Origin of the sequence: Cohnella cellulosilytica (assembly GCF_042431195.1) — a bacterium.
Lineage (GTDB): Bacteria > Bacillota > Bacilli > Paenibacillales > Paenibacillaceae > Cohnella > Cohnella cellulosilytica.
On record NZ_JBHMDN010000011.1, the window covers coordinates 1 to 57671 of the forward strand.

Here is a 57671-nt window from a genome sequence, read left to right on the forward strand (position 1 = left end):
AGGTGTTGAGGTGTTGAGGTGTTGAGGTGTTGAGGTGTTGAGGTGTTGAGGTGTTGAGGTGTTGAGGTGTTGAGGTGTTGAGGTGTTGAGGTGTTGAGGTGTTGGGAAGCAGCTTCAGCCTATGGCAGTAAGGAAAAAGCATTCCCGCAAGTTGCTTGCGGGAATGCTTCGCTCATAAGACGTTATTGACAAGTAATTATTGATAAGTCATGTAATCGCTCATCGGCTTCGAGGTCGGAACGACGTGGAAATACGTAATGCCCGGTACGAACGGCAGCTCTTGACCGTCCTTGACGAGCCGGATAACGTCGCCTTCCCGGCGCTCCCACTGGCAAGGAATTGCTTTGCCTTTCTGGAACAGGATCGCTTCTCCTCCCTTGTCCAGATCGACAATCAATCTCCCTACGTCGTCCTTGATATCGTGCTTGGCGGACAGAACGACCAGATTGCTCGCCGACAGCTGCTCGCCGTTGTTCAGGTCGGTATGGGGCTCGTCGTTGATCGAGCGATAATAGAGCTCCTTGGCGCTGTCGTAAGCATAGGAAACCTTATAGCTGGCCAGCAAAAATTTGATGTCGACGTTCGTCGCGTCGGACGCCCCGACCAGCGCCGGAGGATTGTCGTTAAACGTCAGCAGGGGCACGTTCGCCGTGTTCGAGTATTTCCGCTTCTCCGCTCCCTCTCGCAGCTTTTCCAGCGTTGTATAGACGTTGTGGGGGGCTTTGCGCGTCTTCTCCCGATAGAAGTAGGCGCCCGCGTTCGTGATCTCGTCCAGATCCTCTTTCTTCTGCTTTTGCAGAATCGCGAAGCCGTCGTTGCTCGCCCCCGCATGCACGAGCACGCCGTTGTAAAATTCGCCGACTTGAATATAATAGGGGCGGATGCTGCGGACCGGTCCGATCGGTTCGGCAAACTCCTTGCTCTGGAACACGGCGACGAAGCGCGTAATGCCTCCTTCGGCAAGCAGCTCCCATACGATATCCGCCTGGGTCATGCCCGATTGGGGTCTGGCCGGCGCAAGGTTGTTGATCATGACCGAGAAAGGCCGGTTCGTCACTTCCTGCTCCGCCGGCAATCCCGTCAAGGGCGCCAGGAAAGCCGCGACAGGCGGCGACGGGGACTCGCTCGGAGATTCGGAAGCGCTTGCGGTCGGAAGCGCGGTCTCCGTCGGCGGCGCTTGCGTCTCCTTCGACCCGCCGCAGGCGGTCAACCCTACGATCGCGGCTGCCATCGTCAGCTGCATCGCGATTCGCATTCGTTGCGTCATGCTCATTCTCCCTTTCGCATGTATGTACTCTACCATTAAACCATATCGAGCACATGGGGAAAAAGGGTAAAATTACTTTTATTGCGTCCGATTCGGTCGATCCGTGCGGAGGAACCTGTCGCTGCTCCTCTTCGCGCTATTTTCTCGTTTACGAGCCTGACGCAAGGTTCGCTCCCGCAAATCTATGGAATTCAAGCCTCGTCCCACAGTCTGCGAACATTGTCCAAGCCGATGGCGGTTCCTTCCCGGCTTTCCTCCATGCCTTCGAATTCCAAAGTCAGATAGCCGTCGTAGCCGGAACGTTTGATCATTTTGAGCAGGCTCCTTACCGGCAGGTCTCCCTGGCCGAATATCGCGCCTCTCAGGAAGTTGCCGTTCGCGGTGCGGAACCACTTCCCCTCTCCGGGATTCTGGTCGGCCAACCGATAGTAGAAGTCCTTCACGTGCACGATCGAGGCCAGGGGCAAATTTTGGGCGACGCCGATCAGGGCCGGCTCGTCGACGCACAGGAAGTTGCCTATGTCCAGCACCGTCCGGAAATTCTGGCGGCTCACCCCGGCTACGACCCGCTGAACGCGGTCGCTGTGCTGCACGCCCCAGCCGTGGTTTTCGATATTCGTTGCGATGCCGCGCTCGGCGGCGTAGTCGGCGACGAGTCGGCAGCCCTCGACGATTCGCGGCAGATTCTTCTCGAAGCGCGAGATGTCGGCTTCCGCCTGAGGGATCGTGAACGGCACGACGTCGTGCCGCATGGAGCGGATTCCCATCGTATGCAGCAGGTCCACATGGCTCTTCAAGCGCTCCACTTCGGCCAAGAAGTCTTCGTCCGATTCGTGCGCGAAGCTGGCCGGCAGCGCGTAGTTGGACAGCTCGAGACCCAACTGCATCGCTTTGAGGCGAACCCGCTCCGCCAGTTCTCCGTCGTCGATCAGCGAATAACCGTAAGGCACAAGCTCCACATGCTCGCAGCGCTGCTCCTTGGCCCATTCCAGAACGTCGAGAACGGTCATCTCCCCGCCGCGCAGCTTGTCGACCAGACAATACGTGCTTATTCCGAGTTTCATCCTCTCTCCAAGTCCCCTTTCCTTTTTCCGCCGACGATTCAGCCTTTGACCGCCCCGCCGACCAGTCCTTTAATAATAAACCTTTGCACGAACATATACAGCAAAGTAATCGGCATGGCGACCAGCGCCGATGCGGCGAACAGCTGCGGCCAGTTGGCGGAATACTGCGTTTTGAAGAACATGAGCCCGATCGGCAGCGTCCGGCTGTTCGGAGACGACAGGTACACGAGCGGACCGAAAAAATCGTTCCACGAATTGATCGCGATCACGATAATGCAAGTCGAAGTTACCGGCAGCGTCAGCGGAACGACAACCTGCCAGAAGATCCGTATCGGCGAGCAGCCGTCGATCGTCGCCGCCTCCTCGATCTCCAGCGGAACGGTTTTGAAAAACTGGAAGTACAGGAAAATCGGCAGCGCCATCCCCCCGGCCACTTGAACGATCGAGAGGCCCAGGTGCGTGTTGAGCAGTGACAGTTCCCGCAGCAGCAGGAAGGACTGGATCGTTCCGGCGAAGCCGGGCAGAATCATGCCAAGAAGGAAATAGGAGAAAAACCAGTCGGCCCTCCAGGCCCTTCCGTGCCGCAGCGCGTACCCGGCCAGAATGGCGCACACCAGCGTCACCGACAAGGAAACGGCCAGCACGGTTACGCTGTTCGTGAAATAGAGGACGAGACGTCCGACCTCGATCGCCTGCGGATAGTTGCTCCAGTGATACGTTTCCGGCAAAGCCAGCGGATTCAGCGTTCCCGACGAACTTTGCAGCGATACCGTCGCCAGCACGAACAACGGAACGAGAATGACGGCCAGGCAGACCGCGACGATCCCGTAAGAAGAGATTTTGGCCGCTCTCATTGCTTGACCTCCCATCTGCCCAGCGCCCGGATGATCGTGACCGTCACCAGCATGATGAGAACGGACAGCAGAATGGCCATCGCCGTTCCGTAGCCCGGCTGCGACGTCTTGAACGCGAATTGATAGATCAGCGTCCCGAACACCTGCGTCGAATTGGCCGGTCCACCCTGCGTCATGACCCAGATATGCTCGAACTGCTTCATGTTCCCGATGACCGACAGAACCGTATTGACCGTGATGGCCGGCACGAGCAGCGGCAGCGTGATCCGGAAAAACTTCTGCCGGGCGTTGGCCCCGTCGATACTGGCCGATTCATAAATGTCGGATGAAATTCCCTGCAGTCCGGCCATGTAGATCATCATCGAGTAACCGGTGTACTGCCAGATAATGACGAACGAGATGGCGTAGATTGCCGTATCCGTGCGGCCCAGCCAGTCGATGCCCGCCAGCGTGTCCAAGCCGAGCGCCTCGAAGAATTTGGGCAGGAAGCCGACGAACGGCGAGTACATATAGCTCCAGATATAGCCGATGACAACCGTATTCAGAATGGCCGGGTAAAAAATGACCGCGCGCATCCAGACGACGCCCCGCAGCTTCTGGTCGAGCAGGACGGCCAGGAAGATGGAGATCGCGTGCTGGACGGCGATAACGACGACGGATAGAATCAACATGTTCCGCAGCGCGGTGGCGAACAGCGGATCGGAGAAGACGTTCCTGAAGTTGTCCAGGCCGATCCAGTTCGCGCTGAAGGAAACGCCCTTCCAGTCGGTGAAGCCGTAATAAAGCCCGCTGACGATCGGCCCCGCGTAGAACAGCGAATACAGCAACAGCGCGGGAGCCAGGAACAGAAGAAAGGTTTTCAGATTCAGTATTCTCATAAGGTCCCTCCCGTGTATGGCGAAGCAGGCCGCGAAGAAGCAAAGACCCGGGCTTCTTTCCCCGGGTCGGAGCTGTCCATTCGCGCCTTGCGCGGCGGATTACTTGTAGTCCTTCTCCTGCGCCTTCTGCATCTCTTCCATCAGCTTCGCCAAATCCGGCTTCTGCTTGAGCAGAATCTGCTGCAGCATCGGGAAATACGCCGGCTCCATCGAAGGCGTCAAGCTCGGGAAGATCGTCGAAATATTCGACTCGATGCTCTTCGTCAGCTCTTCCGCGATCGGATGATAGGTCGGGGAGGTGCCTCCGACGACGGTGACCGCCGATTTCGTGTCCTCGGACCACAGCTTGGCCGTCTCCGGTTGAGCGATGAAGTCCATGAACAGCTTTACTTCCTCAGGATGCTTGCTCCAGGAGATGCCGGTGAAAATGTTGTCCGAGATCAGATTGACGACGAGCGGATCGCCGGCTTTGTTAAGCGGGATCGGGAACGCGCCCACCTCGAACTCCTTGAAGTCCGCGGGAAATTCGTCCAGCGCCCAGCTGCCCATCGGATACATCGCGGCCTTCCCTTCCTTGAACACCTGCACGACTTGAGCATTGCCCAGCCCGACCGAATTTTCGAGGAAATATCCCTTGTCCGCCAGCTCGCTCAGAGGGCCGAAGAAATCCGCGAATTCCGGATCGGTCCACTTCTTCTCCCCCGAGGCCAGCTTCTCGAACACGAGAGGGTCCTGGTGCTGATAAGCGCCGAATTGGCCGCTCGACATGAACTGGGTCGCCCAGGCGTCCTTGCCCCCCGTCACGAACGGCGCGAGCCCGCTGGCCTTGATTTTCTCGCTGACGTCCAGCAGCTCCTCCCAGGTCGTCGGAACGTTTAAGCCAAGGTTCTGGAAGATATCTCGGTTGTAAAAAACGACAACGGCGTAATAGTTGTACGGCACGCCGTAGGTTTTGCCGTCCACGGTGCCCAGTTGAACGGCGGACTCCAGATAATTGCCCTTCCAGGCTTCCCCGGACATGTCCATCAGCACGTTCTGGTCGACATACTCGCGCATCTGGTTCGGGAACATCCAGACGATGTCCATGTCGGCCTTGGAGACGATTCTCGTCCGGATGACCTCCCGGTACTGGTCGGCGATCTGGTCCGGCTCCACGGTAATGTACGGATATTGCTCCTCGAACTTCTCGAGCACCTTCTGGCTGAGCGGATTCCAACTGGAAATTTTCAAGGTAACCGGTTGTTTGTCCTCTCCCGAAGGGGCCGGCTTGGACTCGGACGCCGACGGACTCGCCCCGGAGCTTCCCGACGCGGGAGCGCCCGTATCCTTGTTGCCCCCGCACGCGGAGACGATAACCGAGACGGCCAATACGAGAAGCAGCAATGCGGAGAAGCGAGAATGCTTCATATCAAAACCTCCCTTTGATCTGTAAAACGCTTACAAGGTTCATTATAGAAGCGGTACGTCTCCCTCTCCATGAACGGTTTATGAGATATGGGCGCTTTGTTTTGCCCATTTTCGGGCTCGGTCATAAAAAAATGCACGATTTTTATGAAATCGTACATTTTATTGATCGTCGCTTCAGGAGCCGTTGCGGTATTCGATCGGCGATTGGCCGACAATTTCCTTGAACAGCCTGCTGAAATAATGCGAATGCGCGTAGCCGACCTTCTCCGCGACCTCGTAAATTCTCAGGTTCGTTAGACGCAGCAGCTCCTTGGCCCGCTCCATCTTTTTGCGAACGACGTAATCGCTGAAGTTGACCCCGGTTTCCTTGAGAAAAATCCGGCTCAGGTGGGCGGGACTGACATGGGCGAACTCGGCGCAGGAAGACAGGGATACGTCCTCGCAGAAATGCAGGTCGACGTAATCCATCGCCATGCGAACGGCCTGCCCCACATTCCCCTCGGCCTCCTCCAGTTCCCGCCGCAGCTCCCCGTACGCCGTCCTTAACCCGGGAACGTCGCTTGCAAGCGCGCCTCCGGAGAAAATCAGCGCAACGTTGAGCAGGTCGGCCAAATTTTTCTTCAGCTCCGCCAGGTATTCGCCCCAGGCCCGTTCTCCGCCGCGCGCCTGCGCCGGCGCCAGCCACAGCAGCTCGTCCCGCTCGCCGGCCGCGACCGCGCCTCCCCAATCGTGGGACACGTATTTCTCGATGAAGTACCGGGCGGCCGCGAAGCGCGAGCCGCCCTTCTCCGGCTCCTCTTCCCTGCCTCCCGTCGCCGGACGAATGCCGACCAACCGAACGCCGTCCGCCAACGGGAGCAGACCGTAAACGTCATACTGCCTCGCCAGCCGTTCCCCTTCGTCCGTTCCCGAGAGCAAAACTTTCAGAAACTCGTCTCTCTCCTTCTCCGTCGTTCCGGCCGGCGCCGAGGAAGGTCCGTACGTCCGTTCCAGATTGTCCAGCACCTTCTTCAGCATGTCGACGATCTCTTCCTTCGCCATCGTGGGCTTGTGCAAATAATCCGTCACGCCGAGCCGCAGCGCCTCCTGCACGTAAGGGAAATCGTCGTAGCTGCTGATCACGATGACCTGAATCCCGCCGCCGCGCGCTTTGATTTTCTTCGTTAGCTGAATTCCGTCCATCACCGGCATGCGAATGTCGGTCATGACGATGTGAATGTCCTCTTCCTCGATGATTTTCCAGGCTTCCTCGCCGTTGGACGCTTCCGCCTTCCAGACGACGCCGTAGCTCTCCCAATCGACCAGGTAACGCAATCCGATCCGGACGATCGACTCGTCCTCAACGACCAGCATGTTCCACATCGCCATTCTCCCCCCTCGGTTGGTACGGGAGAAGCAGAATTGCCTTCGTCCCCATACCGGGCGCGCTGTCGATCGTCAGACCGTAGGCCGCCCCGTATCTGAGCCTGATGCGTTCCCGGACGTTCCGGACCCCGATGCTTGTTTCCCCGTCCGCGGCCGGATCGTTCAATTCCTTAAGCTTGGCGGCGTCGATGCCTTGACCGTCGTCGGCAACGACGATGCGCAGCATGCGCCCCTCCTCCGCGACCTCCGCCGACACCTCAATGCGGAGCTGCCGCTCCATGCCGCTCGGCCCGTGGAAAATCGCGTTTTCCAGCAGCGGCTGCAGCAGCATGACCGGCACTTGGGCCCTCAGCGCGGCTTCGGACACATTCCATCGAACGACGAACCGGTTCGTGTAGCGAAGCTCCATCAGCAGCGTATATTCCTTGAGCAGGCCCAGCTCGTCCCCCAGGCTGACGAGGTCCTTGACCATCTTCATGTTGGAGTGCAGCAGCCTGCTGAGCGACTGCAGCAATCTGGCGATGTGATCGGACTGCTGAATGAGCGCCAGCATGCGAATCGAATTGATCGTATTGTACAGAAAATGAGGGTTGATGCGGGCGCGAAGCGCGTACAGTTCCGCGTTCCGCTTCTGCTTCTCCGACTCCTCGATCGAATTGACCAGCTCGTCCAGATGCGTCACCATCCGGTTGTACCGGAATTGCAGCTGGCCGATCTCGTCCTTTCTCTCGTAGGGAAGGAGCAAGGTCGATTCGAAATTGCCCATTTCCACCTTGCTCATCGACCTCATCAGGCTGCGGATCGGCTTGGACAAGCCCTTGGCCAGAAGCCAGGACACGCCCGCCGCTCCGATAAAAATAAACAAAACGACAAGCAGCGTCCATTTTTTGATCGCCGCGCTTTCCTGAAGCAGCTCCTCCCGGTCGACCAGCAAATAAGTCGTCCAGCCGGTGTATTCGTTGAATTTCTCCACGCCGTTCCAGGAGCGGTGGTTGCCGCCCACCGTCGACTGCAGGCGGAAGGCGTTCGCGGATTCCGAGCCGCCCCCGTCTCCGCTCCGGGCGCTTGCGTACTTCGACACCCCTCCGCCTGCGTACTTCGATCCCTCTCCGCTCTCGGTGCCCTGCCGATTTTGCGAGTAGCGGGATTCCAGCAGCTTGTCCGTAATTTCCGGCTCCGAGGAGTAGACGTAACCGTCGGAAGCCGCCACGGTGACGTGAACGTTCTTGAAGCTGAGCGAACGGACCGTCTTCTGGATAAACGCCGGCTTGATGTCGACGGCCACGACGGCGGCGGGCTTGAAATCCCGGTCGATCAGCTGCCGCGCGATCGTGATCGTCTTGAACGCGGCTCCGTTGAATTGGGCCTCGTCGCGAAGGCCGGAGATGACCAGCCCGCCCTCCCTGTCGAGCGCTTGCCTGTACCACGTCTCTCCGAATGGCGTGTAATCCGGGTTGATGGATTTGTCCCCGCTCGTCCGATAACCGTAGATGCTGCCGTTCGTTCCGTAGAACAGCATGCCTTCGATCATCGAGTTTACGGAGGGATACGCGGTAATGAGCTGGATGAGCCGCTGTTGGTTGGTTAACTCCCGATAGCCCCACTGGTCTCTTGGCGAGAACGGCGAGGCGATGATCTCGAAGATTTCTTCCGTGGAATAGGGGAGCATGCTGTAGCGTTCGAAATCCTGGACCTGCTTCTCCAGCGTATTGTTGAACTGTCCGATAATGACCTGCAGATCCTCGTTGACCCTTTTTTCCAGAGAATCCGCCGACTGCCGATACGCAATCAGCCCCACGCTGGCCGTGGGGACGACGCATAGCATATAGATCGCGCATAAAAGCTTGGTCTGGAAGCTCAGACCGTTCCACCATCTCGGAAGCATCATTGTCCCTCTCCGTCCCGTTCGTCTCCTAACCCTAGTTTAGCGGTCTTGGGACGAATTCGACAGATAGGCGGCTAACTTTTTCGGGGATAAAATGAACTTGATCGTCCAGAAAAGACTTACAAAGCTCGCGTTGAGCCGGCAAAAGTTACCGTTTGGTTAACCAGAACGACCCGCCCTGGGAGGGCACGCCCTGCGGTCCTATCGCTCCAAGAACCGTCTGCGCGAGAACGGCCAACGTCGGATCCCGCGAGACGTAATGGCTCGGAAACGCCACCTCGTACGCGGGCTCCTCGGGCCGCTGCGCCAGGAGGCAGGCCGCCAGCATGTACTGCTCGTTGTAGAACCGGTACGCCCAAGACGCCGGATAGTCCTCCGGCAAGAAAATATCATGAAAATGAATGGATACGCCGGCCTTCAGGCGCGGCAAAACCTCCAGAAATACGATATTCGCATCCGAATTCTGAAACACGTAATGGCTGCTGTCCACGAACAGCACGTCCCCCGCCTCCAGCTCCTCGAACAACGACAAGTCGGTTTCCTCCAGCGGCTTGCGCACGACGCGGCTGCAGATCGCGTCGATCTCCTCGCGGGGGAACGGATCGATCGACACGATCTCCGTCGTCAGCCCGTGATCCGCGGCGGCGCGTTTGGCGAACATCGTGGAATTGCCGGAGCCGATCTCGTAGTAGCGGTTAGGGCGGCGCTCCGACACGAGGCCGTACAGCGCGAGCGCGTCCAGGCCGCTGAACCATTCGTTGTTCCAGGAGGGCTGCGTCGGATCGGTTTCGTCCCGATCGTAAGGAATAGCGGCCAGCTGAGCGGCATAACGCGCAAAAGCCCGCAATTCGGTCTCGTAACGCGACCGATTGCCGGCGATTATCGCATGGAGCGGACCGTGCGGCGGCTGCTCGCCGCCGAACCGGGGCTTTGGGGTTATCGGATAGTTGACGTAGATCGGATAGAGCGCGCTCATCCTATCGACTCCTCTCATCCTATAACCGTATTCTCTATAACCCGCTAATGTGTCCGCTCGCACCTGCTTTTACGCATGCTCGGATTTCTTCTTCAAGACGCTTCGGCGCCGTAACGGTCCGATACGTTAGATGCTCCAATGCTGCCAATCCTGCTGCCGCTTCTCGTGGCTGGCCAGCCAATCCAGCGTGGACTGGTACAGCTCGTTTTTATGCACGCCTTGGGAGTAGGTATGATCCGCCTGGAAAAGAATGTTTTTGTCGCAGCGGCCATCGCCCCGCAGCCAGAACGTCTTCTCCAGCAGGAAGCTATAGTCTGCCGGAATAACGTCATCCGATGTGCCGTGCGCGATAAAGACATCTCCGTGGAATTTCGACGCTTCCTGGAACGGCTGGTGCTGCTGAAGCGATTCGAAAAACTCGGGCTTCAGCTTGTAGCCGAGGTAATCCGTTTGCCCCTTCTTGACCGTATCGTCGTACGTTTCCCGTCCCACGATTTTCACGATGTCGTTAAACGGATAAGCGACCGGCGACCACAGCGCAAGCGACTTCACCCGGCGGTCCTTCGTGCCGGTCAGCAGGGCGACGGCTCCTCCCAGGCTGTGTCCCAGCAGCGTTACTCTGAGCGGGTCCACGCAGTCGAGGCTTAAGCCGTAATCCAGCACCGAGCGCGTCTGCGCGATCATCGAGTCGAGGCCGTGCTCGCCGTACACGCCTTCGCTTTCCCCGCAGCCGGCATAGTCGAAGCGAATGACGAGAAAACCTCGTTTGGCCAGCAGTCGGCCCGCCTGCAGGAACAGCCGATCCACCCCGATCCGGTTGCCGATGAAGCCGTGGCAGATGACGACGAGCGGCATCTTCTTCTCCGGGCAGGCTCCGTCCAGAACCGGGTAATGTATCGCAGCCGTCAAGGCGAGATTGTCGTGGTAGATCGTAATTGGCTTTTCCATGATCCAAACCCCATTCCCATATATTCCGATTAAAATAGTATGAATTAAAAATATCATCTCCCTCGCCTTCTGTCAACCCTAACTTAGCCTCATTCCTTCGGGTGTGTTTGATGTTATAATGGTTACAATTAGTTTTAAAAGGAGTTGTCGATCATGGCTATAAGTAAAGAACGCTTTAATAAATTACTTGAACGATTGTCCGATAAGGATCTTGAGTTGGTTTCGGAATTAATGGAACGTCTTTTGCAAGCTTCGCCTACGCAGAGAGTAATTCCGCTTGATGACGAACCCACTACTCAAGATGACGTAAATGCCATAAACGACGCACATGAAGCTTACTTAAAAAACGAACTCATCAATCTTAAGGATGTTGAGCATGAATTACGAAATTAAGTTCCATAAGGATGCCTACAAGTATCTTCAAAAGCAGGACCTCGTAACCCGCAATCGCATTCTGGACCATCTGAAAACGAACTCATCATAATCGTAATCAAGATAGGCTCACGAGGCGATGTATATTAGTCTGTAGGATGTCCCCCTCCCTCCACACGCCGAAAAAGAGCCAAGAAACCGCCCTGGCTCTTTCCGCATATCCCGCTAACGGTTTTTACTTCACATAGAATGTAGCGTCCGCCTGGTCGAGCGCCGTCGTAATCGACGAGATCTCCAACGCTCCGCTTCGATGTCTCAAGTAAGCTCCCGAAATGTTGTACGATTCGAACGAGGCCGCCCATCCGCTGCTGAATCCCGTGCGCAAGCGCCAGGTGGCGTCGTTCTTGTACAGCGCCGTGTTGGCGTACGGATCGAGCCATACTTGCCCGTCGCGATGACGCAAATAGTTGCCCGGATACGTCACTGACTCGATCGACACCGCCGACGGATCGGCCAGCCCCGGCACGAGCCGCCACTGCGACTCCGGCGCGTACTGGCCGCCGTCGATCTTGCCGCGCCCCGCGTCGACGCGAACGAAATTGCCGATATTGTAGCTCTGCAGCTGATTAACCGGCGTTTCGACGTCGATCCGCTGCAGCTTCCAATTCTGCGTGTCCAGCCCGTTCGCTGTCCATTGAATGACCTTCGTTCCGGCCGGAGCCCCTCCGCCCGCGTTGTCCAGCATCAGTCCGCTGTGCTCGTTCATGCTCGTATAATAGCCGTTGCCTTTATAAGCGAACTTCCAGCGCTGCGTATCCAGATAATTGTCTGTCCACAAAATGACCTTCGTCCCCGGAGCCGTCGCCCCGTTCGGATCGTCGAGCACAAGACCGGTATTCACGTTCATGACCCGGAAGAAGCCGTTGCTCCTGTAATCCGTCACCCACCATTGCGTGTTGAGCCCCAGATCGTTCCACTGGATCACCTCCGTGCCGGCCGGCGCGCCGCCTCCCGCATTGTCCAGCACCAGGCTATTGTTCTGGTTGATCAGCTTGTACGTGCCGCCCGATACGATGGAAGAGTCGCCGTTCATCTGCGCGACGTTCGCCCTGATCTCGTTGCGGCTGCCGACCTTGACCGTGTTGATCTCCAGCAGCAGCGAATGGTCGAGCGGCAGCAGCGTCCCGCTCCAGGCGGCGGGCGTATTCTGGTTGCTTCCCTTGACGGTCAGCGGCGCGTCGACCAGCGACCAGGTCGCGCCGTAATCGGCGCTGGTGAACATTTTATTGGCGGTCGGCACGACGTCGGTCATGCCGCGCACGTAGAACCTGCCGTTCGGGCTGCCGTCGTCCACGTACGCAATCTCCGGCGTCTGCGAAGCGCGGTAGATGCCCGTGCCGACGACAGTGCCGAGATCGGTCGGACTTCCCCAGTTGATCCCGTCTGTCGACGTCTTGAACCGGACAGCGAAGTTCGGGGCGGCCCCCAACATCTCGAAAAACATAAAGTACGTCCCATTCTTAGCCCTAACAACCCGAGGCATGCCCGGACGCCAATCCCAGTTCGTGGCGCTTCCGACGGTCAGGCTGTAGTTCCCCCAGGTCAGCCCGCCGTCGCTGGAAATCTCCTGCGCAAGCGCCTGATTGTAGCCCGGCTGTCTCTCGTCCGAGTAGTAGCAGATGAGCCGACCGTCGGAGGTGATCGCGAACTCCGGCTCCCAAGTGCGCTTCGTGCCCGCCGTTCCTCTCGGCGCCAGTTGGCCGTGAAGCTGCCACGTCGCTCCGTTGTCCGTGCTTCGCCAAATATGGATCGTATAAGCCGAGGTGTTGTCCCAATCCGTCGAAGCGAACAGCAGCGTACCCGCGGGGTAAGCCCCGACCTGCTGCGGCAGCACGTATAGCGTCGTCATCCCTTGCTGGTCCCGGTTCAGCCCGTAAGCGTTCGGATCGATCTGGCTGAGCAGCGACCACGTTCGGCCGTTGTCGGTGCTGCGATAAAACGGGAACGGCTGCATGCCGACCCAGCCTGTGTTACCGGGAAATCTTCTGGTGAACGTAGAGAGAATATCGCCGTTGCCCAGCTTGACTGCCCTCGCGTAATAAGGCTCGGTTTCGGTCGCGCTGCTGTATACGACCCATCCGGTCGAGGCCGCCTGCACGGACATGCCCGCAAACAGCGACGACGACAGCACCAGCGTTAAAACAACAAGCAGTACTCTTCGGAAACTTCTCATTTTCTCTTCCTCCTCGGCAGGATGAATGCGGGATTGCGAAGTTCCTTCCTTTTTAACGCCAATTCATATCCTCTCGCCCGCGGGAAGCGCGATGTCGTGCGAATCGCTCAGCGGCGCCCCGAAGTCCGGCGTACCGTCCGGTCTCCATCCGAACTTCTGCACCCGGGTGCTGCGAAGCCCCGTGTCGGCTCCCGGAGCGGGCAGCGCGTGATATACGATCCAATCCTCGGTTCCGTCGGGCGATAGGGTAAAGCTGTTATGTCCGGTAGCGTAAACGCCGTTTTCCGCACTCTTGCGAAACACCGGAACGGGAGACTTGGCCCACGAAGCGGCTTCCATCGGATCGGCATCCTCCTTCATCGTGAGCATGCCCAGGGAGTAATCCTCGGACCAGGTCGTGCTGGCCGAATAGACGAGAAATATAAAGCCGTTCCTGCGTAAAATAACAGGCCCCTCGTTGATCGCCATCCCGCCCTGTTTCTCCCATTCCAGCGTCGGAGCCGAGAGCAGCGCATGTCCCCCGGCAAGATCCAGCGTCCACGGATTCGCCATGCGGACGATGAAGATGGCCGAGCCGTAGTCGGGGTAATGTCCGTATCCGGCATACAGGAAGTACAAGCGTCCCCCCAGTTCCATGACCGTCCCGTCCAACCCGGGCAGAGGCGTCTCGAGCGTTCCTTTCCAGCTCCATTCCCCTTCTGTCGGGTCGGCGGCGCCATTTTCCAACACGCAGATTCTCCTGGACTCGTCCCCGCCTCCGTCGTTGGCCGTGTAGTAGATGTACCACCTGTCTTCCAGCCGGTGCAGCTCCGGGGCCCACAGGTTGTGGCTGTAAGGACCGTTCTCCTCGGGAATCCACACCTTCTTCTTAAGGCCGGCGGCGATCCCCGTCATCGAGGCGGATTTCGTAATTTCCAGACAGCCGAACTGCGTGGACATGAAGTAGTAATAGCCGTCGCTATGCTTGAGCAGCCAAGGGTCGGCCGCCTTCTCGACGATCGGATTGCGGAAGGTTGCGTTCATCGGTTCGTTCTCTCCTTTTTACCCCTTCATTCCGGTCAAGGTAATGCCCTCGACGAAGTATCTTTGCGCGAAAAAGAACAGCAGCAGCGACGGAATCAGCGCCAGCACGGAGCCGGCCATAATGTACGTCCATTGCGAAGTGTAGAAGCCCTGGAACGAAGCCAGCACGAGCTGCAGCGTGAACTTCTCGGGAGTGTTGATATAGATGAGCGGCCCGAGAAAATCGTTGTAGCCGGCCAGGAAGCCGAGCAGCCCTTGCGTGATGACGGCGGGTTTGGACAACGGCAGCATGATCCGGAGGAAAATATGGAGCGGATTCATCCCGTCCACCTTGGCCGCTTCCTCCAGCTCCTTCGGAATGGTCATGAAAAACTGCCTCAGCAGAAACACCGCCGCAGCCGCGCCGAACATTCCCGGCACCATCAGCGGCAGCCAGCTGTCGATCCAGCCGATGTGCTTGAACAAAATAAACGTCGGAATCATCGTGACGACGCCCGGAATCATCATCGTGGCCAGCAGCAGCGTGAACAGGACGTTTTTCGCCGGGAAATCCATCCTCGCGAATGCGTTGGCCGCCAGCGCGCTCGTAAACAAACCGACCAGGCAAGGCAGCGAGATGACCAGCAGCGTGTTCAGAAATCCTTTTAGAATATCGGCTTCCGTCAATACGAAAACGTAATTCTGCCATTCGAAGACCTCGGGTATCCACTTGGGAGGCATTTCGAACTCGCGTCCTTGCTCCTTCAGCGACGTCGACAGCATCCATAGGAAGGGAATGGCCATCACGAGTGATCCCGCCGTCAGGAACAAGTAAGCGAAGGCTTGGCGGACCTGCTCGCCCGCTCTCTTTCTCCTCTGCCTGGCGCTCCTTGCGATTGCGGCATTCGACATGCGCGTCCCCCCTTAATCGTAGTGCACCCAACGTCTGGACAACCAGAAATTCAGCAGCGTAATCGCCAGAATCAACAGACCGAGCGCCCAAGCCATAGCCGAAGCATAGCCCATGCTCATATAGCGGAACGCGTTCTGGAACAAATAGTAGACGATCGTCGTCGTCGAGTAATTCGGTCCGCCCTCCGTCATGATCTGGAAGCGCGGGAAGTCTTGCAGAGCCGTAATCGTCGAGGTAATCAAAATGTAGAGCGTCGTCGGCGAGATACACGGAATGGTAATCCGAACGAACCTCTGCCAACGGCTGGCCCCGTCGATCTCCGCCGCTTCGTGAAAACTTTTCGGAACGCCCTGCAGCGCGGCCAGGTACAGCACCATGTTGATGCCGAGTCCCGCCCATACGCCCTGAATGATCATCGCCGGCATCGCCCACGTCTCGCTGCTCAGCCACGCGGGGCCTTGAACGCCGATCAGCTCGAGCAAGTAGTTCAGCAGGCCGTAGCTGTCGTTGAAAATCCATTTCCACAGCAGCGTCAGCGCGATGACCGAGCTGATCGTCGGCAGGAAGAACATCGTGCGGAAAAAGCGGATGCCGCGCACCTTCTGATTAAGCGCCATCGCGATTCCGAGCGCCACGGCCATGCCGATCGGAATGCTCAACGCCGAATAGAACGTATTGAACAGGGTTTTCCAGAACAGCTCGTCGTCCATGGCGAGCTTGACGTAGTTCGCCGTTCCCGTAAAGACGGGCGCCTGATAGCCGCTATACTCCGTGAAGCTGACGTAGACGGAATAGCTCAGCGGGATGAACGCGAACAACAGAAAACCCAGAATCGGAGCGGAAATGAACAAGTAGGCCCATGCGTATTCCTTGCGCTTCATAATTCCCCTCCGTCGTTCGGGATCGGGCGGCGGAGCTCACTCGCGAAGCCCCTAAGCGTACAGGAGTCTCCCGATCAGTTCCCCCCCGCCCGTCATCCCCTTTACTTGAATACCGCCGGATTGCCTTCCTTGATCGCCGCGTCGATCTTCGGCTTCAGCTCGTTCAGGACGTCCGCGGCCGATTTTTTGCCGTCCCACATCGGGGCCAGCCCTTGGGACAGCATGTCGAACCATTTGGCGTTCGGCAGGTTTGTCCACGGGCCCGGCACTTGATTTTCCGCCGCTTTGATGAATACCTCCGCATGCTCGGGCTTCTGACCCGGCTGCAGGAAGACGTCCGTGGCAGCCATCGATTTGAAGCTCGGAATCGCGAAGCCCATCAAGGACTGCTCCTTCTGGCCTTCCGGTCCGCCCAAGTATTCCACCAGCTTGTAGGCGGCTTCGAGATGCTTCGTCTTGCCGTAGATGCCGATCCCGACCGACCCGCTCCAGCCCGCCCACTTGTTGACCGGCAGCGGCGCAACGTCCCAATCGAAGCCGAGCTTGCGGAACTCGGGCACCATCCAGCGACCGGTAATCATCATCGCCAGCCTGCCCGTCTGGAACATCTGGCTGTCGTTCATGTCCTTCAGAGCCGCCGCGTTCGGCACGACTTTATGCACGTTCGCCAGATCCGCCGCGAACTGCAATGCCGAGACCGCCGCCTCGCCGTTGCCGACGAATTCCCGCCGGTCGTCGGTGAGGAACGCGCCGCCGTTGCCGAATACGAAGCCTTCCCACCAGATCGGTCCCATGCCGTATTGCTTGACTTTGCCGTTCTCTTCGACCGTCAGCTTCTTCGCCGTATCCAGCAGCTGCTCGAAGGTCATCGGCGTATCGGCGCTCGGGAACGGCACGTTCATCTTGGTGAAAAGATCCTTGTTGTAATACAGGACGGTCGGACCGATATCCTTGGGCAACGCGTAGAGCGGACCTTGCCCGTTCACCGCCCCGTCGTAACGGTATCTCAAGAGGCCGGACTCCCACATGTCCCCCGTATCGAGCGAGCTGGCGTCGACGAACTCCTGGATCGGATGAAGCAAGCCCTGGCTCACCCAACGGCCGAAATCGCCGTCCGGGACGTAGAATACGTCGGGCGCATCCCCTCCGGCCAAAATCGTGTTCATCTTGCCGACGTAGTCTGCCGGAATGTGCAGGTACTCTACCTTGATCGTCGAATTTTTCTGCTCGAAGTCCTTAATCAGCTTCGTGAACACTTCCTTCTCCGACGGATCGCCCCAGCCCGCGAACTTGATCTTGACCGTCTCTCCCGCCGGAGTCTGGCTTCCGGAAGCGCTGCTCTCCGCCGCGTTTTTCCCCGTGCCGTCCGGACTCGCGGAGGACTCCTTTCCGCTGTTTCCGCCGCAAGCGGTCAGCCCCGCGAGCAGCGTCAACGACGCCGTAACGGCAAGCAAGCTTTTACCCTTTCCGAGTCTCATCTTCTAGACACTCCCTTTTGTGTTGGATCTGCCTTCACCTTTAATTATAGGGGCGCGTCAGGGACGAACAATTGTGAAAACGCTTTATCTGATTCGCAAAAAGGAGCGTAACCTCAGCGATTTCGTCGGTCGAAAACGCTTTGCGTGCGGCGAGTTCGGGCGATTGGTGGATGGGTGGATGGGCGGATTGGCGCACGCTAACGGCCTCGCGGACCATTAACGGGGCGAGTTCGGCGGGGGGGCGGACGTTAACGGTTTGGCAGACTGCTGATTTTGTTTTCGCCATTCGAGCGGAGTAACACCGACCGATTTGACGAACTGCTCGTAAAAACGGCTGGAGCTCGTAAAACCAACCTCCGACGAAATGAACTCAATCGCTTTGCTTGTCTGGCTCAGCAGTCTCTTGGCTTCCTCAATCCGCAGGTTGATGACGTACTGCTTGGGGGAGACGCCTACCGCTTCCGAAAACTTTTTACGAAGAATGCTCTCCGACAAGTAATGGCGAGTGGCGATATCGTGAATCGTGATCGGCGTATTGTAGTTCCTGTGTATCTCCTTCAGCACCTCTTGCACGATGCGCTTGTCCCCGTGCGCCTCGGTGTCGGGGGTGACGGTTGCGTTACGATGGAACAGCAGCAGCACCGTTTCGAAAGCGATCCTCATCAGATCGTAGGAATAGTCGCCTCGTTCCTCGGAGTGCCACTCCCTCTCCAACCGGATCAGGCTCATCTCCGCCCACTGGCTGTCCCCTTCGTCCAGATGTGCGCTCCATAGACGATGCGGCTTCTGGTAAGCGCTCAGAAACAAGTATTGGCAGAAAGCCGGAACTTTGGCATAGAGAAAATGCACGGACAGCCCCGTCCACGGCTCGGTACAGACGAAACCATGATGCAGGCCGGAAGGAATCAGGATCAGATCTCCCGCCGATACTTTAATATTTTGTTCGTAAGAGCTGTAATAGCCTCCCCCGCCCAAAATCAAAGTCAACTCGTCGTATTCGTGCGAATGGGACATGAACAGGCCTTCTCCTTGCTCGGCCTGAAAAGTATGAGGCTTAAACCGTTCGATGCTCGTAATGAAGCCTTTGGCCATACGAATATTCGCCCTTCCCTTTTTCGTCTTGGCAACCTAAGGAACCGTGGGTCGAATTCGTGGTGTGCTCTTATATTACCATTTCCCACGCGAAGGGAGCCATAGTTCGGACCGCCCCTGAGAAAGTCTCATTATTCCGCGGGATTGGGGGAATCCTACAAGGTAACCTGTCGCTCCCCGAGCGGCGGCGGACAATTTTTCACACGGGAGATGTGTAGCCATGGAAAGCTTCGTTCGGTGGGTGTCATCCCACGTCTTGACCGTACTGCTCATCCTCGGCGTCATTTACGCGGTCGGCTTCGTATTGACTCATCGCAGATCGCTGTTTTACAAGGAATAAGCCCCCGGCCGGTCCGCCCGCTTGTGCAAGCTTTCCGAGCCGGAGGCTCAAGTTGGTTATGTGTCGTGACCTGGGCCGCGGAGATGCCTGTTCATCTCGTCCGTGCGCTATACGAGCGCTTTGACCACAATGCCTGCGTGTCGCGCGTCTCGCACAGTTCTTTACACGAGCGCCTTGGCCGCAATGTCCATGCGATTTTGCTTGCCTTCGAATGTGATGCCGGCCGCCGCCGCGTACGCGTTGGCCCGCGCCTCGGCGATGCCCGCGCCGCGTCCGACGACGCCGAGCACGCGCCCGCCGTTCGTCACGACCCGTCCGTCCTTCAGCGCCGTTCCCGCATGGAAGACAAGCGCTCCCGGAACGGTTACGCTGTCCAGTCCGTCGATCGGAAAGCCTTTCGGGTACGAGCCCGGATAACCGCCCGAAGCAAGCACGACGCAGACCGCCGCCTCGTCGCTCCAGCGAATGTCGATGTCCGCCAGCGTACCGTCGATCGAAGCCAGGAAAATGTCCAGCAGATCCGTCTCCAGCCGAGGCAGAACGACCTGCGTCTCCGGGTCGCCGAAACGGGCGTTGAACTCGATCGTTTTCGGACCGTCCTTCGTCATCATCAGGCCCGCGAACAGAACGCCGCGGAACGGACGTCCTTCCGACACCATCGCGCGCGCCGTCGGCTTGATAATGTTTTCGATCGCGTCCTCGATAATCGCTTGGTCGATGTGCGGAAGCGGGGAATACGTGCCCATGCCGCCGGTATTCGGTCCTTTGTCGTCGTCGAAAACCTGCTTATGGTCCTGCGCAGGCGACATCGCCCGCACCGTCTCTCCGTCCACGAATGCGAGAATGGACATTTCCTGGCCTTCGAGGAACTCCTCGATGACGATTTTGTCGCCGGCCGCGCCGAACGACTTGCTCACCATCGTCTCCTCCAGCGCCTTGTCCGCTTCCTCGCGCGTAAAGCATACCGTTACGCCCTTGCCCGCGGCCAGCCCGTCCGCCTTGATGACGATCGGCACAGGCTGCTGAGCCAGATAGGCTTTAGCCGACTCGTAGTCGGTGAACGTCTCGTATTTTGCAGTCGGAATGTCGTACTTGCGCAGCAGATTTTTCATGAAAATTTTGCTGCCTTCGATTTCCGCCGCGTTTTTGCGGGGACCGTACACCGGAATCGCGGCCGCCTCGAACTCGTCCACGATGCCCGCCGCCAGCGGATCGTCCGGACCGACGACGACCAAGTCGATCGCCTGCTCTTTGGCAAAGCCGACGAGACGGTCGAACTCCAACTCTCCGATGTCCACGTTCTCCGCCAGTTCGGCGATTCCGGCGTTGCCCGGAGCGCAGAAGATTTTCTCGACTCTAGAGCTCTTCTTCAGCGCCCAGACGATCGCATGCTCGCGTCCGCCGCGTCCGATAACCAGAATGCGCACCTTAAACCCCTCCTTCGGAATCCTTGTTGACGACCTTCAAGGAGACTTCGCCGTCGGAGATGCGGATCGTTTTCACGAGCAAGGAGATTTTGTTGTCGTCGTTGAGCAGATTCCAGTAGAACTGCGCCGTCTCCTGTTCGTCGTCGAACAACGGGGCAAGCTGAGGCTCCCCGGCGAAAGAAGGCAGCGGGTTGCCGTCTCCTACATACGTCGAGATGAAGTGTCCGTAGCCCGCGATCGCTTTTTCATAGTGGAAAAATTGACGCTTCGTCTGGGATTCGTCGTTCTCGTTCGACTTGAGGATCGACAGCTTGTAGGCATTCATCTTGTCGTTCAGGTCAACGATGCCCGAGATGCGGGGCGTAAAATTCGGCGGGTCCGGCTCGTAGGTGCGCTGCGCCAGCGCGTCCTCGAAGCTGCCGCCGCTCTTCAGCGCTTCCCAGATCGTGTCGGTCTGATCGCCGTTGGTGACAATGTGCGCGCCGCCTTCATGACGAAGCGGATAATAGATAATGAGCGAAGGATCGGACAGCTTGGCCGGATCGCGCGCTTCCGTGCGCAGGAAACCGTTCTCCTCCGGCACGAAAATCCGATTGCGGCTGTTCTCGCTCCTGCCCATGATCCAGTACACCTGCACGAACCGCGAAGCGTCCGGCGTAAGGCCGATCACGATTCCGCGGCCCGGATAAGCGTTCGTCTTCAGCTGCTGGACGGTGCGATCCGCCAGCTCCTGCCATTTTGCGGACATGGTTGCCGCCCCTTTCCTCTTTGTGTCTTTAGTGATGGAACAGGCGTACGCCGGAATAGACCATAACCATGTTATAGTCATTGGCGGCTTGCACCACTTCTTCGTCGCGAAGCGACTTGCCGGCCTGGATGACGTATTTCACGCCGCTGCGGCTGGCCCGGTCGAGATTGTCGCGGAACGGAAGGAATGCGTCGGAGCCGTAGGAGACGCCCTGCAGGCCGTTCAGCCATTCGCGTTTCTCTTCACGCGTCAGACGGGCCGGCACGACCTCGAAGCAGCTTTCCCATGCGGCTTGCTCGATCGGCGTAACTTCGTCCTCGAGCCACAGGTCGATGGCGTTGTTCTGCTCGGCGCGCGCCAAGCCTTCGCGGAACTTCATGTTCAGCGCGGCCGGGTGCTGCCGGAGATACCAACGATCCGCCTTGTCGCCGGCTAGACGCGTGCAGTGGATACGGGACTGCTGGCCGGCGCCGATGCCGATCGTCTGGCCGTCCAGCGTATAGCAGATGGAGTTGGACTGCGTATATTTGAGCGTGATGAGCGCCACAAGCATATCGCGCTTGGCGCTGTCCGGGATCTCTTTATTCGCGGTAATCACATTCGCAAGATCGAATACGGAAGCGTCCGGCACGGCGCCGTTGCGCTCCTGCTGAAGCTTAAGACCGAACAACGTGCGAGTCTCGACCGGTTCCGGCACATAATCCGGATCGATCTGCAGAATCAGGTACTTGCCGCCTTTCTTCTGCTTCAAAATATCGAGCGCCTCGGGCGTATACCCCGGCGCCACCACCAGATCGGACACCTCGCGCTTGAGCAGCGTTGCCGTAGACGCGTCCACGACATCGCTCAGCGCGGCCGCGTCTCCGAAGGAGGACATGCGGTCGGCTCCGCGCGCGCGCGCGTAAGCGGTCGCCAGCTGCGACAGCCCCTCCGCTTCAACGAAATAAGCCTTCGCCAGCTCGGGGGACAGCGGCGAATAGACGGCCGCGCCCGCGGGGCTGACATGCTTAAAGGATGCAGCAGCCGGAAGCCCGGTCGCTTGGCGAAGCTCGCGCACGAGTTGGAACGCGTTCAGCGCGTCGAGCAGATTGATAAAGCCCGGGTCCCCGTTCAGCACGGTCAGCGGCAGCGGCTTGCCGTCTGCGCTGAACAGCTTCGCTTCTTTCTGATGCGGGTTCATACCGTAGCGTAAAGCAATTTCGCGGATCTCGCTCATAAATAATTTTCGTCCTTTCCTGTTTCGGCTCGTTGTCCGGCGTTAATCGCCAGGACGGATAGTCACTTTCCGATCGTTCAACGTCACGCGGCCTTCCGCGATCCAGCGGACGGTCCGCGGCAGCAGCTCATGCTCGACCGCATGCACGCGTTCGGCCAGCGTATCTTCCGTATCGTCGTCCCGGACCTCGATGGCTTGCTGCGCGATAATCGGTCCGGAATCCATGCCTCCGTCCACGAAGTGCACGGTCACCCCTGCCAGCTTGACGCCGTACTCCAACGCCTGACGAATCGCTCGCACTCCGGGAAAAGCCGGCAGCAGAGCCGGATGGATATTGATCATCCGCCCGTAATAAGGCTCGACCAGCGTCGCGGTAATCAGCCTCATATAGCCGGCCAACACAATCAGCTCCACGCCTTCCTCGTGGAGGCGTCCGACGATTTCCTCTTCGTAGGCTTCCCTCGACGCGTACGCTTTCGGATCGAACAGGAAGGCGGGCACGCCGAGCGCTTCCGCCCGCTGCACGACTCTCGCCGCCGGCTTGTCGCACACAAGCAGCGACACCGTCGCAGGGATTGCCTGCTCCCGAATCGCCTCGACAAGCGCCTGAAAATTGCTCCCGCTCCCGGACGCGAACACCGCGATTTTCAGCGGCTTTTGGCTGGACGGCTGCGTCGATTGCGCCGTTATCTCCCCCGGAGCTGACGGCTGTTGAGCTGAATTCGACAGAGTTGTCGGCGATGGCTGCGAACTCGCCGGTTTCGCCTTGTCCGCCGCCGAGTCGCGACCAGCCGTCATGGCAGCTCCGCGCCTTCGAACGTCACAACCTTGGAGCCTTCTGTCACCGTACCGATGCGATAGGCTTGCTCGCCGTTTGCCTTGGCGATTTCAAGCGCTTGAGCGGCTTGAGCCTCCGGCACGACCAGCACCATGCCGATGCCCATGTTAAACGTCGTGTACATGTCGCGGTCCGTGATGCTTCCGGCTTGCTGCAGCAGGCTGAAAATCGGGAGCACCGGCCACGAGCCGCGATTGATGTCAACGTTCACGCCTTCCGGCAGCACGCGCGGAATATTCTCAATGAAGCCGCCGCCCGTAATGTGGGCCATCCCCTTAACGGAGACCGATTCGAGCAGCTTCAGAATTTGCTTAACGTAAATGCGCGTAGGCTCGATCAATACATCGCCCAGAGTGCGACCTTCGAGCTCGGCGGGCTTGTCCGTAAGGGAGTAGCCTTTTTGCTCCAGCAGCAGACGGCGAACGAGCGAGAAGCCGTTCGAGTGGATGCCGCTCGAAGCAAAGCCGATAACCGCGTCTCCGACTTTGATCGTCGAGCCGTCAATTGCTTTCGGACGATCGACGATACCGACCGTGAAGCCCGCGATGTCGTACTCGCCTTCGGAGTACATGCCCGGCATCTCGGCCGTCTCCCCGCCGATCAGGGCGCATCCCGCCTGTTCGCAGCCGTCGGCGATGCCTTTGACGATCGCTTCGATTTTCTCGGGAATGACTTTATCGCAAGCAAGATAGTCGAGGAAAAACAGCGGCTCCGCGCCGGTCACGATAACGTCGTTCACGCACATCGCCACCGCGTCGATACCGATCGTATCGTGCTTGTCCATCGCGAACGCCAGCTTCAGCTTCGTGCCGACGCCGTCCGTACCGCTGACCAGCACCGGCTCCTCATACTTATCCTTGTTCAAGCCGAACAAGCCGCCAAACCCGCCAAGGCCGGTAAGCACTTCCGGACGAAACGTCCTCTTGACGTGCTTCTTCATCCGTTCGACCGCTTCGTTGCCGGCCGCGATATCGACTCCGGCCTGTTTGTACGCCTCGGACAATGATTTCAGCTCCCTTTATTCATGTAAACTCGTTTGATGCGCCTTCACCGACGGAACATATAAGCTCGCGGGGCGGGCTTACTCTATCTGTGACGCCGATCGATGGGGGCATTAAGCTCACAGCACGGGCTTATTCCATCTCCGCCACCATCGACGGGACGGATAAGCTCGTGGCGTGAGCTTATTTCAGCTGTCTCGCCATCGACTGGACGCATAAGCTCGCAGCACGGGCTTATTCCATCTGCACCGCCATCGATGGAGCACATAAGCTCGCAGCACGGGCTTATTCCACCCATACCGCCGCCAACGGGACACATAAGCTCTTCAGACAAGCTTATTCCACCCGCAACGCCATCGACGGAACACATAGGCTCCCACCACGGGCTTATTCCACCCGCACCGCCATCGACGGAACACATAAGCTCCCACCACGGGCTTATTCCACCCACAACGCCACCAACAGGACGCATAAGCTCCCACCAGGGGCTTATTCCACCCGCAACGCCATCGACGGAGCCCATAAGCTCGCGGTGCGAGCTTATTCCACCAGCCCCGCCCTCAAGCCCCCCAGCCGCCTCTCAGTCGCAGCTGCAAGAAGTCAGCTTAGCATCCTCAAAACGGACCGGAGTCGGGTAGTCGTTGTTAAAGCAAGCCATGCACAACCCGTTGTTGTACTCGTTCGAGTAAATGCCTACGGCGTCGCGCAGCCCCTTCTCCGTCAGAAAATACAGCGAATCCGCGTTGATGGCCCGGCGAATCTCCTCCACCGATTTGCTGGAGGCGATCAAGTCGCCCGGGTTCGGCGTATCGATGCCGTAGTAGCACGGGTTCATAAACGGCGGAGAAGTAATCCGCACATGAACCTCCAGCGCCCCGGCCTCGCGCAGCATGTTGACGATCCGCAGCGAGGTCGTGCCCCGCACGATCGAGTCGTCGATCATGACGACGCGCTTGCCTTCGACGACTTTGCGAACGGCGGACAGCTTCATCTTGACGCCCTTCTCGCGCAGCTCCTGCGAAGGCTGGATGAACGTCCGTCCGGTATACTTGTTTTTGATCAGGCCCAGCTCGTAAGGAATGCCCGTCTGCTCCGCGTACCCGATCGCCGCCGAAATGCTCGAATCCGGCACCCCGGTCACGATATCCGCGTCGACGAACGATTCCTGCGCCAGAATCTGGCCCATCCGTTTCCGCGCCGAGTGCAGGTTCGCTCCGTAGATGTCGCTGTCCGGACGCGCAAAGTAGATGTACTCCATCGAGCACATCGCCCGGCGCTGCATCGGAGCGAACCGCTCCTCCCGCAAGCCGCCGCGATCCAGCACAAGCAGCTCTCCCGGCTGAACGTCGCGAACGAACTCGGCGCCGATCGTCTCCAGCGCGCACGACTCCGATGCGAAAATATAAGCCTCGCCCAGCCGCCCCATTACCATGGGACGAAGACCGTGCGGATCGCACGCCGCGATCAGGCAGTCCTTCGTCTGAATCAGGAACGCGAAGCCCCCGATCAGCCGCAGGAAAGCATCCTTGACCGCCTCGACCAACTCCTTGGAAGAACGAGCGATCAAGTGCGCAATAACCTCCGTGTCGCTCGTCGTCTGGAAAATCGAACCCGACTCCTCCAGCTCCTTACGGATGATCGGCTCGTTGACCAGATTCCCGTTCGTACAGACGGCCAGATCGCCGCCGCGATACTTAAACACGAGAGGCTGCGCGTTCCCCAGCTGGCTGGAGCCGGAAGTGGAATAGCGCACATGACCGATCGCCTGGCTCCCCTTCAGCGAATCGAGCCGGTCGCGGTCGAACACTTCCTTGACCAGGCCCATTCCCCGATGGTAATGGAAGGCGCCGTCTTCCGACGTGCAGATGCCGCAGCTTTCCTCGCCGCGATGCTGCAGCGCATGCAGACCGTAATAGGAGAGATTGGCCGCGTCGGGATGACCGAACACCCCGAACACGCCGCACTCCTCCCGCACCTTATCGAAAATGGATTCCTTGCTGCTGTTGCCCTCGTTGTAATAATCCCCGGTCCAGAGCCGCGTCACTTCTGTCCCCCCGTTCGCAACGCTAGATGTCATGCGTTCTTACCGCTCATGTGGTTCGGAATCGCCTGCGACCATGCCGCGCGCAGTTCCGCTACGGAAGCGTCGATCGCATCGTGACCGCCAACGCTTACCTTCAACCGATCGCCGCCAACCGTTCCCAGACGCTTAAGAGGCACGCCCGCTTTCGTCACTTGAAGCGCGAATTTCATCTCCACCTCCGGCTTAACCGTCAGCAGAATCCGCGACTGCGACTCGCTGAACAGCGCCAGGTCCGGACGAAGATTCGTCTCGAACACAACATCAGCCCCCAAGCCGCGACCGAAGCCCGCTTCCGCAAGCGCCGCCGCCAGACCGCCCTCGGACAAGTCGTGCGCCGAAGCGACCAGGCCGTCCTGAATAGCCGCCAGCACCGTCTGCTGCAGCAGCTTCTCGACCGCCAAATCCAGCTCCGGAGGACGGCCTTCCGTTACGCCGTGAACGGCGTATTGGAACTCGCTGCCGCCGATCTCCGCCTTAGTCTCGCCGAGCAGGAAGATCACGTCGCCTTCCGCCTTGAACTCTTGCGTCGTAATATGGTCGACGTCATGCACAAGACCGACCATGCCGACAACCGGCGTCGGATAGATCGCTCCGCGTGTATTTTCGTTGTACAACGACACGTTGCCGCCGATTACCGGCGTATCCAGCACGCGGCAAGCCTCGGCCATGCCGTCGACCGCCTTCTCCATCTGCCAGAACACTTCCGGCTTCTCCGGGCTGCCGAAGTTCAGGTTGTCCGTAATCGCCAGCGGCTCCGCGCCCGAGCAAACGATATTCCGGCCCGCCTCGGCCACCGCAATCCGTCCGCCGACTTCGGGATCGAGATACACGTAACGTCCGTTGCAGTCCGTCGTCATCGCCAAGCCTTTGCGCGTACCGCGAATCGTCACGACCGCCGCGTCCGAGCCCGGACGAACCGCCGTTTCCGTGCGCACCATGTAATCGTATTGGTTGTAGACCCACTCTTTGCTGGCCAGGGACGGCGAACCGAGCACCTTAAGCAGCGCCGAGTTCAAATCCAGCACTTGCTCGTAACGATTCGTGTCTACCGAGCCGTTCTTCAGGTAGTAATCCGGAACAGCCGATGGTTTCTCATATACCGGACAGTCGTCCACGAGCGCCTTGACCGGCATGTCGCCGACCAACTCGCCTTTGTGGAACAGCTTCAACCGGCCGTCGTCGGACACTTTGCCCACCTTCGCGCAGTGCAAGCCCCAACGTGCAAAAATCGCCTTAGCCTGCTCCTCGTGCTGGGGCTCGCAGACGAACAGCATCCGCTCCTGCGACTCGGACAGCATCATTTCGTACGCCGTCATGCCTTCCTCGCGCTGCGGCACTTCGTCCAGGTACAGCTCCATGCCGTTGCCCGCCTTGCTCGCCATCTCCGCGCTGGAGCAAGTGAGTCCCGCCGCGCCCATATCCTGAATGCCCAGCACGATGCCGGAGTCGATCAACTCAAGCGTCGCTTCCATGACCAGCTTTTCCATGAACGGATCGCCGACCTGCACCGCTGAACGCTTCGCCTCGGATTCCGCCGTCAAATCCTCGGATGCAAAAGTCGCCCCGTGAATGCCGTCGCGTCCCGTTGCCGGTCCGACGTAGAATACCGGGTTGCCGATGCCTTTGGCTACGCCGCGCTGGATTTTATCGTGATCGATCAGCCCGACACACATGGCGTTAACGAGCGGATTACCTTCGTACGCTTCGTCGAACATCACCTCGCCCGCAACCGTCGGGATCCCGATACAGTTGCCGTAGCCCGCGATGCCGCTGACGACGTGTTCGAACAGGTAACGCACGCGCTCGTTCTCCAGTCGGCCGAACCGCAGCGAGTTCAGCAGCGCAACCGGACGAGCCCCCATCGAGAAAATATCGCGAATAATGCCGCCCACGCCCGTCGCCGCGCCCTGATAAGGCTCTACCGCGGAAGGGTGGTTGTGGGATTCGATTTTGAACACGACCGCCTGGTTGTCGCCAATATCGACGATGCCCGCGCCTTCGCCCGGCCCCATCAGCACGCGCGGTCCCGAGGTCGGGAATCTGCGCAGCAGCGGCTTGGAGTTTTTGTACGCGCAGTGCTCCGACCACATGACGCTGAACACGCCGATCTCCGTATAGTTCGGCTTGCGTCCCATAAAATCGCAGATCAGCTCGTACTCCTTGTCCGAAACGCCGAATTGCTTGTAGATTTTCTGCTCCGCGATCTGTTCGACCGTAGGTTCCTTAGCGGATACTTGCTGCGCCATTGCGTTCCCTCCAAGCGTTTAATACTGACGTAAACATCCGCGCGCCGTCGGCGGAGCCGAGAAGCTCTTTCACCGCGCGCTCCGGGTGGGGCATCATGCCCACGACGTTGCCCGCTTCGTTGCACACGCCCGCGATATTGTCCACGGAGCCGTTCGGGTTGTCGCCCGCATAGCGGAACACGATCTGCTTGTTCGCCTTCAGCGCCGCCAGCGTCGCATCGTCCACAAAATAGCTGCCTTCGCCGTGCGCGATCGGAATCGTAATGACCTCGCCCTGCTTATAGTCGTTCGTGAAGCCGGTCGCAGCGTTCTCGACGCTCAGCTCGACCTGGTGGCAGCGGAATTTGAGCGAATTGTTGCGAATGAGCGCGCCCGGCAGCAAGCCCGCTTCCGTGAGAATCTGGAACCCGTTGCAGATGCCGAGAATGAACTTGCCTTGCTCGGCCGCTTTTTTCACCTCGGCCATGACCGGAGCGAATTGCGCGATGGCGCCGCAGCGCAGATAGTCCCCGTAGGAGAAGCCGCCCGGCACGAGAATCGCGTCATACGCGGACAGATCAGTCGCCGTGTGGAACACGTAATCGACCGCTTGGCCGACCGTGTCTTCTACCGCTTTGTAACAGTCGATATCGCAGTTGGACCCCGGAAAAACAAGAACAGCGAATTTCATGAGCGCCTCAGCCCTCCAATTCGAAACGATAGTCTTCGACAACCGTGTTCGCCAGCAGCTTCTCGCACATCACCTTGAGTTGTTCCTCCGCTTGCGCGCGATCGTTCGTGTCCAGATCCAATTCGAGGTATTTGCCGATTCTCACCTTGCCGACTTCATTGAATCCGAGCGTATGCAGCGCGCCCTGCACCGCGTTCCCTTGCGGGTCGAGCACGTTCTGCTTGATCGTCACGTAAACCTTTGCTTTCATGGGGAGGTTCCTCCTGATAATAAGTTGGTGGATGGTTCATCTATAAGGACGTTTATCTGGTGAAAAGTAAATCCTGCTGCTCATGCGATACGTCCGATCCATTGAGGGATACGTTGTGCTTGTACCTACTTCTGCGAAATAGGGGTCCGTCGGACCGTTATTCTCGCTCGCGGACCGCTTCCGCCTCCGTTAACGGCCTGACGGACCGTTATTCCCGCTCGCTGGCCGCTTTCGCCTCCGTTAACGGTCTGACGGACCGTTATTCTCGCCCGCGAGCCTCTTCCGCCTCCGTTAACGGTCTGACCGACCGTTATTCCCACTCGCGAGCCTCTTGCGCCTCCGTTAACGGTCTGACGGACCGTTATTCCCACTCGCTGGCCTCTTCCGCCTCCGTTAACGGTCTGACGGACCGTTATTCCCGCTCGCTGGCCGCTTTCGCCTCCGTTAACGGTCTGACGGACCGTTATTCCCGCTCGCTGGCCGCTTTCGCCTCCGTTAACGGTCTGGCGGACCGTTATTCCCGCTCGCGGGCCTCTTCCGCCTCCGTTAACGGTCTGGCGGACCGTTATTCCCGCTCGCGGGCCTCTTCCGCCTCCGTTAACGGCCTGACGGACCGTTATTCCCGCTCGCGGGCCGCTTCCGCCTCCGTTAACGGTCTGACGGATCGTTACTCGCTCCTCGCGAGTCGACTACTCCGTCAGCCTGCGGGCGATGTCGCGATAGCGGGCCGTCGTCGCCGCGACGACTTCGGCGGGCAGCGATGGCGGCGGGCTGTTCTTGTCCCAATCCGATTCGGCCAGGTAGGCGCGCACCGGCTCCTTGTCCATGCTGTCGATCTCGACGTCGAGCTTGTAGTTCTCCTCCGCCCAGAAGCGCGAGGAGTCCGGCGTGAACAGCTCGTCGATGAGGATGATCTCCCCGTCGATCAGGCCGAACTCGAACTTGCAGTCGGCGAGGATAATGCCCCGTTTGGCGCAATAGTCGCGTCCGAACTCGTACAGCTTCAGGCTGCGCTCGCGAAGCGCCTCCGCCAGCTCCGCGCCGACGCGGCGGGCCATCTCCTCGAACGGGATGTCCTCGTCGTGACCGACGTCGTTTTTGCCGGCGGGCGTGAAGATCGGCTGCTCCAGCTTGGCGTTTTTGCGCAGGCCCTGAGCCAGCGGGATACCGTTCACCTCGCCGCTCGACTGATACTGCCGCCAGCCGCCGCCCGTAATGTAGCCGCGCACGACGCACTCGATGTCGACGCGCTTTGCCTTGCGGCAGACCATAATGCGTCCGGCCAGCTTCTCCGGATCCTTCAGGACATCGCCCAGCAGCGCTGCGTCCGTATGCACGACATGATTCTCCTGCAAGCCTGCGGTCTGTTCGAACCAGTATGCGCTCAGCCCGTTCAGGACGCTGCCTTTTCCGGGAACCGGGGGGTCCAGCACATAATCGAACGCCGAGATGCGATCCGTTACTACAATTAATAGGTGCTCGCCGAGATCGTACAGCTCCCGGACCTTGCCCTTGTGAATGAGCGGGGCGTTCACGAGCCCTTCGGCCGTAGCCAAAGCTTGAGTCGTCATTGCTGCCTCCTAGCGGCGCCCGCAAGCGCGCGTATTTAGTTCAACCCCAACCGGTCGAAAATCGTATCCACATGCTTCAGATGCCACGTCGGATCGAAGCATTCGGCGATCTCCTCCGCGGACAGCACGTCGGTAATCTCCTTCGTCGATTCCACGATGTCGCGGAAATCGCGCTGCTCCTCCCACGCCTGCATCGCGCGCGGCTGCACGGTGTCGTACGCCTGCTCGCGGGCGAAGCCCTTGTCGATCAGCTTCGTCATGACGCGTCCGGAGAACGGAACGTTATAAGTGCGGGACATATTGCGCTTCATATTTTCCGGGAATACGGTCAGGTTCTTCACGATGTTGCCGAAACGGTTCAGCATGTAGTTGAGCAGCATCGTCGCGTCCGGCAAAATGACGCGCTCCGCCGAGGAGTGCGAGATGTCGCGCTCATGCCACAGCGGCACGTTCTCGTAGGCGGTCAGCATGTGGCCGCGAATGACGCGGGACAAACCGCTCATGTTCTCGCAGCCGATCGGGTTGCGCTTGTGCGGCATCGCCGACGAGCCCTTCTGCCCTTTGCCGAACGGTTCCTCCACTTCGCGGAACTCGCTCTTCTGCAGGCCGCGGATTTCCGTCGCGAACTTGTCGATCGACGTGGCGATCAGCGCCAGCGTCGCCATATATTCCGCGTGGCGGTCGCGCTGCAGCGTCTGGGTCGAGATCGGCGCCGCCTTGATGCCGAGCTTGTCGCAGACGAACTGCTCGACGAACGGATCGATGTTGGCGTACGTGCCGACCGCGCCGGACATTTTGCCGAATTCGACGCCCGCGGCCGCATGCTCGAACCGCTCCAGGTTGCGCTTCATCTCTTCGTGCCACAGCGCCAGCTTCAGTCCGAACGTCGTCGGCTCCGCATGAACGCCGTGCGTACGGCCCATCATCGGCGTCTTCTTATATTTAATCGCCTGATCGCGAAGGATCGCGATGAAGTTCTCGATGTCCTTCCGCAAAATCACGTTCGCCTGGCGAAGCAGATACCCCATCGCCGTATCGACGACGTCCGTCGATGTGAGGCCGTAGTGCACCCATTTGCGTTCAGCTCCGAGGCTTTCGGATACGGCGCGGGTAAAGGCGATGACGTCGTGGCGGGTTTCCAGCTCAATCTCGTAAATGCGGTCGATATCGAACTTCGCGTTCCGGCGCAGCGCCGCCGTGTCTTCATGCGGAATGTGTCCCAGCTCGGCCCACGCCTCGCAGGCGCACAATTCTACCTCCAACCAGGCTTGGAACTTGTTCTGTTCGGTCCAGATCGCCCGCATCTCGGGACGGCTATAACGTTCTAACATGTGTAATTAAACCCTCCATATATTCGATTGGGCGATCCATTCCAGCGCCGCCTCCACATTCGGGGCGAGCACGTTCAGGTGACCCATCTTGCGCTTATGTTTCGCTTCCGCCTTGCCGTACAGATGAACCTTGACCTCGACGCCCAGCTTCTCGGCAACCGCATCCTTCTCGCCCATCCAGGTCAAGAGCGGCTTCATATGCTCCCCGAGAATGTTCGCCATCACGACCGGCGTCAGCAGCGACGGATCGCCGAGCGGCAGATCGCAGATCGCGCGAACGTGCTGCTCGAACTGCGACGTCCGGCACGCTTCTATCGTATAATGTCCGGAATTGTGCGGCCTTGGCGCCAGCTCGTTGACGTACAACTCGCCGTCCGCCGTCAGGAACATCTCGACGGCGATCAGTCCGACGACGCCAAGCGTCTCGGCGATTGACACGGCCAGCTTCTCCGCCTCGGAACGCACTTGCTCCGAAATGCGCGCCGGAACGATCGATAGATGCAATATATTATGAACGTGGATGTTTTCCGTGGGCGGGAACGTCTTCACTTCTCCCGAAGGGCTTCTCGCCGCGATCACGGAAATTTCCTTGTCGAATACGATAAACTTCTCCAGCACGAGCTGCGTACCGCTCCGCTCCGCCTCTTCCCAAGCCGGAGCCAACTCGTCCTCGCTCCGCAGCACCCACTGGCCTTTGCCGTCGTAGCCGCCGGTCGCCGTCTTCAGCACCGCCGGAAGCCCCAGCCTCGCGGCCGCTTCCCGCAAGCCGTCCAGGCTCTCGATCTCGGCGTAAGGCGCCACCTGCGCCCCCGCCGCTTCGACCGCCCGCTTCTCGCGCAGCCGATGCTGCGTCGTATACAGCAGCTTGCTGCCCTGCGGCACGTACGATTCGCGCTCGAGCATCTCCGCCACGCCGGCGTCCACGTTCTCGAACTCGTACGTGATGACGTCGGAGCGCTGCGCCAGCTCCCTGGCCGCCTCGCGGTCGTCGTAGGCCGCCACGATCTGCGCCGCCGTCTGCCCGCTAGGGCTGTCCGGCGTCGGATCGAGCGTCACGAACCGATAGCCGAGACGGCTGCCGGCGTGCGCCAGCATGCGGCCAAGCTGCCCGCCGCCGAGCACGCCGATCGTTGCGCCGGGCAGAATCTGCCGCTTGGACGCCTTCCGGCTCCCGGACGCCGCTTCGGCCGCTTGCCCGTCACCCGCTCCGTCCGAAGCGGAGGCTTCCTCGCTCGCCTGGCCCGGGACGGCGCAGCCAAACTCGTCGCACGCCATGCCCTCTCCGTCAAACAGATTCACGAGCTTGTTCACGTTATCCCCTCCGCTCATGAAGGCAGCTCCGCGTTATCCAGCACGTCGCTCGTAATGCGCTCGCGCCTTGCGGCCACGCGGGCCTGCACTTCTGAATCGAAAGCGCCGACGATCTGCGCCGCGAGCAGGCCCGCGTTCGTCGCGCCGGCCGCGCCGATGGCCACCGTCGCCACCGGAATGCCTCCCGGCATCTGCACGATGGAGAGCAACGAGTCCAGCCCGTTCAACGCTTTCGATTGAACGGGCACTCCGATAACGGGCAGGACGGTTTTGGCCGCGACCATACCCGGCAGATGAGCGGCGCCGCCGGCGCCGGCGATAATGACCTTCAGGCCGCGGGAGACCGCGGTTTCCGCATATTCGAACATCAAGTCCGGCGTCCGATGCGCGGAGACGACTTTTTTCTCGTAAGGAATGTTCAGCTCCTCAAGAATCTCGCACGCTTTCTTCATCGTTTCCCAATCCGACGTGCTGCCCATGATGACGCCGACAAGTGACGACATGATTCCACCCTTCCCCGGTTGCGTTCTGTTCTTTTCCTGAAATGAAAAAAAGATCGACGGGAATACCCTCAGTATTCCCCAATCGACCTTCGTTCTCTACTTCTTCCGCAACAGCGCGTAACGACGACAAGACAAAGCCCGAACCCCGTTTGGTCCGCGCTTCTATTCCATGCCGCCTGCGATTGCCGCGTAGTCCGGAAATTTAGGTTTCCGGGTAGAGACGTTCGGGCCGATTCCCGACCTATACGCGCATGGCGCCTTGCCAAACTTTCGACAAAGTCCTTTCGCTTCTTGACGCTTCTAAGTGTACCCCAGAGCAGGGGGGACTGTCAAACAAAGACGAACGCTTTCATTGAGAATTATTATTAATGTTCGTGTTTTGCTCAAAACGTTTGCGGCAATCGGACCGCAACAGACGATTTATTTTATTCGGGTCAGCAAATATAAAAAATATGGCGCGCTGATCAGCGTAATGACGATTCCTGTCGGAATGCCGACAATGGCGATCGAGGAGCGGACCAGCGTATCCGCGGCCAGCACGAGCAGCGCTCCCGCCAGCGACGAGGCCGGCAGAAGCCAGGCATGGTTGCCCCCGCACAGCCGGCGCGCAATGTGCGGAGCGATCAGTCCGACGAAGAAGAAGCTGCCGCCGAACGCCACGCTGACCGAGGACAGAGCGACCGCGGCCAGCGCCAGAGAGACGAACTGGTAACGGATGCGCACGCCCAATCCTTTGGCCAGCAATTGACCGAGCGCGAACAGATCCAGAATCCGATACCGACTGTACAGATACAGCCAGATGCCTGCGACCAGAGGCAGCATGATGCCGATGTAGTTCCAGTCGTCCCCCCACAGACTGCCCGCGTTCCAGCGCTGGGCGAATTCCATCTGATTGTCGTCCAGCTTCAAAGTGATCATCAGCGTCAACGCTCCGTAGCCGGTGCCTACGGCTACCCCGGTCAGAATCAGCCCGGTGGGAGACACTTCGGCATGACGGCGGTAGGCCAGCAGGAAGATCAGAATGGCCGAGGTGATGCCGCCGACGAAAGCCAGGATGGGAAGCAGATAACGGTTCGGAAGCGCCGTGATCTGCAGCCCGGCGATGACCAGCATGACGAACAGTCCGGCTCCGGCGCTGATTCCGAGCGTGCCGGGGCTGGCCATGTCATTGCGAAGCAGGGTTTGCAGAACGACTCCGGCTCCGCCCATTCCGAAGCCGACAAGGGCGGCCAGCACGATGCGGGGCATGCGGAATTGGTAGACGATCGTTTCGTTGCGCTCGCTGGCCGCTCCGAGGAAAACCTCCACGATCTCTCCGAGTTTCAGGCTCATCTTGCCGGTATTCAGGCTGACGAGCACGAGCAGGAACAACAGGACGGAGAATGCCAACGTAACGCTCCACCCGCGAGCTTGCTTCACCTTCATTGCTTTTCCCTCCTGATCTTGCGGGCGATATATAGGAAGCACGGCACGCCGATGACGGCGAAAATGATGCCGAGCGGCGTCTCCTGCGGACGATTGTACAGCCGCCCGAACAGATCCGCCAGAACGAGGAACCCGGCTCCGTACAGCGCGGACATCGGAATGATATAGCGGTAATCGGCCCCGATCAAGAAGCGCGCCAGATGCGGAATGATCAGGCCGACGAAGCCGATCGGCCCAACGATGACGACGGCCAATCCGGTCAGCAGCAGGACGGCCAGCGTGGCGATCAAGCGGATGCGCCGCGCCTGCAGGCCGAGCCCGGAAGCGACGTCGTCTCCCATGCTGAGCAAAGTAACGGAACGGGAGATGGCGAGAGCCGTCCCGATTCCGATCACGAACAAAGGCATCGCGACGGCCAGCTCGATCCAACTGATGCTGGCGGTGGAACCGGACGTCCAATGAATCATTGCCTTGCCGATCCGGTATTCGATCGCGATCGCGGACGTCAGCGCCCCGAACAGCATGGAGATCGACAGTCCAGCCAGCACCAGCCGCTGCGGCGTCATGCCGCGTCCTCCGGCGGAGGCGAACAGGTAAGTCAAGGACGTTGCCAACGCGGCTCCGATGCACGAGAACATCATCTGCGTGAGATATGGTCCCCCGGGCAAAAAAGCGAGGCTTATGGCGATGCCGCATGACGCTCCCGAGCTGATGCCCATCAATCCCGAATCCGCCAGAGGATTGCGGGTCGTTCCTTGCATCACCGCCCCGCATACCGCCAGGCTGGCTCCGACTACGATTCCCGCCAACGTTCGCGGAAGCCGAAGCGCCCGAATCACCTGATGCTCGCTGATGTCGGGGTTAAAGCCGAATACGGCGCTCCATGCGGTAGCCAGGTTCATATCGGCTGCCCCGAACGACACGGAAGCGGCTGCGGCAGCCAACAGCATAAGCGCGCCTGCCGTCATGTACAAAGGGAAAAGCCGGCCGCCTTGCGAGCGTCCGGCCGAATGCTGCGACTGCGTCATAGGCTGTTCCCCATCAGCGCCCGGCCGCTTCGAGCAGGCGGGTCGTAATGAAATCCAGCTGCGCGTTCATGGAGAGGATGTCGTTGAACCAGAACATGCCGCTGCTGGTCTGGATCAACCGACCTTCCTTGACCGCGGCCAGACTTTCCCAGACGGGATTGCCTTCCAAATTAACGACCAGTTCATCGGAGAAAATAAAATCCCCTTGGTATTCCGCCACAACCTCCATCGACAGCACCAATAATCGCGGATCGTCCGGATGATCGATAATTTCTTCCTGAACGCGCTGCGGCGCCTTCATGCCCAAATAACTGTACAGCAGTTCTCCGCCTCGCCCGTATTTGTTGCCGAACACAGTCACGGCGCCGGCTTCCTTCCATTCGAACAACGATACGGTATTCTCCAGCAGACCGGCCTGCTCCAGCTTGGCTTTGCTGTCGGCCACTTTCTCCTTGAATTGCTTCACCAGTTCCTCGGCCTTGTCCTTGCGGTTGACCAGATCGCCCAGCAGCTGCAATCTCTGCAGCGACTCCATGCTGTACAAATCGGAAATGATGACCGTCGGCGCGATCAGCTTCAGCTTCTCGTACTCTTCCGCATTGGCGTAGATAATCAAATCCGGCTCCAACGCCATGACGGCTTCCAAATCCAAATCCCATGGAATGCCGATCGAAGTGTCACCCATCTCCTCTTCGAATACGGCGTCGTCGTTAAAGGAGGTGCCGACCGGTTTGATGCCCAGCGCCATCAAGTCCCCTTGAACGAACGGCACGATAATGCGCTTGGGATCGAGCGGAATTTCGACTTCCCCCATCTCGGTGTTCACCGTGCGCGTAGCGTTGGCGGCGGGTGTTTCGGAAGCCGCGGCGGACGGACTATGGGAAGCGCCGGCTGCCGTCGGGCTGGCCTGGGCGGCGTTATCGGCGCTGCCGGCATTGTTCGCGGATCCGCAGGCGGACGAGACGAGCATAAAACTGACGGCGGCGGTAAGCAGCATCTTGTGTTGCAGTTTTTTCAGCATGATGGTTTCCCCTCTGTTATGAAAATGATTCTCATTATCGAATCTAGTAACAGTATAGGGGGCTTGGTCCGTTTGCTCCATGAAGAAATCGTGCATGCCGTTTGTGGATTTCTTCCTAAGCTGCTCCGCGGTCATGCCGAAGCGGCTCCTGATCAGGCGGCTAAGATAAAATTCGTCGCAGATGCCGGTAGCGTGAGCGACCTCCTTCAGGCTGACCGGATACAATTGCAAGTACTGCCTGGCCGCCTGCAAGCGCACCTCCTTCAAATACTCCTGCGGTCCCGCGCCGCACCGCTGCTTGAATAACCGGTTCAACTGGCTGGCGCTGATCCCGAGCGCTTCGGCAAGTCCCTGCACGGTCAGAGGCAAATCATAATTTTGCTCCATGTAGGATTGGGTCATTCGAACATAGTCCGGCGGCAGCGCCGCCAAACGGTCCTGCTCCAGATCAAGGCCGATTTCTCTAACGAGTTGATAAAATCCGGTCAAGGCGTGCAGCTTGCGGCGGGCGTGAGGCCGCTGCCAGCGGTCGTGCATGCTGCTGCAGCAACGGATGTAGTACAGCGGATTGGCCACGTTAATGGCGCAGGGCCGCTGCAGCGGCTTATAACCCTCGAACGGGCGATTTTCCGGAAGGCAGGCCGAATTCAGCGTAGCCTTGTACAGGATCAGATAGAAGTCCAGCCATCCTTCCATCGGCTCAATCGTCAGGGGCACACCTTTGGGAGCATGGAGCACGGCAAAACGTTCCATTAAATAAGCGTCATGACCCAGAGATACAGAGCACGGACCGTTCAATGCGACGATCAGGGCATGCGCCGGAAGCGAGTAATCTCGAATGGCGTCACCCGGCTCTATGAGACGATGGCGAATATCCAGAACGGCGATCGAGGCGTTCTCCCATACCGTCAGAGCGGCCTCCCATTCGTCGGGCGTCCAGGGCTGCGCCGCGCTTAATCCGATCATCGTATCCCGCCCCCTCTGGCCGACGGTCCGCGAGCCGGAAGCTTCTTCATATTAAACCCTCCACCAATTGATAATGATTCTCAATAATTCCATTGTACCATATGCGACGAGCCGAGTCCTTTTTCTGCGCATATGAAAACCCCGCCCCACCTCCGACGATTCGGAAGTGAAGCGGGGTTGATTGATGCCATGAGCCCGCGAAGGCTCATAAACGCGATTATTCTCCGCCTACGAATACGTAGCGCGCGATAACGATGACGAACAGCACCCACATGAGCCAATGGATTTTGTGCTTTTTGTCGCCGGCCAGGTTCGTGACGAACGCCAGCAGTACATAAGAAACGATGCCGAACGAAATCCCGTTGGCGATGTTGTACGTGAACGGCATAATCGTGATCGTCAGGAACGCCGGAATGCCGATGACCAGATCCGTGAAGTCGATTTCCTTGACCGATTGCACCATGAGCACGCCGACGATGATCAGAGCCGCGCTCGTCGCCGGTCCCGGGATCAACAGCGCCAGCGGCAGCAGGAACAGCGCGAGCAGGAAGCAGGCGCCCGTCGTAATCGCGGTCAGGCCGGAGCGTCCGCCTTCGGCGATGCCCGCGGAGCTTTCCACGTAAGCCGTAACCGTGCTTGTGCCGAGCATTGCGCCGCCGCTGACCGCGAGCGAGTCCACGAACATCGCTTTGCCGACTTTTTTGTTGCCTTCTTCTTTATTTTTGAAAAATCCGGCTCTGTTGGCCGTACCGACCAATGTGCCGAACGTATCGAACAATTCAACGAAAGTAAAGGTAGCAATCGCCGTCAGCAAGCCCGTCGTGAACAGATCGGCAAAATCCATATGCCAGAAGTTCAGCTCGCCGAAGTTCGGCGCCCAGCTTGCTTCCTTCAACGTATTAAAGTTAACGAGATCCACTGCCGGAATCGCGCCGAGCAGCGTGATGATCAGCATACCGATCAGGATCGCGCCCTTAACGCGCAGCACCATCAGCAGGGCGATAATACCCAAGCCGACAATGGTCAGCCATACCGAAGGGTCCTTCAAATGCCCCATCGTCAGCAGCGTGCTGCCGTCCTCGAACGTAATGATCGACATCAGGCCGCTGTTTTTCATGCCTACGATGGCAATAAACAAACCGATACCGACCGTAATCGCATGCTTCAGCGCATCCGGAATGGCCACGACCAGAATCTGCCGCACCTGCGTCACCGTAAGAATGAAGAAAATAATACCCGAAATGAATACGGCCGCCAAACCCATCTCCGCCGTAATCTCGTGGCCGGTCGCCTTGGAGGTAATGACCGTGGTCGCAAAGAAAGCGTTCAGGCCCATCCCCGGAGCGAGCGCAACCGGAAAGTTAACGAACAAGCCCATTGCGATCGTGAAAATACCGGCCGCCAGCGCGGTAGCCAGGAACACGGACTCGAAAGACAGCCCCGCCCCCGATAAAATGCCTGGGTTAACGACTAGAATGTAAGCCATCGTCATGAAGGTCGTAATTCCTGCCATGATCTCCGTGCGTACGTTCGTTCCCAGTTCCTTCAGCTTAAAGAAACTTTCCATGTCTCCATAAACTCTCCCTTCAACATTTGAATGAATTGGAACCCAAGCCAAACATAAAAAACCCAGAAGACTTCTCTTCTAGGTTCCGCACAACCGGGAAAAGTATTCCAAAGGACGCATGCCGCCCTCGGGCTTGTTTTCCCTTTTCGTAGACAGATCATTTGCGGTGACCTCGTAGAGACTCCCGAGCCAATTCCCGGGATTATACGAAAAGATTATTCAGTTGTTTGTCCATTCCATATTCTAGGTGGAATGATCTCCCCTGTCAACGATTATTTACGTATAACGACAGAGGGGAGACAAGGTATTGTTCGGAATTTACATTCTCTTCCGGCCGATTAACGGCGTAAATTCCATTGAAAACGAAAACAAAACATACGCTGGGCGAAAAATGGCGGTTTCTGCAAATCCGCTCGGTCGGCTTTCTTCGCCTATGGTTGCTCGCTCTCGCTCGCTGCGCCGAAGCTTAATTCGAAATATCGGCATATGCTCTCTGCGCGTGGGCTTAATTCGAAATGTCGGCACATGCTCTCTCTGCGTGTGGGCTTAATTTGAAATGTCGGCATATGCTCTCTCTGGGTGTGGGCTTAATTTGAAATATCGGTGCCCCTCTCCCTGTGCCGGTCTTAAGATGATACACTCTACTCATAGCAAGCCTGATGTTGATTTCGAAGGAGACCTGACCACATGACCGTATTGATTACTGGAACAAGCGGATTTATCGGAAAAGAGCTGGCGATTGCTTTGCATCGGGAGAGAGACATCGTGTGCTTGTCGCGGGGGAGAGCTCCATTTGACGATATCCCTTTCGTTCAGGGCTCGTTCGACCGGTTCGAGGATTTGCGCGGATTGGATCGTTACGATATCTCCGCCGTCGTCCATCTGGCCGCGGTAACTGGGGGATGCTCGGAGGAAGACGGGTTGTCCGTCAACGTGCTGGGGACAAGGCGGCTTTATCGTTATTTGCTCGACCGGGGATGCCGAAAATTGATTACAGCCAGCTCGATCGCCGCGGTCGGCTGCCTGTCTCCGGACTTTATGCCAAGCGAGCTGCCGATTCCCGACGACCATCCCTGTCTTGCGGAGGACGCTTACGGCTTCAGCAAAGCGACCGTCGAAGAGCTGACCCGCTATTTCTACCGCTCCCATCCGGACGCCGACTTCGTCAATCTGCGGTTCGGAGCGGTCGTAGACGAACAATGGACGCTCCCCGATTCCGATACGCCGGCGACACTCCCCTTCGTTCAGCTGGCGCACGTCTATGTATCCGATATTCTTGGCGCGCTGCACAGCGTACTGGCCTCTCCTCCCAAGCCCGGCGTCCGCATCTGCAACGTCGTCGGCCCGGAGGCCAGCTGCCGCGCTCCCGTAACGGATGCGCTGAACGCCGCTTTCGGAGAGCGGGGCTCACCTTGCGACCTGTCCTATTTCCGCCAGCCGGGGCACGAGCGCAAGCCGATCTACTCCATGGAAGGAATGCAGCGCGAATTCGGCTTCGAGCCGCAGCGGCGCTTTACTTAATGGAGCGGAGCAAACTCGCGAGTTGGAGCTTCGGTCTTCTGTAGCATGCCGGGAAAAAGACGATAACTGACGGCAACTGATCCAGTTGCTCACTCGTGTACAAGTTCTATAGGGGCGGGGGCCTTCCACAAGGGAATCTTTCGCTAGGGGATCTTTCAAGGCGTGTTATTCGAAGAAGCCGCGTGACTTCACTCTAATGACGCTCATGAGAGGGTCTGCTCGATGAAAACATTCAATTTGACTCGATTCGTGCTCTGACGGAGGCTGATGTTCTATAGAATCGTGTAACGACTCCCGTTTCGTGCTCAAACGGAGGACGATGTTCTAAAAAATCGTGTATCGCCCCCCGATTCGTGTCCAAACGGAGGGCAATGTTCTAAAAAATCGTGTATCGGCTCAGAATTCTTGCTCAAACGGAGGGCGATGTTCTAAAAAATCGTGTAACGACTCCCGATTCTTGCTCAAACGGAGGACGATGTTCTAAACAATCGTGTAACGACTCCCGTTTCGTGTCCAAGCGGAAAAGCGAATAGCGCACGCCCATGTCCAAAGATTCGAAGCCTCCAGTGTTTGAAAGCCCATTAAGGCGCGGCTACCAAACACTGGAGGCGATTGTGATTATCAGCTATAAAGTCAGGCCAGCTAGTTGCCGATCCGGTTGACTCCGCCATTCAGAAACCACGTTCTGGAGCCGTCGGCATCCGTCTTGGAATCGATGTGCAAATACACCGCGCTGCCGTCGAACTTCTCCCAGAGCAGAATGACCCGATTCTCGGACGGACTGATCAGAGCGCCGGGATAGAGATCGCCTTTCTGCAATTCGGACTTCCTCTCGTCGCTGAACAGCGCTTCGTTAAAGGTCGATACTTCTTGATCGGGCAGACCGTTCGTCAGTTCCAGATCGAGATCGCCGCTGCTGATCAGCTTCCAGTCTTTTACGGGCACGATGCCGTTCAGCTTATCGGCTGCCTGTTTCCAGCTGTTCAATAGCTTTTCGGCTACCTCCGGATACATTTTCTGCTCGTCAGCAAATGAAGGATGTTCATTATAATAGAGCTTGCCCTCTTTCGCCCGCTCAGGATAAGAATCTGGATCCGGTCTCGCGTAGCCGATTTGCGTCAATGCGATTAGTATAATTGCGCCTCCCAATATGAAAACAATTAATTTTCCCCATTTATCTCTGGAGATTGTCACGTTCTTTTCCTCCTTTCTTTATTGGTTTACCATATTATTTCATTAGAGGGGTTCCAAACACTTCCATCTTCCATTTCCCAGCGCTCAGACCATGCCATCTTATAGCTAGCGCTCGCTTCGTGGACGCAGGCCGCCGTGTAATTTGATACACTAATTGGTGCAGTACTATCTTGATCCTGCTTACTCCCTGTATAAACCCCATCTTTGTACCACTCAAAATAGATACGTACAAATGTAACTTCAGGATAATATCCATTATCACTTCCAATTTGTGCTCCCCGTATATAGATCCCCGATCCCGGGGTGCACGTTGAATCCACATAAATACCCCTATCATAATCTGGAGAGGCAAATACCGATCCTGCGAACATCAAAAATAAAAAAGGGGATATTATTATCTTTTTACTTATACCCACAAATAATACCTCCTATTTCATTCGATGGATTTTACTGGGGGCCCAGTAAATTAATTATACTTCAATTTATCACACCATTATATAGCCCTTATTTACTAAATATTTAAAATATGGGATTTTAAAGAATATTATGTTTTTTTTAAAATATGTGGGGTTAAATGTTGACCTCTAAAAAGACCTATTCATGTTCGAGTCATCTCCCGGATCCCGTAAAACTGACAATTTCACATGCTGTCTTAGTACTGACCAATTTAATCCTCATGCTCCCCTCACACTTCGAAAGAATTACCAGCAACGCACATAGCCTTGATATTTACTCCACGCAAAAAATCCCTCCGCAGAACGTTCCGATACCTATCAGACGATCTGCGAAGGGAAAAAGTTGGAACACTTCGGCCCTATCTTTATTTTGCGTTCTCCGCCTCGCGCTGCGTCAGAGCATCGACCGCAAGATCAATTTGCCCCATCACGGCGAGCGGATCATTCGGGTACCAGTAATCGTAATCGTTAATGAACACTCTGTTGTTGCGAACCGCGGGCAATTGCTTCCAGATCTCCAGTTCCTGCAGATCGCGCAACGCCTCGCCGGTATGATCCGGATCGTAGACGGTCAAGAACATATAGTCCGCTGCGTATTCAGGCAACATTTCCATCGACAATTGAAGCGTCTGCTCGCCTGTCGGGTCAGGATGCGGCATACGGTAGCCGAGCGCGTTATAGAACACCTGACCTCCTCGCCCGGCATTTTCACCGAATATCCACAACGTGCCGTCATTGACCAACTCGTAAATACCGATCGTCGCCCGTTCGTCCACTATGCTCTTCAAAGCCTCTCTCGCCGTTTGTCCCTTTTGTTCGAACGAGTCGATCAAGGTTTTCGCATCGTCCGGTCTGCCGGCCAGCTCCGAAAACAGAGCGATCGTCTCCGTGACGGACTTGGCCGTATTAAACGGAATATGAACGGTTGGCGCGATTTTGGACAGCGCCTCGTATGAGTCGTCGTACATGACTACGATCAGATCGGGCTGCAGCTCCAAAATCTTTTCCGTATTGAGCGGCTGTCCCGCATCCTCCGCGTCCTGCAGCCGTTCCTTCAGAAACGGGTTGTCGAACGTCAGCGGTGCGGCGCCGACAACGTTCAGCCCCGCGGCAATCAATTCTCCGCCGTAGTAATCCGTTACAATCCGCTGCGGCCGATCGGGAATTTGCACTGTCCCCTTCGCCGTATCGAACGCGCGCGTCGACGCCCGTCCCGTCTCTCCGGACTGCGCCGCGCTTTTCGGCTCCGCCTCCGCTGCCTGAGTCTGAGCCGACTCCGACGAATTGCCGTTATCCGTTCCACATCCCGCCAGCATCAATCCGAACGTCAGCGTCAGCGCGCCGAGCATCCCCCTCTTTTTCTTCCTATCCATCAGCTTCTCCTCCAGCCCTGTCAGTACCTCTAGTTGATAATGAGAAACATTATCAATAGAAATGATAACAAGCGGTCGTCCAACCGTCGATAGAAAAAGAAGCGCAATCGACATGGATTTTCGTCACTTCCCGTGCAGCAGCAAATCCGCGATCATTAGCATCTGTCTCTCCAGCGACAAACCGTCGTTGTACCAATAAAGTCCGATCGGCACCTTGTATACCTGCCGTCGCCTCACCGCGGGAAGGCTGTTCCAAGGCTCGCTTTCCGTCAGCCCTTCGGTCAGCTCCATGCCCTCCTCCTCGTACATGCAGACAATCATGTGGTCAGCGGCATATTCCGCTAGCTGATCCGGTTCCAGGCGAAGATAGGTGCCGCTATCCGCCAGCCGATTCGCGACCGAGGCGGGCGGCCTGAGTCCCAGCATTTCATATGCGGCATAGCAACAGCGATCGTAGCGCCCCATCACGTACAGATGCCCGGCCGAAAGCTCGTATACCGCGGTCGTGACGGTCTCGCCCTGCCATCGCGACAGACGCTCCCGCAGCTGCGTCGCGAGCGCCAGCATACGGGTCAGCGCCGCATCGGCCTCGCGCTCCCGGCGAAGCAAGCTCCCGAACACCTTCAGATTGTCCAGCGGGCGAACCTCTTCGGACTTGATCAACACCGGAGCTATTTCCTCCAGTTGCCCTCGAAGCTCCGCGTGCATATAGTTTGACGCCACGATCAGCTCCGGCTTGAGCGTGCGAAGCCTGTCCAGATCCCAGCTCTCAAACGACTCGATTCCTCCCGTCTTGTCATGCAGTTGATCCGAATAACGAAGCATATGCGATTCGCACGCAATGGGCTTGATTCCCAATTGAAGCATCGTGCCGAGAAAATGATAAACCGCGACTCGTTTGGGCGCCTCCCGGTATTCGGTCGGATAAGCTCCGGTCAGTTGTCGAAACTTCCGGCTGAAATACAGCGCATCCCCGTAGCCGGTCCGAGCCGCGATATCGCGGATTGGAACGAACGTCGTCAACAGCATCTCCTTCGCTTTGCGCATTCGAACGGTGGCGATATAGTCCGAAACGCGAAGCCCCGTCTCCTGAAGAAATTTGCGCGAGAAATAATGCGGATGATAGCCCGTCAGCTCAGCCAGCATCGTCCGATTCAGCTCGCTTCCGTAATGCTCGTGAATATGGCGAATCGCTTTGCGTATCGGGTCCTCCCCAGACGGCACGCCGTCTTCGCTTCTGGCGAAGCTCAGTTCAACCGTCTCCAGCAGCAGCCGCTGCAGCGTCAGCGAGAGCGAAGTCTTGTTCGGCGATTGCCCCGCTTCATGCAGCAGCTTGAACAACTCGAACAGCCTCGGGCCGGAGCGGTCGGCGAGAAGTCCCGGCTGGGGCAAAATTTCGTGCGAGCGGCGATGAAGCAGATGATTCCGTCCCTGTTCGATCAGCCGGTATACGTCGAATTGCAGCAAATAAGCGTGCAAGCCGGAGCCTTCGGGGCAGCGGAGCTGCGCCCGAGAACCCGGAGCAAGCAGCGCAAGGCAGCCGAAGTGCAAATTGCAGATAGACTCGCCGAGCTGCAGGCTTCCCTCGCCTTCCGTCACCAGCAGCAAGGCGGGGATATCCGTCGTCACGGTTGTTTGCCGCTCCGGCGAGCCAAGCGCAAGGACGCGCGCCTCCCGAAACTCATAATAATAATCGGCCATGCATGCACGATCTCCTTTTCGCCAAAGAACCTGCCGAGGCCATGTCGGCAGGTTCTTTCCTTGCTGAAAGTATCGCTCCCGCCCGATCCCGAACGGCGGCTTCGACGCAATGTGTAAATAGTATAACATCCGTCCCCGTCAACTGAGAAATGCGTTTTCCCGTACCGAACTTTGGGTTCGTCAATCTTCGTATTCCGTTACGATAGTAACCGCATACCACCGTTGGGCATCGTCGGCACGCTGTTTTTCGGCAAACGCCGCCCCCTGCGCAGCCTCTTTCCCCTTTATTCCGCGGCTTGTGTCTTTAATTGTAATGAGCTTATAATGAAGCCGATAGTCGGATTGCGCCTGATTCTTGCCTAAAACTCCGACGGCCCGGATACCCAGCCCGGAAAGTTTTTGTTCGATAAAGGCTCACAGGGAGGAGAAAACTTATGCGTCGTCATACGGAAGAGGAGGAGCGTTCGGTTGTTTTACGGCGGCTGCTGCAGCTTGGCCTGTCTTATTCCTTTGCCCGCGGCATCCACGAAACCGGCATAACCTTCGTTTCGCTGCTGAAGGCGGATCAACCGACGACGGTGCAATACGGTTTTTTCCAGCCGGGGATATGCGTAGTCCTTCAAGGCGGCAAAACGCTGATGATCCGCAATAATACCTGCAATTACGGAGCCGGGGATTATATCGCTTCCAACATCGATATGCCGATCAAAGGCCAAGTCGCTCATGCCGCACCGGAAGCGCCGTACTTGGCGATCCGAATTGCCTTTACGGCGGACGAGATTGCATCCGTTGCGCTGGATGCAAAGCTTAAAGCGATTGGAGAAAATCGGTTGACGGAAGGCGCGTTTATCGGTAGGACCGGGATTGATACGCTGCGTGTGCTTGAGCGGCTGATGCAGCTGGATGCGGACAGCGAAGCGGCGGCTTTTCTCGCACCCGATGTGAAGCGTGAGCTGATCTACCGCTTGCTGACCGACGAGGACGGCGCACGCTTCTATAACAACATGCTGCTGCATCATGATGCGGCAGGCATCAGCAAGGCGATCCATTACGTCAAAGCCAACTACTCGCGTCCCCTTACCGTAGAGGAGATCGCCCAGGCCGGCGGTATGAGCCCCTCTACCCTGCATCACAAGTTCAAATCCATCACGACTCTGAGCCCGATCCAGTATCAGAAGCAGCTCCGGCTTCAGGAGGCGCGCAGAATTTTGCTTACCGACGATACCGATGTCACGTCAACCGCGTTCGATGTCGGCTACGAAAGCGTGACGCAGTTCAACCGCGAATATAAACGGTTCTTCGGCCTGCCGCCGCTGAAAGACATTCGTACGATTCGTACCCTCGCCAAGACAAGCGCAGAGGAAACCGATTATGTCGAAAAAATATTATAGCGGTCGGAGTCGGATGCGGCCATAAAAAATACTCTCTTCTATTTGCCGAACAACGCAAATAAAAGAGAGTATTTCTCGCGGCAGACGCCTGAAATCTTGAAGCATCAAGACAAGCCGGCGTCTGTTCCCATCACCTTACTCCCACTCGATCGTCGCGGGAGGCTTCGACGTAATGTCGTACACCACACGGTTAACGTTCTGCACCTCGTTCACGATGCGGTTGGAGATCTTTTCCAGCACATCCCACGGAATGCGCGCCCAGTCGGCGGTCATGCCGTCGATCGAGGTGACGGCGCGGATGCCGACGGTGTGCGAGTAGGTACGCCCGTCGCCCATGACGCCGACGCTCTTCATGTTCGGCAGCGCCGTGAAATACTGCCAAATCTCGCGATCCAGCCCGGCCTTGGCGATCTCGTCGCGCAGGATCGCGTCCGATTCGCGAACGATCTCCAGCTTCTCCTCCGTCACTTCGCCTAGCACGCGAATGGCAAGACCCGGGCCAGGGAACGGCTGGCGCATGACGATGGCGTCCGGCAGGCCGCACTCCGCGCCGACTCTGCGCACCTCGTCCTTGAACAGCGTCTTCAGCGGCTCGATCAGCTTAAACTTCATGTCCTCCGGCAGGCCGCCGACGTTGTGGTGCGACTTGATCGTCTGCGCCGTCGCCGTGCCGCTCTCGACGATGTCGGTATACAGCGTGCCCTGCGCCAGGAACGTGAAGTCGTCGAACTGCGCGGACTCCTCCTCGAACACGCGAATGAAGTCGTTGCCGATGATTTTGCGCTTTTTCTCCGGATCGTCCACGCCCTTCAGGTTGCCCAGGAATCGCTCGCTCGCATCGATCTTCACGACGTTCATGCCGAACTTGCCGACGAACGTCTCCATGACGCTCTCCGCCTCGCCCTTGCGCAGCAAGCCGTGGTCGATGAACATGCAGGTGAGCTGGTCGCCGATCGCCTTATGGATCAGCACGGCCACGACCGAGGAGTCGACGCCGCCGGACAGCGCGCACAGCACTTTCTTCTCGCCGACCTCATTGCGGATATCACGCACCATATCGTCGATAAACGAGCCCATCGTCCAGTCGCCCTTGCAGCCGCAGACGCCGAACAGGAAGTTGCGGATCATCTCGTTGCCGTGCACCGAGTGGCGAACCTCCGGGTGGAATTGCACCGCGAAAAACTTCCGGTCCGGATCGCTCATCGCCGCTACCGGAGCGTGCTCCGTGCTGGCGTCGACGCGGAACCCGGCCGGCAGCTCCGTCACGTGATCCCCATGGCTCATCCATACCGTCTGACGGCTGTCCAACCCTTGCACGAGCGCCGAGCCTTGCGCGAAATCGATGTCCGATTTTCCGTACTCGCGTTTGTGGGCCGGCTCGACTTTGCCCCCTTGCTGGTGCGTCATGAGCTGCATGCCGTAGCAGATGCCGAAGATCGGCACTCCGAGCTCGTAGATCGCCGGGTCGACCGTAGGCGCGCCTTCCGCGTATACGCTCGCCGGTCCTCCGGAGAACACGATGCCTTTGGGCGCCAGCTCGCGAAGCTTGTCCGCCGAAGTATTAAATGGAAGCAACTCGCTGTACACGCCCAGATCGCGAATGCGTCTGGCGATCAGCTGGTTGTATTGTCCGCCGAAATCGAGTACGACGATCATTTCATGCTGGTTGTTAGTCACTGGTTAAACCGAGCCCCTCTCAATCAATTGAAGCTATTATAGCTTTGCGGCTTAGACAGCGTCAAGGAGAAGGGGCCGCATTCGAAGCCGGCAAAAAGGCAGACGGCCCGCGAAAGCTGATCGCCTCGCCGGCCGCCCGCAGCCCAATCATCCCACGCGAACATGTCCAACGAAGTAGAGAGGAGATTTCAGGCGCGCCATTCCGTGCCAATCGGTTCCTCCGGATACTTCCAGGTCCAATCTCTCGCAGCAGAGTTCATACCATTGGGATTCTTGCGGAGAATGCTCGGGATAATAGGCTTCGATTCCGTCCAAGCCCGATTCCTTCAATCGTTTAATGATCCGATATTCTTCGTCCAGGTCCAGCTTCATCAGCTTCGGGTGGGCTAGGAAGGCTTTGCCGCCGCTTTTTTGGATCGCATCGAAGCTTTTCTCGACCGAAGCCCCGTATTGCTGCCCGCCGAATTGGAAGCAGTAGTCGACAAAACCCGAAAATTGCGCCCAGTCGTTAAACACTCCGTCCTCCAGCATGGCGAAGAACAAATCCGAGAGATACAGCCCTTTTTTGTTCCTGCGGCTTAACACTTGCTCCCAGGAATAGTTGTACTTCTTCGCCACGTATTTTTCAAAGGTATATCGGGTGTATTCCGTCGCTTCCGCGGTCAACGTCCGCAGCAATTCAATCAGTTCAGCATGGTTAACGTCTATTCCGTAACCGAGAATATGCACGTACTGTTGTCCGATGCGCGATGAAATCTCTACGCCTGGGATCGCCTCGAGCTCCGTCCCCGCAGCCGCGGCCATGAAAGCTTCAACGCCGTCAATCGTATCGTGATCCGTTAACGCGACCGCTTTGATTCCGTGCTCCCGGGCAAGCGCGATTAATTCTTCCGGAGTATTCGTACCGTCGGAATGGATCGAATGCATATGATAATTATATTTCATAGTTCTCTCCCTTTTTAATCCTGCATCGCCGAACGCGAGCTTAGTCGTCCTTTTCCGTCTCGTGGGCACAGCTTTTGACCATCACCCAATTGCCGGCCTTCTGAAAGTCGGAAGGAGACATGCGGGTGTACTTCTTGAATACGGAGCAAAAATGTTTATATTCGCTAAAGCCGGTCTTGTCGGAAATTTCATTCATGCGGTATTTCTGCGTATGCAGCAGCTCGACGGCTTTCTGGACCCGGTACTTGTTGAGAATATCCAGGAAGGTCTGCGAGGTGGTCTCCCTGAACTTTCTGCTCAAATAGCTGGGGCTGATCCCGAGCTCCTGGGCGATCGATTCCACGCTGATCTTGCGTTGATAATGCGTTTGAATTCGCTTGATCGCCTCGCCGACATAATAATTCACCCCGTTATCCGCGGACATATAGACGTCCAGCTCCGCCAGATCGAATTCGCTGTTTTGCTTCACCTTCTCCGCGATATCGCCGAGTGCCTTCTCCTGATTCACCTCGGACTTGACCGCCTCTATAATTTTCAGAAGCTTGGCTTCATTGACCGGCTTCAGCAAATATTCCGATACTCGCAGCGAAATGGCCTGCTGGGCATACTCGAACTCGGTATAGCTGGTCAGAATGACGCTATGGAACGGGTAACGATTCGTCATCTTCTCCAGCATCTCGATTCCGTTCATACGCGGCATCATAATGTCCGTAATGACGAGATCCGGGCGATGCTCCTCGAACAGCCGGAGCCCTTCGAAGCCGTCCTCCGCGTCTCCGACGATCACGCAGCCCATGGAGAGCCAATCGAGGGTGTGCACGAGCCCTTTGCGAATAATTTCCTCGTCTTCGACAATCAGCACCTTCAGCACAGTCCGTCCCCCCTGTCGCTCGGCAGCTTGATTTTCACCACGGTACCCCGGTTTTCCTCGCTCGAAATCTCGACGCCGTAGGCTTCTCCGTACATGAGCCGCACTCTGCGATGAACGTTATAGAGCCCCATATGAATCGAATGGTTAATCCCCTTCGCCAAAATCATCTTCAACTCGGCCAGCACCTCGGGTCCCATGCCCCCGCCGTCGTCACTAATGACGACCACCAGTTTATTTTCCACAAAGCCCGCTTGAATCCGGATCATCAAGGCCGACTTGGCGGCAAAACCGTATTTAATCGCGTTCTCGATCATCGGCTGCACCAGCAGCTTCGGAACGATGCAGTCGTAAGCGGCTTCGTCCACGTCGATGGAGTAGTTCAGGTTTTTGCCGAAACGGTACTTCTGAATCAGAAGATAGTTCTGGGTATACTCGATGTCTTCTCTCAGACTGATCTCCGTAATGTTGTTATTGATGCTGTACCTTAACAGTTCCGACAAGCCCACGATAATTTGATTGACCGAGGCCGGAGCTATCTTCACCATATAGCGGATCATTTCCAACGTATTAAAAAGAAAATGAGGATTAAATTGCGATTCCAGCTGCTTGATTTCCGCCAGAACGGTTTGCAGCGCTTTCTCTTTATTCACTTCAATCAAATGTTCAATGTCGGACAGCATCTGATTATAGGATTCGGCAAACACCTGAAACTCGTTATTCGTATTCACTTCAAGACGCGTCTGCAGATTGCCGTTCTTCACGTTCTCGACGGCTCTGATCATATCGTCGATGACGCGCGTTTTACTGCTGGCAATCTTGCGCGCCGATAAGTAGGTCGTCAGAGTCAGCATGGCACAAAGCAGAACGAGCAGTACGCCTACCAGCATCCGAATGGAATTAAAAAAGCCGATGGACGTAATCGTATAGACGGACAGCTCGCCTCCAAGGATCGTCTTCCTCGCCACGTAATGGCTGTCGTTCATCGACTTGACGACACCGGACTCGTCCCTGAACTCTGCATCGATTTTGCCAAAGCGATCAACCAACAGCTCGTTGGTGTAGGCGATGACATAACCGAACGAATCGGTGATTACCGTGCTGGTCGAGAAGTTCTGGCTGAACATTTTAATCAAATCTTTTTCTTCCAGATCGAATGCGGCGAATCCGACAACGCTTCCATTTAGGACGATCGCTTTGCCAATCGTTAACGTGCTGCGGAACGTCGCATTGGAGCTTTGTCTGGCGAGCACGACTTGATTCGGAGAATCCATCATCCTTCGCAGCACGCCCCAGCCTAACGCATCCCGGGACCGGGCATATTCCGGAATGCGCGTGGAACTGGCGATGACGGGATGCAGCTGGCTGTCGAACACGAAAAAGTTGGCTTTCGTTGCGCTGCGGTTAACGAAATCGTAAAAATCCCCGTACAATTCCGTGCTTGCGGCCCCCGATTTAAGAGCGGACAACACGGCTTCGCTGCCCGATACGTCGTTCGCTTTGCTCATGTACATGGAAATAATGGACTCGGCCGCTTTGGCGACATCGGAATTAAGGGCGGAATTGCGCGTTGAAATCGTGTTGTAAAGAATGGAAAAGGACAAAACATAGCTGGATAACGTAATAAATATGACTGGAATCAGCGCATAAATGGTAAACGTTTTTCGGATGTCATCTCTGTACCGCCCGTATGTTTTGTTCATTTCTCCACCCGTCCGCTCCGTCGTTACACGCTAACTTCCTTGCTTCCCGTCAGCTTAAAGAAAATCAGCAGCGAAATGACCGTCGTGACCGTAAGAACGCTGGAGATCGCCGCCGCGGTTCCGTAGCTTGACCTGATCACTTCGGCGTAAATGGCTACCGACATCGTTTTGGTGCTGCCCGTATACAGAATAATCGATGCGCTCAATTCGTTAATGACCGTGATCCAGCTCAATATCGCCCCCGCAAGCACGCCCGGCATCATCATGACCGCGGTTACCTTGAAGAAGCTTCTTACCGGAGGACAACCGAGACTGACGGAGGCTTCCTCCATGCTGGGACTGATCTGATAAAGAATGGCCGCACTCGAACGAAGCGTGTAGGGAAGCCGTCTTATGACAAATGCAATAATCAGGATTAGAACGGTGCCGGTTAGCAGCAAAGGTTTGTCGTTGAACGCCAAAAGCAGCGTAATCCCCAACACCGACCCAGGCAAAATATAAGGGAAGATGGTAATCGTGTCAATAAAAGAGGTCAAGGCGTTCTTCTTCCGGGTGGACAGGTAAGCGATAAAGATGCCCAATAAAATGATGATGACGATCGCCTCAAGGCCTAACAGATAAGTGTTGGAAATGGCTTGCATAAGCGAGCCGAACACCGTTCTGTAGCTCTCCAGCGAAAAGGAAGAAAGAAATCGGGAGCCCTTGGTCGCCAGAAAAGAAGTATAAATCACGGTAATCTGCGGGATAACCGCAAGCAATACCAGCAAATAGACGGCAGCGTGAATAATAACTCCGCGTATCCCCTTCAGCCTGGAAGGCTTTAGCGGCTTCAGGGAACTCATCGTAAAGGATTTCTTGTTGGACGCGTATCTCTGTCCGAGAAATAAAACCGCCGTAATCAGCACCATAATGACGGCCATGGCCGCCGAGAAATTCGCCCGTCCGCCGACTTCGCTGATGAACTCCGAGTAGATCATGACCGGCATGACATTAAAGCCTTCCCCGATCAGCATCGGCGTGCCGAAGTCCGCGATCGCGTTCATGAAGACAAGCAGCGAGCCGGCCAATACCGTAGGGGTAATCAACGGAAAGATAACCGTAAACATTTTCTTGAGCGGACTGCATCCCAGACTTTCCGCCGCTTCGATCAGCGAAGCGTCGACCTTCTTCAATGCCCCGGACACGAACAAGTAGATGAACGGGAACAATTTCAACGTCAATACGAGCAGAATGCCGCCAAAGCCGTAGATGCTCGGCATCTCGATCCCCAGCAGACTCTCCGTCCACCTCGTAACGAACCCGCTGCGCCCGCCTAACAGGATCCAGGAGTACGCGCCGATAAACGGAGGGGACAGCATGGAAATAATGATCAGGATTTCAAGCAGGTTTTTACCCTTGACCTTATAGGCCGACATGACGTAAGCCAGCGGCGCTCCGATCAGGACGGCGAGAACCGTCACGCAGCTCGTGATAGAGAAGCTGTTGATCAAACCTTGATAATAATATTTCTTATCGAAAAAGCGAATAAAGTTGTCGAACGTAAACGCGCCTGTCGCCGAATCCCTAAAGCCGCTAATGAAGAGAGATAATAAGGGATAGATCAGAAACAGGGCGAAGAACAAGGCGATGACCAAGGTGGTGACCGTCCAGAAATCCAGCTTTAGCCTGGTCTTAACCATAGGTTCTCACATCCTTGATTAAGCTCCGTTCCCCATCCTCCGTGAACACATTAATTTTGTCCGCCCTCAGATCGAGCCGCAGCGTATCCTTTACTTCGTAGAAGGTTTGCACGCTGCCCGAATCCTGAACGAATTCATTGGACAGCTCGGAAGCCATCGCTATCCCGTCCTTAAACCTGACCGCGTAATTCACGTACTGTCCCAGGAAGGTGCTGCCGGTAATTTCGGCCTGCAGCCCGCGGTCGGCCACGACGAATTCCTCGGGTCTTACCGCGATCAGCACGCGTTGTCCGTCTTGAACGTCGTCCACCAGGTTGGTTAACGGGATTTGATAGCCGTCCATCGTCGAAATCCGTTTCTCGCTTCCGTGGATGCGAATTTCGCCTTTAAGCAGATTGGAATGTCCGATGAAGGTCGAGACGAACAGGTTCGCGGGACGGGAATAGATTTCCCGCGGGCTTCCCACCTGCTGGATCACTCCGTCCTTCATGACGGCGATTCTGTCGGATATGGCCAGCGCTTCCTCCTGGTCGTGCGTGACATACACGGTCGTAATCCCCACTTCTTTTTGAATGTCCCGAATGGCGCTTCTCATATCTATTCTCAGCTTCGCATCCAGATTGGACAGCGGTTCGTCCATCAGCAGCACGCTCGGATGAATGACGATCGCCCTGGCCAGCGCTACGCGCTGCTGCTGTCCTCCCGAAAGCTTCTCGGGAAGTCTGTTCTGGTACTCCGCGATTTTGACCACGTGCATGATGTCGTCCGTCTTTTTGCGTCTCTCCGCGCTAGACATCGTCCGGAACTTTAACCCGTATTCGACGTTCTGCCTTACCGTCAAGTGAGGGAAAATCGCATAATTCTGAAAGACCATTCCGATGTTCCTCTTATGCGTCGGAATCTCGTTGATCACTCGGTCGTTAAAGCGGATCTCTCCCCCTTCAATGGAATTGAACCCTGCGATCATCCTTAGCAATGTCGTTTTCCCGCATCCCGAAGGCCCAAGCAAAGTGAAGAACTCGCCATCGTTAATATCTATCGATAATCCGGGGATAACGGTGATCTTGCCCTCGTCATAGCGTTTAACTACGTTCTGGATATGAATCTCTATACTCATCTGGTTTCTCCCTTGCTTGCTGTGTTGACGACCGACCGGCCGGCCGGGGAGACGCGGGGCCCCGTTCGCCCGCTCGACGACCTCGGATCGGGCTGACCGGCGACCGCGTCTCCCTGCCGGTTACCGCCGTATAAGCGGCGTCCTGCCGCGGCGCTTAGCTGGTGAAGATATCCTTGAACTTGTCCAGCCAGATTTGGCTGTTCTGCAGCGTTTTATCGATATCCTCGGGAACGATCTTGAAGGCCGAGATTTCCGCCAAACCTTCCGGCGCAGGAACGTCGTTCCGCGAAGCGCGCATGCTGAGCTCGGACGCGGTAAGCGTTTGCAGCTCCTTCGAAGTAAGGAAATCCACGAACTTCTTGGCGTTCTCCATGTTTTTGGCGCCTTTAATAATTTGAACCGTGCCCGGCGATACCATTGCTCCTTCTTTCATATACACGATCTTGACGGGCGATCCGTCCCTGATCGCCGAAGAAGCCAGTTCCTCGTGCGTCAGTCCCACCACGTATTCCCCGTCCGCGACGCCTTTCGGCGCAGCCGACGAGCTGGCCAGAAGCTTCCCGTCCAGGTTCTTCGTGAAGGCTTCGATATACTCCCATCCCTGGCTCTCGTCTCCGGCGCCGATCGTGCCCAGAATGTTGACCATATGGGAGAAGGAGGTGGAGGATTTCGCCGGATCGGCGAAGGCAATTTTCCCTTTCAAGCGCGGATCGAGAAGATCCTCGTAGCCTTCGATTTCGATGTCGCCGATCAGCTTGGTGTTGACGATCAGCACCATCGGAATAATGTTATTTCGGGTGATCATACCTTCCGTATTTTTCGTCGAATCCAGTTGAGCGCTTTCATTCGGCGAAAGATAAGGCTCGAATAACTCCATCTTCGGCGCGATTACGGAAACGACGCCGCCCCACTCGATGTCTCCCAGCGGATTGGCTTGTTCGGCTTCGATTCTCTTTAACAGCTCTCCCGTGCCTGCCGTGACAAGCTCAACCTTGATGCCGGTTTTGGCTTCGAATTCGGGAATGCAGGCATTGAGTACATCCTGAGCCGCGGCCGTATACACGACCAGCTTGCCGGAGTCCTTCGTCTCTGCTTTGTTCTCCTCGGTTGTTCCGGCGCTTTCCTTGCCCGATGAATTTTCCTTTGTCGTCGATCCCGAACATCCGACAACGGCGATCCCCATGCAAATTGCCATCAATAATGCCGCAATTCTTTTCATTGTCTGCCTCCTTGGGTTGGATTCGCCTTTAATGATAAGGGTTCGATTCAACCGCAACAATCCGATAAAAGGGTACAATTGTCCTCAAAAATGAACCGGCCTTGCCCAAACATACGGGATTACTGAAAAAAACTCCCTTCTATTTGCGAACAACGCAAATAAAAGAGAGCAATGTCCTGCCGCAAACGATTCGCGGCGTTCGTTAATCCAGCTCGCGCTCGGGATCGTGCCCCGTCCAGGTCAGGATTGCGCGTTCGTTATGCCAGTGTACGGAGATGCCGGTCTCGAAAAAATCGCTCAAAATCGGTTCTGTCAGCACGTCCTTCGTCTCGCCCGCGCGGAACACTTCGCCTCTGCGCATCAGCAGGCAATGACCAAAAAGCGGCACAATCTCCTCCGTATGATGCGTAACGAAAACGAGATTCGGCGCGTCCGGCCGACGCGCAAGCCGCTCGATGCTGGCAAGCAGCTGCTCCCGCGAGATAAAATCGAGTCCGTTGCAGGGCTCGTCCAGGATCAGCAGCTTCGGCGACGCCATCAGCGCCCTGGCAATGAGCAGCTTCTGTTTCTCCCCCTGCGAGCAGGTCAGATACGCCCGGTCGATCAGATGCGAGCAGCGGAGCTGCTCCATGAGCTCGATCGCGTATTCCTCGTCCTCCTTCGTCGGCTCG

Annotated in this window: 48 protein-coding genes and 2 riboswitches (1 of these 50 running past the window's edge); of the genes, 3 read left to right on the forward strand and 45 right to left on the reverse strand. The window is 57.3% G+C overall.

Going from position 1 to position 57671, the window contains the following annotated elements; translation table 11 throughout:
- Positions 1-196 precede the first annotated feature (196 nt).
- From ACFFT4_RS07665 to ACFFT4_RS07705, 9 genes are all read right to left on the reverse strand, one after another.
- Positions 197-1267 carry a DUF3048 domain-containing protein gene (locus ACFFT4_RS07665; protein ID WP_378046453.1) on the reverse strand — a complete coding sequence of 357 codons (1071 nt, stop codon included), beginning with the start codon at positions 1265-1267 and terminating at the stop codon, positions 197-199.
- Positions 1268-1458: 191 nt separating this feature from the next.
- On the reverse strand, positions 1459-2331 hold the full coding sequence (locus ACFFT4_RS07670; protein ID WP_378046455.1) for a sugar phosphate isomerase/epimerase family protein: 873 nt from the start codon (positions 2329-2331) through the stop codon (positions 1459-1461).
- 38 nt (positions 2332-2369) lie between these two features.
- The gene (locus tag ACFFT4_RS07675) at positions 2370-3185 is read right to left on the reverse strand and encodes a carbohydrate ABC transporter permease (RefSeq protein WP_378046457.1); all 816 of its coding nucleotides are present in this window, start codon (positions 3183-3185) and stop codon (positions 2370-2372) included.
- A complete protein-coding gene (locus tag ACFFT4_RS07680; RefSeq protein ID WP_378046459.1) occupies positions 3182-4063 on the reverse strand; it encodes a carbohydrate ABC transporter permease in 882 nt (293 codons plus the stop codon). Before ACFFT4_RS07680 ends, ACFFT4_RS07675 begins: the two co-directional genes overlap by 4 nt.
- A gap of 99 nt (positions 4064-4162) precedes the next feature.
- Positions 4163-5470: an ABC transporter substrate-binding protein gene (locus tag ACFFT4_RS07685; protein ID WP_378046461.1), complete on the reverse strand. Its 1308-nt coding sequence runs from the start codon at positions 5468-5470 to the stop codon at positions 4163-4165.
- 174 nt (positions 5471-5644) lie between these two features.
- Positions 5645-6832, reverse strand: a complete 1188-nt coding sequence (locus ACFFT4_RS07690; RefSeq protein WP_378046462.1) for a response regulator transcription factor — start codon at positions 6830-6832, stop codon at positions 5645-5647.
- Positions 6810-8723: a cache domain-containing sensor histidine kinase gene (locus tag ACFFT4_RS07695; RefSeq protein ID WP_378046463.1), complete on the reverse strand. Its 1914-nt coding sequence runs from the start codon at positions 8721-8723 to the stop codon at positions 6810-6812. Before ACFFT4_RS07695 ends, ACFFT4_RS07690 begins: the two co-directional genes overlap by 23 nt.
- 145 nt (positions 8724-8868) lie before the next feature.
- Complete coding sequence (locus ACFFT4_RS07700) at positions 8869-9696, reverse strand: class I SAM-dependent methyltransferase (protein ID WP_378046465.1); 828 nt, start codon at positions 9694-9696, stop codon at positions 8869-8871.
- 126 nt (positions 9697-9822) lie between these two features.
- Positions 9823-10644 (reverse strand): alpha/beta hydrolase family protein, encoded by an 822-nt coding sequence (locus ACFFT4_RS07705; RefSeq protein ID WP_378046467.1) that lies wholly within the window; start codon positions 10642-10644, stop codon positions 9823-9825.
- Positions 10645-10797: 153 nt separating this feature from the next.
- Between ACFFT4_RS07705 and ACFFT4_RS07710 the strand changes: the two genes are divergently transcribed.
- A complete protein-coding gene (locus ACFFT4_RS07710; RefSeq protein WP_378046469.1) occupies positions 10798-11037 on the forward strand; it encodes a hypothetical protein in 240 nt (79 codons plus the stop codon).
- Between the two features lie 214 nt (positions 11038-11251).
- On the opposite strand, the gene ACFFT4_RS07715 is transcribed toward ACFFT4_RS07710, so the two are convergent.
- From ACFFT4_RS07715 to ACFFT4_RS07830, 24 genes are all read right to left on the reverse strand, one after another.
- The gene (locus tag ACFFT4_RS07715; RefSeq protein WP_378046471.1) at positions 11252-13249 is read right to left on the reverse strand and encodes an AbfB domain-containing protein; all 1998 of its coding nucleotides are present in this window, start codon (positions 13247-13249) and stop codon (positions 11252-11254) included.
- Positions 13250-13312: 63 nt separating this feature from the next.
- Positions 13313-14272, reverse strand: a complete 960-nt coding sequence (locus ACFFT4_RS07720) for a glycoside hydrolase family 43 protein (RefSeq protein WP_378046472.1) — start codon at positions 14270-14272, stop codon at positions 13313-13315.
- An 18-nt stretch (positions 14273-14290) separates the two neighbouring features.
- Positions 14291-15163 (reverse strand): carbohydrate ABC transporter permease, encoded by an 873-nt coding sequence (locus tag ACFFT4_RS07725; protein WP_094046932.1) that lies wholly within the window; start codon positions 15161-15163, stop codon positions 14291-14293.
- Between the two features lie 12 nt (positions 15164-15175).
- Positions 15176-16045: a carbohydrate ABC transporter permease gene (locus ACFFT4_RS07730; RefSeq protein WP_378046474.1), complete on the reverse strand. Its 870-nt coding sequence runs from the start codon at positions 16043-16045 to the stop codon at positions 15176-15178.
- Between the two features lie 101 nt (positions 16046-16146).
- The gene (locus ACFFT4_RS07735; protein ID WP_378046476.1) at positions 16147-17523 is read right to left on the reverse strand and encodes an ABC transporter substrate-binding protein; all 1377 of its coding nucleotides are present in this window, start codon (positions 17521-17523) and stop codon (positions 16147-16149) included.
- A gap of 216 nt (positions 17524-17739) precedes the next feature.
- Positions 17740-18615, reverse strand: coding sequence for an AraC family transcriptional regulator (locus ACFFT4_RS07740; protein WP_378046478.1), 876 nt, complete (start codon positions 18613-18615; stop codon positions 17740-17742).
- A gap of 501 nt (positions 18616-19116) precedes the next feature.
- Complete coding sequence (purD, locus tag ACFFT4_RS07745) at positions 19117-20382, reverse strand: phosphoribosylamine--glycine ligase (RefSeq protein WP_378046480.1); 1266 nt, start codon at positions 20380-20382, stop codon at positions 19117-19119.
- Between the two features lies 1 nt (position 20383).
- A complete protein-coding gene (locus ACFFT4_RS07750; RefSeq protein WP_378046481.1) occupies positions 20384-21130 on the reverse strand; it encodes an IMP cyclohydrolase in 747 nt (248 codons plus the stop codon).
- 28 nt (positions 21131-21158) lie between these two features.
- Positions 21159-22346, reverse strand: coding sequence for a phosphoribosylaminoimidazolecarboxamide formyltransferase (locus tag ACFFT4_RS07755; protein ID WP_378046482.1), 1188 nt, complete (start codon positions 22344-22346; stop codon positions 21159-21161).
- Positions 22347-22388: 42 nt separating this feature from the next.
- A complete protein-coding gene (gene purN / locus ACFFT4_RS07760) occupies positions 22389-23144 on the reverse strand; it encodes a phosphoribosylglycinamide formyltransferase (RefSeq protein WP_378046484.1) in 756 nt (251 codons plus the stop codon).
- Positions 23141-24187: a phosphoribosylformylglycinamidine cyclo-ligase gene (gene purM, locus ACFFT4_RS07765; protein WP_378046486.1), complete on the reverse strand. Its 1047-nt coding sequence runs from the start codon at positions 24185-24187 to the stop codon at positions 23141-23143. Before purM ends, purN begins: the two co-directional genes overlap by 4 nt.
- A gap of 578 nt (positions 24188-24765) precedes the next feature.
- Complete coding sequence (gene purF, locus ACFFT4_RS07770; protein ID WP_378046488.1) at positions 24766-26262, reverse strand: amidophosphoribosyltransferase; 1497 nt, start codon at positions 26260-26262, stop codon at positions 24766-24768.
- Positions 26259-28514 carry a phosphoribosylformylglycinamidine synthase subunit PurL gene (purL, locus tag ACFFT4_RS07775; RefSeq protein WP_378046490.1) on the reverse strand — a complete coding sequence of 752 codons (2256 nt, stop codon included), beginning with the start codon at positions 28512-28514 and terminating at the stop codon, positions 26259-26261. Before purL ends, purF begins: the two co-directional genes overlap by 4 nt.
- Positions 28492-29184 (reverse strand): phosphoribosylformylglycinamidine synthase subunit PurQ, encoded by a 693-nt coding sequence (purQ, locus tag ACFFT4_RS07780; protein WP_378046492.1) that lies wholly within the window; start codon positions 29182-29184, stop codon positions 28492-28494. The genes purL and purQ overlap by 23 nt, the downstream gene beginning before the upstream one ends.
- A 7-nt stretch (positions 29185-29191) precedes the next feature.
- Positions 29192-29434 (reverse strand): phosphoribosylformylglycinamidine synthase subunit PurS, encoded by a 243-nt coding sequence (gene purS, locus ACFFT4_RS07785; RefSeq protein WP_372632430.1) that lies wholly within the window; start codon positions 29432-29434, stop codon positions 29192-29194.
- A gap of 125 nt (positions 29435-29559) precedes the next feature.
- Positions 29560-29805, reverse strand: a complete 246-nt coding sequence (locus ACFFT4_RS07790) for a hypothetical protein (RefSeq protein ID WP_378046494.1) — start codon at positions 29803-29805, stop codon at positions 29560-29562.
- 318 nt (positions 29806-30123) lie between these two features.
- A complete protein-coding gene (locus tag ACFFT4_RS07795) occupies positions 30124-31005 on the reverse strand; it encodes a phosphoribosylaminoimidazolesuccinocarboxamide synthase (protein ID WP_378046495.1) in 882 nt (293 codons plus the stop codon).
- A 35-nt stretch (positions 31006-31040) separates the two neighbouring features.
- Positions 31041-32336, reverse strand: coding sequence for an adenylosuccinate lyase (gene purB, locus ACFFT4_RS07800; RefSeq protein ID WP_378046497.1), 1296 nt, complete (start codon positions 32334-32336; stop codon positions 31041-31043).
- 6 nt (positions 32337-32342) lie between these two features.
- Complete coding sequence (gene purK, locus ACFFT4_RS07805) at positions 32343-33665, reverse strand: 5-(carboxyamino)imidazole ribonucleotide synthase (RefSeq protein ID WP_378046499.1); 1323 nt, start codon at positions 33663-33665, stop codon at positions 32343-32345.
- Positions 33662-34150: a 5-(carboxyamino)imidazole ribonucleotide mutase gene (purE, locus tag ACFFT4_RS07810; RefSeq protein WP_378046501.1), complete on the reverse strand. Its 489-nt coding sequence runs from the start codon at positions 34148-34150 to the stop codon at positions 33662-33664. The genes purK and purE overlap by 4 nt, the downstream gene beginning before the upstream one ends.
- A 170-nt stretch (positions 34151-34320) precedes the next feature.
- Positions 34321-34419: riboswitch (purine riboswitch) on the reverse strand.
- A gap of 151 nt (positions 34420-34570) precedes the next feature.
- Positions 34571-35575 carry a FecCD family ABC transporter permease gene (locus ACFFT4_RS07815; RefSeq protein WP_378046502.1) on the reverse strand — a complete coding sequence of 335 codons (1005 nt, stop codon included), beginning with the start codon at positions 35573-35575 and terminating at the stop codon, positions 34571-34573.
- Positions 35572-36603: a FecCD family ABC transporter permease gene (locus ACFFT4_RS07820; RefSeq protein ID WP_378046504.1), complete on the reverse strand. Its 1032-nt coding sequence runs from the start codon at positions 36601-36603 to the stop codon at positions 35572-35574. Before ACFFT4_RS07820 ends, ACFFT4_RS07815 begins: the two co-directional genes overlap by 4 nt.
- Positions 36604-36616: 13 nt before the next feature.
- Complete coding sequence (locus ACFFT4_RS07825; RefSeq protein WP_378046506.1) at positions 36617-38590, reverse strand: ABC transporter substrate-binding protein; 1974 nt, start codon at positions 38588-38590, stop codon at positions 36617-36619.
- Between the two features lie 217 nt (positions 38591-38807).
- The gene (locus ACFFT4_RS07830; protein WP_378046508.1) at positions 38808-40157 is read right to left on the reverse strand and encodes an NCS2 family permease; all 1350 of its coding nucleotides are present in this window, start codon (positions 40155-40157) and stop codon (positions 38808-38810) included.
- Positions 40158-40286: 129 nt separating this feature from the next.
- A riboswitch (purine riboswitch) is annotated at positions 40287-40387 on the reverse strand.
- Positions 40388-40844: 457 nt separating this feature from the next.
- Between ACFFT4_RS07830 and ACFFT4_RS07835 the strand changes: the two genes are divergently transcribed.
- Positions 40845-41678, forward strand: a complete 834-nt coding sequence (locus tag ACFFT4_RS07835) for an NAD-dependent epimerase/dehydratase family protein (protein ID WP_378046510.1) — start codon at positions 40845-40847, stop codon at positions 41676-41678.
- A 642-nt stretch (positions 41679-42320) separates the two neighbouring features.
- Here the strand turns inward: ACFFT4_RS07835 and ACFFT4_RS07840 are convergent.
- The 4 genes from ACFFT4_RS07840 to ACFFT4_RS07855 all read right to left on the reverse strand — a co-directional run bounded on the left by ACFFT4_RS07840 (position 42321) and on the right by ACFFT4_RS07855 (position 46401).
- Positions 42321-42665 (reverse strand): hypothetical protein, encoded by a 345-nt coding sequence (locus ACFFT4_RS07840; protein WP_378046512.1) that lies wholly within the window; start codon positions 42663-42665, stop codon positions 42321-42323.
- Between the two features lie 233 nt (positions 42666-42898).
- Positions 42899-43288 (reverse strand): hypothetical protein, encoded by a 390-nt coding sequence (locus ACFFT4_RS07845; RefSeq protein ID WP_378046513.1) that lies wholly within the window; start codon positions 43286-43288, stop codon positions 42899-42901.
- 404 nt (positions 43289-43692) lie between these two features.
- Positions 43693-44700, reverse strand: a complete 1008-nt coding sequence (locus ACFFT4_RS07850; protein ID WP_378046515.1) for an ABC transporter substrate-binding protein — start codon at positions 44698-44700, stop codon at positions 43693-43695.
- A gap of 123 nt (positions 44701-44823) precedes the next feature.
- The gene (locus tag ACFFT4_RS07855) at positions 44824-46401 is read right to left on the reverse strand and encodes a helix-turn-helix domain-containing protein (RefSeq protein ID WP_378046517.1); all 1578 of its coding nucleotides are present in this window, start codon (positions 46399-46401) and stop codon (positions 44824-44826) included.
- A 434-nt stretch (positions 46402-46835) separates the two neighbouring features.
- Here ACFFT4_RS07855 and ACFFT4_RS07860 point away from each other — a divergent pair, with 434 nt between their 5' ends.
- Entirely contained in the window at positions 46836-47792 is a 957-nt protein-coding gene (locus tag ACFFT4_RS07860; RefSeq protein ID WP_378046519.1) for an AraC family transcriptional regulator, read from the forward strand.
- A 135-nt stretch (positions 47793-47927) separates the two neighbouring features.
- On the opposite strand, the gene guaA is transcribed toward ACFFT4_RS07860, so the two are convergent.
- The 8 genes from guaA to ACFFT4_RS07900 all read right to left on the reverse strand — a co-directional run.
- Entirely contained in the window at positions 47928-49448 is a 1521-nt protein-coding gene (guaA, locus tag ACFFT4_RS07865; RefSeq protein ID WP_378046693.1) for a glutamine-hydrolyzing GMP synthase, read from the reverse strand.
- Between the two features lie 168 nt (positions 49449-49616).
- Entirely contained in the window at positions 49617-50414 is a 798-nt protein-coding gene (locus tag ACFFT4_RS07870; RefSeq protein ID WP_378046521.1) for a PHP domain-containing protein, read from the reverse strand.
- 40 nt (positions 50415-50454) lie between these two features.
- Positions 50455-51285, reverse strand: coding sequence for a response regulator transcription factor (locus ACFFT4_RS07875; RefSeq protein ID WP_378046523.1), 831 nt, complete (start codon positions 51283-51285; stop codon positions 50455-50457).
- On the reverse strand, positions 51279-52796 hold the full coding sequence (locus ACFFT4_RS07880) for a sensor histidine kinase (protein ID WP_378046525.1): 1518 nt from the start codon (positions 52794-52796) through the stop codon (positions 51279-51281). Before ACFFT4_RS07880 ends, ACFFT4_RS07875 begins: the two co-directional genes overlap by 7 nt.
- 212 nt (positions 52797-53008) lie before the next feature.
- Positions 53009-54664 (reverse strand): ABC transporter permease, encoded by a 1656-nt coding sequence (locus ACFFT4_RS07885; RefSeq protein ID WP_378046526.1) that lies wholly within the window; start codon positions 54662-54664, stop codon positions 53009-53011.
- On the reverse strand, positions 54657-55781 hold the full coding sequence (locus ACFFT4_RS07890; RefSeq protein ID WP_378046528.1) for an ABC transporter ATP-binding protein: 1125 nt from the start codon (positions 55779-55781) through the stop codon (positions 54657-54659). The genes ACFFT4_RS07885 and ACFFT4_RS07890 overlap by 8 nt, the downstream gene beginning before the upstream one ends.
- A 154-nt stretch (positions 55782-55935) precedes the next feature.
- Positions 55936-57000 carry an ABC transporter substrate-binding protein gene (locus tag ACFFT4_RS07895; RefSeq protein ID WP_378046530.1) on the reverse strand — a complete coding sequence of 355 codons (1065 nt, stop codon included), beginning with the start codon at positions 56998-57000 and terminating at the stop codon, positions 55936-55938.
- A 202-nt stretch (positions 57001-57202) separates the two neighbouring features.
- Positions 57203-57671, reverse strand: partial view of an ABC transporter ATP-binding protein gene (locus tag ACFFT4_RS07900; RefSeq protein ID WP_378046532.1) — the 3' portion only. Its footprint extends 338 nt past the window's final position; the window shows 469 of its 807 coding nt (coding positions 339-807); its start codon lies off the right edge, out of view — the gene reads right to left on this strand; its stop codon occupies positions 57203-57205.

Excerpts from the sequence above, each read along its gene's own strand:
- ACFFT4_RS07675 (WP_378046457.1), bottom strand. The coding sequence starts at position 3,185 with ATGAGAGCGGCCAAAATCTCTTCTTACGGGATCGTCGCGGTCTGCCTG.
- purE (WP_378046501.1), bottom strand. The coding sequence starts at position 34,150 with ATGTCGTCACTTGTCGGCGTCATCATGGGCAGCACGTCGGATTGGGAA.
- purL (WP_378046490.1), bottom strand. The coding sequence starts at position 28,514 with ATGGCGCAGCAAGTATCCGCTAAGGAACCTACGGTCGAACAGATCGCG.
- ACFFT4_RS07860 (WP_378046519.1), top strand. The coding sequence starts at position 46,836 with ATGCGTCGTCATACGGAAGAGGAGGAGCGTTCGGTTGTTTTACGGCGG.
- ACFFT4_RS07850 (WP_378046515.1), bottom strand. The coding sequence starts at position 44,700 with ATGGATAGGAAGAAAAAGAGGGGGATGCTCGGCGCGCTGACGCTGACG.
- ACFFT4_RS07795 (WP_378046495.1), bottom strand. The coding sequence starts at position 31,005 with ATGACGACTCAAGCTTTGGCTACGGCCGAAGGGCTCGTGAACGCCCCG.
- purS (WP_372632430.1), bottom strand. The coding sequence starts at position 29,434 with ATGAAAGCAAAGGTTTACGTGACGATCAAGCAGAACGTGCTCGACCCG.
- ACFFT4_RS07710 (WP_378046469.1), top strand. The coding sequence starts at position 10,798 with ATGGCTATAAGTAAAGAACGCTTTAATAAATTACTTGAACGATTGTCC.
- ACFFT4_RS07880 (WP_378046525.1), bottom strand. The coding sequence starts at position 52,796 with ATGTACATGAGCAAAGCGAACGACGTATCGGGCAGCGAAGCCGTGTTG.
- ACFFT4_RS07755 (WP_378046482.1), bottom strand. The coding sequence starts at position 22,346 with ATGAGCGAGATCCGCGAAATTGCTTTACGCTACGGTATGAACCCGCAT.
- ACFFT4_RS07750 (WP_378046481.1), bottom strand. The coding sequence starts at position 21,130 with ATGTCCGCAAAATGGCAGGAGCTGGCGGATCGCACCGTCCAGCAGCTG.
- purN (WP_378046484.1), bottom strand. The coding sequence starts at position 23,144 with ATGACGGCTGGTCGCGACTCGGCGGCGGACAAGGCGAAACCGGCGAGT.
- purB (WP_378046497.1), bottom strand. The coding sequence starts at position 32,336 with ATGTTAGAACGTTATAGCCGTCCCGAGATGCGGGCGATCTGGACCGAA.
- ACFFT4_RS07685 (WP_378046461.1), bottom strand. The coding sequence starts at position 5,470 with ATGAAGCATTCTCGCTTCTCCGCATTGCTGCTTCTCGTATTGGCCGTC.
- ACFFT4_RS07690 (WP_378046462.1), bottom strand. The coding sequence starts at position 6,832 with ATGTGGAACATGCTGGTCGTTGAGGACGAGTCGATCGTCCGGATCGGA.
- ACFFT4_RS07870 (WP_378046521.1), bottom strand. The coding sequence starts at position 50,414 with ATGAAATATAATTATCATATGCATTCGATCCATTCCGACGGTACGAAT.
- ACFFT4_RS07815 (WP_378046502.1), bottom strand. The coding sequence starts at position 35,575 with ATGAAGGTGAAGCAAGCTCGCGGGTGGAGCGTTACGTTGGCATTCTCC.
- ACFFT4_RS07720 (WP_378046472.1), bottom strand. The coding sequence starts at position 14,272 with ATGAACGCAACCTTCCGCAATCCGATCGTCGAGAAGGCGGCCGACCCT.
- ACFFT4_RS07665 (WP_378046453.1), bottom strand. The coding sequence starts at position 1,267 with ATGACGCAACGAATGCGAATCGCGATGCAGCTGACGATGGCAGCCGCG.
- ACFFT4_RS07855 (WP_378046517.1), bottom strand. The coding sequence starts at position 46,401 with ATGGCCGATTATTATTATGAGTTTCGGGAGGCGCGCGTCCTTGCGCTT.
- ACFFT4_RS07885 (WP_378046526.1), bottom strand. The coding sequence starts at position 54,664 with ATGGTTAAGACCAGGCTAAAGCTGGATTTCTGGACGGTCACCACCTTG.
- purF (WP_378046488.1), bottom strand. The coding sequence starts at position 26,262 with ATGACATCTAGCGTTGCGAACGGGGGGACAGAAGTGACGCGGCTCTGG.
- ACFFT4_RS07895 (WP_378046530.1), bottom strand. The coding sequence starts at position 57,000 with ATGAAAAGAATTGCGGCATTATTGATGGCAATTTGCATGGGGATCGCC.
- ACFFT4_RS07735 (WP_378046476.1), bottom strand. The coding sequence starts at position 17,523 with ATGAGACTCGGAAAGGGTAAAAGCTTGCTTGCCGTTACGGCGTCGTTG.
- ACFFT4_RS07825 (WP_378046506.1), bottom strand. The coding sequence starts at position 38,590 with ATGATCGGATTAAGCGCGGCGCAGCCCTGGACGCCCGACGAATGGGAG.
- ACFFT4_RS07830 (WP_378046508.1), bottom strand. The coding sequence starts at position 40,157 with ATGGAAAGTTTCTTTAAGCTGAAGGAACTGGGAACGAACGTACGCACG.
- ACFFT4_RS07730 (WP_378046474.1), bottom strand. The coding sequence starts at position 16,045 with ATGAAGCGCAAGGAATACGCATGGGCCTACTTGTTCATTTCCGCTCCG.
- ACFFT4_RS07820 (WP_378046504.1), bottom strand. The coding sequence starts at position 36,603 with ATGACGCAGTCGCAGCATTCGGCCGGACGCTCGCAAGGCGGCCGGCTT.
- purK (WP_378046499.1), bottom strand. The coding sequence starts at position 33,665 with ATGAGCGGAGGGGATAACGTGAACAAGCTCGTGAATCTGTTTGACGGA.
- ACFFT4_RS07890 (WP_378046528.1), bottom strand. The coding sequence starts at position 55,781 with ATGAGTATAGAGATTCATATCCAGAACGTAGTTAAACGCTATGACGAG.
- ACFFT4_RS07700 (WP_378046465.1), bottom strand. The coding sequence starts at position 9,696 with ATGAGCGCGCTCTATCCGATCTACGTCAACTATCCGATAACCCCAAAG.
- ACFFT4_RS07670 (WP_378046455.1), bottom strand. The coding sequence starts at position 2,331 with ATGAAACTCGGAATAAGCACGTATTGTCTGGTCGACAAGCTGCGCGGC.
- ACFFT4_RS07715 (WP_378046471.1), bottom strand. The coding sequence starts at position 13,249 with ATGAGAAGTTTCCGAAGAGTACTGCTTGTTGTTTTAACGCTGGTGCTG.
- purQ (WP_378046492.1), bottom strand. The coding sequence starts at position 29,184 with ATGAAATTCGCTGTTCTTGTTTTTCCGGGGTCCAACTGCGATATCGAC.
- ACFFT4_RS07740 (WP_378046478.1), bottom strand. The coding sequence starts at position 18,615 with ATGGCCAAAGGCTTCATTACGAGCATCGAACGGTTTAAGCCTCATACT.
- ACFFT4_RS07680 (WP_378046459.1), bottom strand. The coding sequence starts at position 4,063 with ATGAGAATACTGAATCTGAAAACCTTTCTTCTGTTCCTGGCTCCCGCG.
- ACFFT4_RS07695 (WP_378046463.1), bottom strand. The coding sequence starts at position 8,723 with ATGATGCTTCCGAGATGGTGGAACGGTCTGAGCTTCCAGACCAAGCTT.
- guaA (WP_378046693.1), bottom strand. The coding sequence starts at position 49,448 with ATGATCGTCGTACTCGATTTCGGCGGACAATACAACCAGCTGATCGCC.
- ACFFT4_RS07835 (WP_378046510.1), top strand. The coding sequence starts at position 40,845 with ATGACCGTATTGATTACTGGAACAAGCGGATTTATCGGAAAAGAGCTG.
- ACFFT4_RS07725 (WP_094046932.1), bottom strand. The coding sequence starts at position 15,163 with ATGTCGAATGCCGCAATCGCAAGGAGCGCCAGGCAGAGGAGAAAGAGA.
- ACFFT4_RS07705 (WP_378046467.1), bottom strand. The coding sequence starts at position 10,644 with ATGGAAAAGCCAATTACGATCTACCACGACAATCTCGCCTTGACGGCT.